Raw genomic sequence first — 57,671 nt, 5'->3', positions numbered from 1 at the left:
CCAATGAATTGAGAGATCACTTCTTGCTCCCTGACCCTAATAACGCCCGGATAAATCCGCCAATAAATTTCGGGAGCTTAATTGTATAGAATTTCATCATACCCCTCCTCACCATGTAAAGAAACATACTTTCAAGACTAGCTGATAAAATGGATATATTATCGCTATAATTGCTGAAACTCAGTCAACATTTACTTCTTGAATGGTTCGATACTCTTTATCATTATTAATATGCCATCGTCAAAAGAAAAAGTACCATAGTTATTAATTATTTGATTAGAGATACAAAGAGTTGCCCCCCATTCAATAGTTTTGTTTTCAAGAGGATAATAAAAACCAGTCAAAGTTAGCCCGCCAACATGGTGAGTAAAAGGTAAAAATGAGATATACTGGTTGTTCGCTTCTTTCCTGACAGTATGAACTCCGGGTAAATGTAAGGATAATTGATTCGTATTGTCAATAATAGCTGCTTTTATGCCTTTACTGACTAATTGATATAATAACTGAACATTAACCAATTCATGATCGAGCCTTCCGCCTGTTACACCAAATAAATAGATCTCATCTGGAGAGTGAGTTAATGCGATACGGACAGCTATCTCCAAATCTGTTTCATCTTTTTCTGCAGGAAATTGATCAAACTGCTGTGCATGCATGCGTATGCTTGCTAATTCTGTTTCAGTAACTGAATCAAAATCCCCTACAGCAATATGTAAGGTAAGCTGATGTTTCATAATATAGGCAGTACCTCTGTCCGCGCCGATCCACAAATCAATCATTTCTTTATATTCTGTCAGTTCAGCCAGAGATCTTTCCGGACCACCTGCAACAATCCCAATTCTCATCTTAACTTGCCCTTTCATACAGACTATGCATTTCTAATAGTGTCCATTGCTTTTTTCCGGTTCTCTTCATTAAAGATTGCACTTCCAGCTACCAGTATATCTACCCCTGCTTCCTTACATAATTTTGCTGTATGCTGGTTTACTCCGCCATCAACTTCTATTTCAAATGATAAGTCCATCTCTTTTCTCCAGATAGCAGCTTGCTTTACTTTCTCTAAAACTTCAGGTATAAACTCCTGCCCGCCAAATCCTGGATTAACCGTCATAAATAAGACTAAATCTATATGATGCAACACTGGTTTGATCATTTCAACAGGAGTTGCAGGGTTAATTACAATACCTGCTTTTTTTCCTGTTTCCTTTATTAAGTGGATCGTTCTGTGCAAGTGAGGACATGATTCAACATGTACAGTGATAATATCTGCCCCTGCATTAGCAAATTCAGGTATATACTTGTCAGCATTTTCGATCATTAGATGTACATCAAAAACAATTGGAGTCACGGGACGAATAGACTTCACTACTAAAGGTCCAATTGTTATGTTAGGTACATAGTGCCCATCCATTACATCGATGTGAAGATAATCGGCTCCAGCCTCAACTACTTCCAGGATCTCTTCCCGCAATATACTAAAGTCGGCAGATAATATTGATGGTGCGATTTTTGTTGTCATGATTAATACCTCGGCTTTCTCTGTTTTATTTCTTCAACAAATTGTACATAATTATTGTACCGTTCTTCTAGTATTTCATCTTTTGCTACTGCTTCTTTTACTGCACATTTAGGTTCTTTCAGATGCATGCAGCCCCTGAATTTACACTCTGATTTACGTTCAGTAAATTCAGGAAAACAATCTGGCAGCATTTCCAATTCAAGTTCTGCAAAGTCTAGTGCACTGAAACCTGGTGTATCGGCAATAAGACCTTGTTTGAACGGGATCAGCTCCACATGTCTGGTCGTATGTTTTCCCCTGCCAAGACTTTCTGATATTTGATTTGTTTCCAGTTCCAGATCCGGAACCAGTGCATTTAACAGAGAGGATTTTCCGACACCAGACTGTCCTGCAAACACAGAAACCTTACCGTCTACAAATGTGGCAATATGGTCAGCTATATCATCTGTCTTTGTTGATAGGAAACGGATGGAATATCCTATGTCGCTGTAATAAGACAACTTTCTCTGTAAAATTTCTGTTTCTTCCTCATTCAGGAGGTCTTTCTTCGTAAAAAATAATAAAGGTCTAATGGAGTTTGCTTCAACCATCACAAGAAACTTATCCAATAAGTTTAAACTCAAATCAGGTTCTTTAAGTGAAGCAACAATTATTGCCTGATCGACGTTCGCAATCGGCGGACGAACGAGTTCATTAACTCGCTCTTCAATAGACAAAATGTAGCCTTCTTTTTGACCACTAAATTCAAATTCGACAAAATCTCCTACAAGCGGGGAAACCTTTCTTTGCCGGAAAACACCTCTACCACGGCATTGAATCATTTCACCATTATAGATAATATAGTAAAAACCGCTTAGTGCTTTAATAATTCTTCCTTTTGGCATTTACTCACCCTTTACATCCTCATATTTTATCGTCTTCTCAATTAATAACTGATTATCCCGCAATACCTTATATGTGGCATTATCATCTCTGGCAATGGTTAAATGAATTTCAAACGGTGTATCCTCTGTGATCAGTTTTACCTCATCATATAATTCCTGGATACGGTGATTTACATCTTCTACATATATACTGACAGATTGTGGTTCAGGCTTCGTTTCTTCTTCACCCTCAGGATCCTCACCATTATTGCTCTGTTGATTCGTATTAGTGTACGGAACAGTAAAAGTTACTGTATGGGTTACCTGTTCCGGTTCATCCGGACCTTTTGATATCGTCAATGTCACAACATCACCAGCCACCACTTCAGAACTGGCTGCAGGGCTTTGTTCGATTACATACCCTTCTTTTACTTCATCATGGTAAGCTGTATTAATAGTAGCAGATAAACCATTATTGTTTACATAGTCCACTGCTTCACTTTCCGACATTCCAACTAAGCGGTTTAACCGGAATGTTTCCTGGCCTTTACTAACTTCAAATATTACCGACGTTCTGCCAGGTACCACTTCAGATCCAGCTTCCGGCTGATGTTGTGATATTATTTCCCCTTCAGGTTTTTCATGGAATACCCCGTAGTCAATGACATTTTTAAACCCTGCTTCTAATAGTAATGATTTGGTTTGTTCAAAATCTTCCCCAATGTAATCCTTCATTTCCACTGTTTGTGGGCCGGAACTTACAATGACAGTAATCTCTCTGCCTTCCTTAACTGTCTGGTCAGCACCTGGGACAGTTTCAATAACATCGCCTTCTTCAATTTCTTCATTGTGCTCATCTTCCCTTGCAGCCAATAATCCATTCTCACTTAAGACTTCTTCTGCTTCTTCAAAACTCATTCCGCTAACATCAGGAATTTTAACATCTTTCGGTTGAAAGAGATTAGGAAACACAAATAATGCAAGTAAAAATGCTCCAAATAAAGCCAAAACAATTGAGGTGGTCCAAATAATAAATCTTTTTTTGCTTCGTTTTTTCTTAACATCATTAGGGTTAGTTTCTTCACTGTTTTCCGCATTTTTCTTATGTATCATTGTTCTGCTTGTATCTGTGTTTACCTGACTCATGTTTTTTATTGGTGCAATCGGTATTGCTTTTGTCTGATCCTCATCATTTGCTATTTGAGGGACAAATTTAGGAACATCCTGCTGATCAGGGTCAAGAGCATTATCAAGAGCAGCAAGCATATCATGTGCATTTGGGTACCTTTGATAAGGAGCTTTTGTTGTTGCAATTAAAATGATATTCTCAACAGATTGAGGAATAGAGTGATTCCATTCATGAACAGACGGCATATCTCTCTGCATGTGCTTCAAAGCAATAGATACAGGTGATTGACCAGAGAATGGCAAATTACCTGTTAACAGTTCAAACATAACTATTCCTAATGAATAAATATCTGATTTATTATTCGCTTTTACTCCTCTTGCCTGCTCTGGTGAGAGATAGTGTATGGAACCAAGAACTGAGTTGGTCTGTGTAAGAGCAGTTGCACTTAGAGCTGTTGCAATTCCGAAATCTGTCACCTTTACTAAACCATATTCATCAATTAACATGTTTTGGGGTTTAATATCCCGATGGATGATCCCATTATCATGTGCATGAGCAATCCCTGAAGTAATTTGCTTCATAATATCTATCACTTCTTCAACTTCCAGTGGGGCATGTAATTGGATATACTGTTTTAATGTCATACCATCAATGTATTCCATGACAATATAATAAATATTCCCTTCTTCTCCCACATCATATATGCTCACAATATTTGGATGGGACAAGCTGGTAGCTGCCTGTGCTTCACGGTGAAACCTTGAAATAAATTCGTCATCATCAGCATATTCCAGGCGTAAAACTTTAATTGCAACTTCCCGTTTTAAAATAAGGTCTGTCCCCAAGTAGACGTTAGCCATTCCGCCTCCGCCGATTAACTTATATAATTTGTATCTTTCACTTAAAATCTTTCCTTCTAACAATTGGAATCACCAACTTTATTCATTTGATGATTAATAACTGCCAGAGTAATATTATCCTCACCACCGCGATCATTTGCGAGTTCAATTAATTGGTCAATTGATTGTTGTGTACATTCTTTTCCTAATATTTGCTGAATTTCCTTGTCAGATACCTTATTAGTAAGACCGTCTGTACAAAGCAGCAAAACAGAAGATGTTTGCCATTGCGAGCTGTATATATCTGGTGTTACATCCATTTCTGTTCCAAGTGCTTTTAGGATTACATTTTTTCTAGGGTGCACCAATGCATCTTCTTCAGACAATTGCCCTGACCGAACTAATTCTCCTACTAATGAATGATCAGCTGTAACTTGCTGTAATTGATCCTGATTTAATAGATAGGCCCGACTGTCACCAATATGAGCAATCACAAAGTAATCATTGGAACAAATGGAGGCTACAATTGTTGTCCCCATCCCTTTTAATGAACGTTTACTTTGTGCATACTCATATACATGATTATTTGCCTGTATGACCGCATTTTTGAGCCAGTCTTCAGCATTGTCTTTGTCACTGACGGACAAGATATCGTTCTGCCAGATTTCCAGCAATTTTTCGATTGCCATTTTACTTGCAACATCGCCAGCCTGGTGTCCACCCATCCCATCAGCCACTATTGCTAATACTAGTCCTGCAGCGGGCTTTTCGTAAATAGCTGCTGCATCTTCATTAATTTCTCTAACTTTACCCTTATCTGACCGGTAAAAATACCTCATTCACCACACCTCAATTGCATGAAAAGTTTATTTTTCCACTTTTATCATCCTTGTAATAAAAAAACCGTCACTATTTAAATCCTGAGGGAAAATTTGCATTCCGCATTCCGATACACCTTGTTTATTTTGCAGCAATGCTGGTATTTGGTTAAAGAAGTCCGGGTCAATCTGAAACTCTGGGTGCTGACCTAGAAAATAAGAAATCACTTTTTCGTTTTCTTCTTTATCTACCGTACATGTACTGTATATTAACTTACCTCCATTTTTTAATAATGGGGATACTTTGTCTAATATTTCTTTTTGAATTTTTGCAAGATGGTGTATGTCGTCTTCTTTCTTATTATATCTTATATCCGGCTTGCTTTTCAGCACACCAAGTCCGGAGCACGGTGCATCAATTAATATTCGATCAAAGGTGTTAGAATCATGCTTTTCATGCAGGTTCCTGGCATCTGACTGATCTGTTATTATTGAAGAGAGCCCTAACTGCTCCGCTTTCTTTTCTACTAGCTTTGCTTTTTTTTCATGTAAATCATATGCATAAACCTGCCCATTATCGTGAATTTTTTCAGCGATATGGGTAGTTTTACCGCCAGGTGCACTGCAAGCATCTAATATGACCATATCCTGAGTAAGATCCATAAGCTCTGCAACTAACATGGAGCTTTCATCCTGAACTGTAAACAAATTCTGGTCAAAAGACTGGTGTTTTAGCACATTTCCTTTTTCAATAATAATTCCCTGATCTGAGATTTGTGATTTCTTTAATTGGAATCCATCCTCTTCAAGGTTTGATATTAGCTCATCCCTACTTATTTTTAATGGCTGAACGCGGATTGTCATCTGCTTATGTGTCATGTTTGCCTGACACATGGCTTCCGTTACAGGATAACCATACTGTTCCACCCACCGTTTAACTAGCCATAATGGATGGCTTGTGGAAATACTTAAACGGTGAACCTCATCTTTTATTTCAGAAAAGTCAGGTACTCCCTCTCTTTGTACTGTTCGTAATACACCATTCACAAAATTAGCGATTCCTTTGTGACCCTTCTTTTTAGCTATTTCAACTGATTCATGTATAATGGCATGGTCTGGTACCTTTTCCAAATAATGCATTTGGTAGATCGATAAATATAACAGCCATTTTACCCAATTATTCATTTTCTTCTTTTTATCAACAAAAGATGCTAAAAAATATTCAATCGTTAATTTTCTTTGTAAAGTTCCATAAACAATTTCTGTGAGCAATGCACCATCCCTTTTTTCAAGTTGGTGCTTTTTCATCATCTGGTCAATAGCTAAATGACTAAACCCTCCCTGTTCGCCAATGCGAACAAGTAATTCCAGTGCAATACTTCTTAATAAATATTTTTCACTCTTCATTCGCCTAATTTCGCTCCTATTAAATCATTACGGTTTATCCCTCTTAAGAAATCACTTACTGACATCTTCTTTTTACCCGCAGGTTGTAACTCAAGAATTTTTACCGAGAGATTATCGCCTGTTGCTACGATGAGTCCGTCGTCTGTTATGTCAATAATTACTCCTGGTTGATGCTCTGTTGTTTTGTTATATTTTTCAGCCCGCCATATTTTCATGTTCTTCCCTTGCCATCTAGTAAATGCTACAGGCCATGGATGTAATCCGCGGATATGATTATACACATCCTGTTGAGTTCTTCTCCAGTCAATCTCTTCTTCTTCTCTACGAATATTTGGTGCATATGTGGCTAAATCCTCGTTTTGCTTTACTGGCTCTATCTTGCCATTAAATAATGCTGGTAACGTTTCTGATAACAACTCTGCTCCTATTACGGACAGCTTATCATGTAAACTCGCCACATCATCTTCATCAAGGATATCGGTCTCAGCCTGACTGATAATATCACCTGCGTCCAGTTTCTCTGCCATATACATAATAGTTACACCTGTTTTCTCATGTCCTTGCAGAATGGAATAATGAATTGGTGCCCCCCCTCTTAAGCTTGGCAGTAGAGAGGCATGAACATTTACACAGCCGAATTTCGGAATATCCAATAAACCTCCAGGTAAAATTTGACCGAAGGCAGCCGTTACAATCAGGTCTGGCTGAAGTTGATTAATTTTCTCATAGTCATCTTTAATTTTTTCAGGCTGAAAAACAGGCAGCCCGTGTTTTTCTGCTGCTCTCTTCACAGGTGGAGGTGTTAAAACTTTTTTCCTCCCTTTCGGACGATCTGGCTGAGTTACGACGAGCTGTATATGATACTCATCCTCGATCAGCTTCTCTAAAACAGGTACGGCAAAATCAGGTGTACCCATAAATATAATATTTTTCATACTTCTACCTCACTTACATTAATTGATATGGTTCAAAGTCTACTTGTATTGTTAAATCATTCTTCTGAATCTCATCATAATAATGTCGTAATATTTTACGGATTACTTTCCTCTGGTCTGGTTCATCTCTATATTTTATCATGCACTGGTACCGATATCTATTGTTTATCCTTTCAATTGGTGATGGAGTCGGTCCAAGAATTGTTACACTGTCTGATAAATGTTTATACAGCAGTCTGCTTATCGTTTTTGTCACTTCCATTGCTTTTAGCTGATTGGGGTGGGAGACATTTATTAATGTCAGGAAAAAGTATGGCGGATAATGAAAGTTTTTTCGCATTTGCATTTCTTGCAAAAAAAACTGCTCATAGTTATATTGGCTTGCAAGCTCGATGGCATAATGTTCTTTTGAATATGTTTGCAAAATAACCTCACCGGGCAGTTTGTGTCGCCCCGCTCGTCCACTGACTTGTGTTAACAGTTGAAATGTCTTTTCAGACGAACGGAAATCCGGCAAATTTAACATCGCATCAACAGCTAAAACCCCTACTAATGTCACATCTTCGAAGTCGAGGCCTTTTGCAATCATTTGCGTTCCTAGTAATATGTCCGCTTTTTTCTCCTGAAACTGATTTAATAGTTTTTCATGCGCACCTTTTCTTCTGGTTGTATCCACATCCATCCGGACAATTCTGGCTTCAGGCACCGCTTCTCGCAATGCTTCCTCTACTTTTTGTGTTCCTGTCCCGAAATATCTTATCTGGTCACTCTCACACGTAGGACAATTTCTAACCATTGGAATATGGAAATCACAATAATGACATTTTAATTGGTGACTGCTTTTATGAAATGTCAGTGCTATATCACATGCAGGGCATTTCATTACATCTCCACATTCCCGGCACATTACGAACGTGGAATATCCTCTGCGATTTAAAAAAAGTACGACTTGCTCTTTCTTTTCTATTCTTAATTTCACTGCTTCAAGCAGTCTTCTGGAAAACATAGAGCGGTTCCCCTGATGCAGTTCCTCACGCATGTCAACAATTTCTACCGGCGGCATTTCCTGTTCATTCATCCGGTCAGGCATCTCCAATAACTGATATACACCTTTTTTTGCTCTTGCAAAAGACTCAAGTAATGGAGTAGCACTACCTAGTACAACCGGGCAATGATGAAACTCACCACGATATTTCGCAACCTCTCTGGCATGGTAGCGCGGCTGCTCTTCCTGCTTATAACTAGTTTCATGCTCTTCATCAATGATAATTATTCCTAAATTCTCAAATGGTGCAAATATAGCGGAACGCGCACCTACTACTACTCTGACTTCTTTTTTATGGATTCTTGTCCACTCATCGAATTTCTCCCCTGGTGATAGCGCACTGTGAAGTACAGCAACATCGCCGCCGAACCTCCCTTTAAACCTTCTCACCATTTGTGGTGTCAGGGCAATTTCCGGTACTAACACGATTGCTTCTTTCCCTTTTTCCAACACCTTCTCAATTGCCTGAAGATATACTTCTGTTTTTCCACTGCCTGTCACTCCATGGAGCAGAAAAACATCGTTCATATTCTCATCAATCGATTGCCAAATGGGTGTAATCGCCTGTTTCTGCTGACTGCTCAATGGCAGAGAAGTTGTTCTTTCAAAACTGTCATCATTATAAGGGTTACGATACAGTTTCTTTTCAACACTTTTTAATAATCCTTTATCTATAAGTGCTTTAATTGTTGAAGCAGTAGTATTACATTGCTGAATTAACTTGCTTTTTTGTACTGGTAAAGGGTCATTCAAAAAATACTCGAGGATAACTCTCTGCTTTTGTGCGTTTTTAGGTAAATCTATCAATGCTTCCTCTAGTAAGTATAACTCTTTGTCCGGTTCAATAAACGCGACTTTCTTAACTGTCTCTTTTGACTGAACCATATAATTAATTTGCACAATGCCTTCATGGATAGATTTTAACAAATCTCTATAGTTACCCTCTCGCTCCACAAATTCGTCGAAATCAATTACAGCTCTTCCTGCAAATAACTTGTCCAAACCATAAGGCAAAGGATCTTCTGTTAATGACTCAATTTCTTTCTTGTATTTTGCTTTTAAAACTTGTGGCAGCATGGCTTGATATGCCTGAATATAGAAACTGACTGTCTGATCTGCCAGCCATTTCCCTAACTCTAGCAGTTCAGGGGTCAGCACTGGTGTCATATCTAACACCTGATCAACTGGTCTCAGTTTATTAAACTCCGATTGATCTGCTATCCCAATAACGAATCCCATTACTTTCCTAGGACCAAATGGTACAGAGACCCGGACCCCTTCCTTTACTAATTCTGTAAGGTGGTCCGGTATTAGATAATCAAAAGAATGATTTGTTTGACTTGTAGGCACATCAACAATCACCTTAGCTATTAGCATATTAATCCTTCCTTATTTCGTTCTCAATAAATGTTATTAATTGTTTAGCGATAACTTCTTTTTTTGATTTCGATATTGTTTGCTCTACTCCATCTTTTGTTAAAAAGATCACTTCATTGAAATCAGACTGAAAGCCAATCTCCTTATTACTTACATCATTAATGATAATTGCATCCAAATTCTTTTTATATAACTTTTCCTTACCGTACGCTTTTACATGATCAGTTTCTGCAGCAAATCCAACTAGATACTGGTGGCCTTTTTGTTCTCCCAAGTACTTTAGTATATCTTTTGTCCGCTCTAACTCTATAAAAAGGTTGCCATCCTGTTTTTTCATTTTCCTGTCCGTTTGCACTACAGGTCTGTAATCAGCTACGGCGGCTGACTTTATGACAATGTCCATAGCAGGATACAATTCGGAAATTTTATTAAACATTTCCTCCGCCGTAGTTACTTGATATGTCTTCACATTATCTGGATCTTCCAAAGTGGTTGGACCTGTGACTAGGTGTACTTCTGCACCTTCCCTTACTGCAGCCTTTGCTAATTCATATCCCATTTTTCCTGATGAATAATTACTAAAATAACGTACCGCATCGATTGGCTCCCTTGTTGGACCTGCAGAAATCAGGACTTTTTTTCCTTTCCATTTCAGAGTACGGGTTACCTCTTGCTGTAATAATGTCACAATTGTTTCTGGCTCTTCCAATCTGCCCTTTCCAACATAACCGCATGCTAAATATCCTTCGCCTGGTTCAATAAACCGATAACCCCATCCGTCAAGTATTTGCATGTTTCTTTGCACGGCGGGATGCTGATACATATGTACATTCATCGCTGGAGCTATGTATACCGGTTTATCTGTTGCGAGTAATGTTGTTGAGAGCATGTCATCTGCCAGACCATTGGCTATTTTTCCAATGATATTGGCGGTGGCTGGTGCAAGTAAGAAAAAATCAGGCCAGTCCGCTAAATCAATATGAGCAATTTTACTAGGATCTTTTTCATCAAAGGTATCCAAATATACCTCATTTCTGGAGATTGCCTGAAATGATAGAGGTGTTACAAACTTTGTTGCACTTTCCGTCATTATTACTTTAACATTGGCACCTGCCTGAGTAAGTTTACTAGTTAATGCAATTGCCTTATATGCCGCTATCCCGCCAGAAACACCTAATAATATATTTTTGCCTTTTAGCATTTTTTTGCTCCTTTCTAGTGGATAGAAGAAACCCTCGCAAGCAGATGCAATGCGAGGGAATATTGGTGATTAATTGATCATTAAAATGACTTTCTTCTTGTTAGTCTTCCTGTCCTTCTGATGCTGGATCTACAGTTAATTTTTCTGCTAATATTTCTTCTAAGGCAATACCAACACATGTAGCTGAGTCATGGGATTCTAATTGATGCACATTTGTATCCTGGATTTGGCGCGCTCTTCTTGCTGCTAGTGTCACTAATGTATATTTCGAGTTAATTTTGGACTGTAATTTATCAATTGATGGTTCTAATATCATTTTTCTACCTCCAATAGTGCTTTAAATTGTTTTGCCACTCGGTCTTTCTTGCAATGTTCACCCTGAACAATTGCCTGGACTTTTTTGACAGCATTATCCACATCGTCATTAACTACAACATAGTCATATGACTCCATCATTTCAATTTCTTTACGTGCTTCCTGTAGCCGACTTGTGATTAATTCCTCAGATTCTGTACCTCTGTCCTGAATCCGGTTCTTTAATTCTTCCAGACTCGGTGGAATCAAAAATACGAAAACGCCCTCCGGAAAATTCTGTTTCACCTGCATCGCACCTTGTACTTCTATCTCAAGAAACACATCATGCCCTGCTTCAATCATTTCTTCTACATATTGTCTCGGTGTTCCATAATAATTGCCTACATACTCAGCATATTCCAACAACCTGTTTTGTTCAATCATTTCTTTAAATTCATCATGTGAACGAAAGAAATAATCCACTCCATCCTGTTCCCCCTCACGTTTATTACGTGTTGTCATAGAGATAGAGTATTTTAAGTTTGTATCTTGTTCAAATAAAGCTTTTCTGACTGTTCCTTTGCCAACACCCGAAGGTCCTGATAAAACAAACAATATTCCTTTTTCTTTGATCAAAGTGCTTCCTCCTACTTATTCTTCACTAATTTCATCATGACTAATCACGCGCTGCCCGACTGTTTCCGGCTGAACGGCTGATAAAACAACATGGTCACTGTCCGTAATTATAACGGCACGAGTTCTTCTTCCATATGTTGCATCAACTAATTTATTATTTTCTCTGGCTACGGTAATGATTCTTTTAATTGGTGCAGATTCCGGTGAGACAATAGAAATAATACGGTTGGCTGAAACTACGTTGCCAAACCCAATATTAATTAACTTTAAATTCATTCGTGTGATCCCCCTTAATATTCTAAAAAGAACATGGATATGCGATGCTTTTATTCTATGTTTTGTACTTGTTCTTTAACTTTTTCTATCAAACCTTTTAATGTGATAATTTGAGCACTAATTGCAGCATCATTTGATTTTGAACCTATTGTGTTACATTCCCGGTGCATTTCCTGGACAATAAAGTCCAGTTTTCTCCCAACTGCTCCCTTATCCTTGATAACTGCCCGAAATTGCTCAATATGACTATGTAACCGGGTTAATTCCTCGGCAATATCACCTTTTTCTGCTAAAACAGCAATATCCTGATGTAATTTTACCTGATCAAAAACCGAAGTATTCCGGAGAAATTCATCGATACGAGCTTTTATTCTATCCTGATACTCTATTATAACAATATTTCTTCTTTCTCCCAACCATTTTAATATATTTTCTGTTTTTTGAAGGTAATTTTCTAATTCTGTGTTTAAATGAATACCTTCTTGTTTCCGCATTTTAACAACCTGGGAAACAGCCTGCCCGATTATCTCTGTCAACATTACTTCGATAGAGGAGGTTTCCGCTGTTTCTTCAACAATTTCCATTATATTGGACTGTTGTGCAATATGTTCAATTGAAATTTCACCTGGAAGATTGTATTTAGTTTGAATTTCCTGCAGATTAGAAATATACTGCTCCACCATGTTCCAATTTGTTTGTAATTTTTTCTTGGCCAGCTCTTCACTGATAATATGAATGGATATTTCTACTCTTCCACGGAATAAATGGTCCTTAATTAATTTCTTTACCATTTCCTCTTTGTGCAGTAAGTAGGAAGGCAACTGTGTGGTAATGTCAAGAAAACGATGATTAACTGTACGTATTTCAACAGACATAAATATGTCATCAGATTGGTATTCCGCCTTTCCATAGCCAGTCATACTTCTCATAAAATCACATCCATTTACATTTCTAGTATGAACCTGTATATCTCCATTAAACCTGTGAATATACCAATTATTTTCAATAATTAAATATAGCCACACTTTTTCATTCTCTTAGTATATCAAATTGCGGCAATTAATCACAAGCCGTTAAAATTGCCTAAAATAATTGTAATTCATGTTATAATGTGGAGACGAGGTGATAATGATGGTTTTTGATGGTATCGTTACAAGAGCTGTTGCTCATGAACTAGACTCAAATCTTTCTTCAGGAAGGGTACTAAAAATATATCAGCCAACAGATACAGAGCTATTGTTTACAATAAGACAATATGGTGAAAACAAGCAATTACTGATTTCTTCCCATTCCACTTATGCACGCTTACACTTTACAAATGACAAATATGAAAATCCAGCAGAACCGACAATGTTTTGTATGATGCTTAGAAAATATTTGAGTGGAAGTTTTATTGAATCAGTTAAGCAACTGGAAAATGAACGAATTATTCATATTCATTTTCAAACAAAAAATGAGATTGGTGATGTAAGCTTAAAAACATTGATCATTGAGTTAATGGGAAAACATAGTAATATCCTCCTTGTGGATGAGGAAAGACAGGTTATCCTTGATAGTATAAAACATGTGTCGCATGCACAAAACAGACACCGGTCCATCCTGCCAGGGAGTAGCTATATCAGCCCTCCAAGTCAGGGAAAAACAAATCCAATGACAATTGACGGGGAAACATTTATAAAAAAACTGGATTTTAATGGCGGCAAGCTTGATCAGCAAATTGTAAGAACATTTATGGGAATATCCCCTTTGTTGTCAAGAGAAATTATTCATCTTGCTGGGTTATCAAATTCTGCGGCGTACAGGAAAGCGTTCGAGAAGATTCAAAGTATGGCCTTACATAACAAGTATGAACCACATATTATTCACGCCGAAAAAAGCTTATTTTATGTATTGCCACTTGAATCTTTGTCAGGTAAAAAACAATCCTTTCATACGATAAGTGATATGCTTGATACATTTTATTCCGGAAAAGCGGAGAGGGACAGGGTAAAACAAAAAGCAGGTGACTTGCTGCGCTTTCTGACAAATGAAGTAAAGAAAAATCAGAGAAAATTAACAAAACTTGATCAAACATTAGAGGAAGCTAAACATGCAGATAAGTACCAGCGGGACGGGGAACTGCTAACAGCACATATGCATCTGGTAAAACAAGGTGACAAACAAGTTGAAGTCGTGGATTACTATGGTCCTGACCAGAGTACACGCACAATAAAACTAAATGAAAATAAATCACCAAGTGAAAATGCACAGGCTTTATTTAAAAAGTATCATAAATTAAAGAAATCAAAACAAATGGTTGAAGAAGAAAAGAAGAAAGCCATCGATGAAATTAATTATTTGGAAGAAATTATTGATCAGATTGAATCTGCAAGAGAACAGGATATTGAGGAGATTCGTGAAGAATTACAGGAACAAGGATATCTGAAAAAGAAGGTAAATAAAGGTAAACAGAAGAAAAAAATAACAAAACCAGAACCTGAAACCTTCTATGCGTCAGACGGGACATTGATTTTGGTAGGTAAAAATAATAAACAAAATGAATATTTAACAAACCGTATAGCTCGAAAGGACGAAATATGGCTTCATACAAAGGATATCCCTGGCTCCCATGTTGTTATTCGATCAACTGATCCATCTGAGGAAACATTAATTGAAGCTGCTCAGCTAGCTGCTTACTTTAGCAAATCTAAAAATTCCTCTTCTGTACCAGTTGATTATACACAAATTCGCCATGTGAAAAAGCCGAGTGGAGCTAAACCCGGTTTTGTAACATATGACAGCCAAAAAACAGTATATGTTACACCTGATGAAGGTAACTTATCAAAATTAAAAAGAGAACCAGACTAACTAATGGTTCTCTTTTTCTGATTCAATTCTAATGTCGTATTAGTGCTAAGATAAGTGCCATGCCGGAATTAATGAATGAAATTGGAAAAAATAGCTGACAATTATATGTATAATCGTATATAAGAAAAGGATAAACATATAAGTTCGTAACCACTTTAAAAAAGAAGTTTTCAGAAATAAAAATGATAATATCATACCTGCAGGAAATGGTACTAATACGATTAACCATATTGGTGCACCAGAATATTCGGTCAACACTCCTAAACTCACAACAGTTGTACCAATGATTAGTGATTGAACAATTCCCAGATTCATTTTTAAAATTTTGCTTCCGATATAGTAAGACATTGATGTTAGTAAGATTGCGATGACATAACTGACCCAGTAACTCATGTAACCATCCTTCCTGTTTATCTTGGAAATTATACCACAATTATGTATTTAGAAAAGTAAATATTTTGTAAAAAGGTTGTTCTCTTTATCCCTAATGCTTTATTTCTGACTAATCGGGTATAAATAAACTATTACTTTAAAAGACGGGTGATAGTTATGAAGGATAGGATTTGGTTAAAAACCAGGGACGCTTTTTGGTTTTTGCCATCTGTATACAGTCTGTTTTCTATTATTTCGGTTTTACTAATTGTTTTCACAGATCAATACATTATTGACCAATTCAAAGAAGATATCCCTTCGATACTTTTAACAAAAAAAGATGTAGCGATTGAGATTTATGCTTCCCTTGTTACAGCAATACTTACAATGACCACTATTAGTTTCTCTGTCATTATGGTTGTGCTTACCACATACAGTAATCAGTTTTCACCGCGAACTCTGCAGGATTTTATGAGAGATCGTACAACACAGCATGTGTTGGGAGTATACTGCTTTGGCTTTATTTTCGCTTTATTGAATTTGTTAATTGTTGGCAAAGAGAACATTTTCTTAGGTCCCGTATTTATGACGATCATAGCAATCATTGAGCTGGCATTTTTCGTTTACTTTATTCATCATTCCGCAAACTGGATGCAGGTAAACAACTTAATCAGGTGGATTGAAATAGACGGGGCAAAAATTATCAAAAAAAATATAAAAAAGCAGCAAAACTTTCATATTGCGGATAAGGTAAACCAAGATGAACTAAACTTTAGAAAAAAACAGCAAAAAAACCTGAAAGTAAAGAAATCCGGATATGTTCAGGATCTCAAATGGAATAAACTAGTGGAATGGTTAGAAAAGAATAACGCTGTGGCAGAGATGAGAGTAGAAGTTGGAGATTTTATCCAGAAAGATCTGAAGCTAATCAGTATTTATTCCGATAATAAACTCGATTCATACGAGGCTTTATATGAATACATTGTAATTGGTAATGAACGAACAGATCTTCAGGATGTCGAATTTACCATCCAGAAATTAGTAGAAATAGCTTTACGGGCTATATCACCTGCAGTAAATGACCCTCATACTGCCATTAATGCAATGTACCGAATTGGAAGTCTGCTGATCGAACTTGGCACAATTAATGATAAAGGGAAATACATTACAGACAAAAACGAGCACCTGAGAGTGATTAAAAGAATCAAAACTTTTCCAGACTATTTGTTTAAAAGTTTTTATCAAATTAGAAACTATGGAAAAAATGATATTTCGATTATGTACAGTATATTGGAAGTACTTAACAATGTAGCAATGGCAAGCAATACGAAAATCAGGAAAGAGATTTGGGAATTCCATTTCTACATTATTGAAGCAATAGATTGGGATGGGTTACCTGATCAGGAAAGGAATTATCTTCAATCGATCTATGAAAAGCTGAAAACGTGTTGTTCGGGAAATGATGCTGAAAAGTCAGGATGAAAACGAATTCGTTCATTATCCTGACTTTTCGTCATCTTTTTTTAACTTTTGATCGATAATTAGCGAAAGACTACTAATTATGCGGTTACCCGGGAAATAATGATTAATTATTGCCTAAATCATTACGCCATTCCAATAAGCTTTCCTTTTCTTCCTCAGATATTTCATTGTTTTCAACCAGTGCCTCTGCCAATATATCAAAGTTAGTGATTGTATCAAAAGACATGTCAGCTTCACTAAACTTCACATCAGCTTTTTTCAGTCCATAGCTGAATATTGCTAACACCCCAAGCACTTCCGCTCCTGCTTCCCGTAATACCAGTGCGGTTTCCAGAGAAGACCCACCAGTTGATATTAAATCTTCAATTACAATTACTTTGTCACCTTGATTTACTTTTCCTTCAATCTGGTTTTGTTTCCCATGTCCTTTTGGTTTGGAACGCACATAGACCATTGGTAAATTTAAATATTCAGCCAGCCATGCTGCATGCGGGATGCCTGCAGTAGCGCAACCAGCAATAATATCGGGTTTCTCATCCATTACATCAACCATCTCGGCGAATTGCTGAACAATTTTTTTTCTAATGTCGGGATAAGACATTGTTAACCGATTGTCACAATATATAGGTGAATGGATTCCTGATGTCCAGACAAATGAACGGTCTGGGCGAATCTGTATTGCATTAATTTCGTATAACGCATTAGCAATTTCTTTTGAATTAAGCATTATTCCACTCCTCTAGTACACGCAGATAATTTCGTTTCGGGTTTTCGGCTTGTGTAATACTGCGGCCAATAACTAAATAATCGGCACCATTTTGTTTGGCAAACGATGGTGTAGCAATTCTTTTTTGATCATTCGCATTACTTTCTGCCAATCTTATTCCAGGTGTCACAGTTAAAAAGTCTTCCCCACAAACTTCTTTTATCATTCCTGCTTCATGTGCAGAACAAACTACCCCATCTGCCCCACTTTTTTTGGTAAGCTCAGCTAAACGTGCTACTGCCTCATCCAGCTTCTGATTTATATATAACTCGTTTTCCAATGTTTGCTGATCCATTGATGTTAAAACAGTAACAGCAATCAATTTTGTTGATTGTTGTATGGCTCCTGATTCAAGGCCTCTCTTTGCAGCACGAATCATTTCACTGCCACCACTTGCATGGACATTGACAATATCAACTCCAAGTCCTGCTAAATTATACATTGCCTTTTCCACAGTAGTAGGAATATCATGTAATTTAAGATCTAGAAATATTGGGTGCTGGTGCTCTTTTAACCATGAAATGATGGAGACACCTTCCCGATAAAATAGCTCCATTCCAACCTTTACCGGTACACCGTAAAAATCATTTTTTTCAATAAACTGTTTAACATCTTCACCAGTACGAAAATCCAGTGCTAAAAAGAATGGTTTATCCATGTATTATATGCCCCTTTCCTACCGCTTCCTCTACAGACTCAAAACCATATCTCGATAATATTCCAGGTAATTCAGCGATAATCTCGGGACATATGTTAGGATTCTGAAAATTTGCTGTACCTACCGCAACGGCATTTGCTCCTGCCAGTAAAAATTCCAGCACATCTTCTGCATTCATGATTCCACCCATACCAATAATCGGCACATTACTTAATGCCTGTCTCACTTCATAAATCATTCGTATTGCAATTGGTTTAATAGCAGGTCCTGATAACCCGCCAGTTTTATTTGCAATCACAGGAGCACGCTTTTTCAAATTTATCTGCATACCAGTCAATGTATTAATCATCGATAAACCATCAGCACCCGCCCCCACAACTGCTTTTGCCATTGTGGTAATATTTGTTACATTCGGGGATAATTTTACATAAACTGGATAATCACTTGCCTCTTTTACCTGATCTGTTACTTGTTTAGCTAATTCAGGGTCTGTTCCAAACTGTACACCGCCCTCTTTTACATTGGGACAGGAAATATTAAGTTCAATTGCAGCAATATCCTGTGATTGATTCAACGTCTTAGCAACCTTTACATATTCTTCCACAGTACTACCTGCAATATTTGCAATAATTGGTGTATGATATTGCCGTAAAAAAGGAAGTTCATCTGTAATTATTTTTTCAACACCTGGATTTTGAAGACCAATCGCATTTAGCATACCACTTGACGTCTCAGCAACTCGAGGAGTTGGATTGCCATATCTCGCCTCTCCTGTAGCTGCCTTTACAATTATCGCCCCTAACTGATTAAGGTCATAAAACTGACTGTATTCCTTACCGAACCCAAAACAGCCTGAAGCCGGCATGATTGGATTCTTTAAGGATAAGCCAGGCAGGTTTACTGTTAAGCTCATGCTAAACTCACCTCATTTGCTAAAAAGACCGGTCCATCTTTACAAATTTTCTTATTCTTTGTCGGGTCTGCCTTTAATGGAACAACACATGCATAACAAGTGCCCACACCGCAGCCCATTCGTTCTTCCAATGAAATATATCCTTTTTTATCAGCTAATTGATCTGTTACTGCTTTAAGCATAGGCGTTGGCCCACATGAAAAATAGTAATCAAATGGTGACCCTAGTTCCGAGATGATATCTGTTACGAAGCCTTTCTGGCCATAACTTCCATCATTTGTCGCAATAAATGTATCTCCAAGTTGTTGGAATTTTTCTTCATAAAATACTTGAGAGGCTGATTGGAAGCCTAATACACTTGTTACCTTTACCCCTTTATCCTTTAATTGTTTGCCTAGATAATAGAGAGGAGGGACCCCAATCCCCCCACCTACAAGCAAAGCATGCTCCAGTTTCAGATTTTCGATTGGATAGTGTGTGCCACATGGTAAGATCACATCAAGTTTGTCACCTGCCTGATATTTACTAAGATGACGTGTTCCCTCACCAAAAATCTTGAAAATCATTGTAAATGTCTCTGCTTCAGGGTCAACATTGGCAATAGATACCGGACGTCTTAGCATATGACCTGGCAAAGCAATGTGGACAAATTGACCTGGTTTCAGTTCTTTACTTAAAGCAGAACGAAGCACAACCTCAAAAGTTTCCTCAGCAATCTGGATATGACTTAATATTTCCAATGACTGTTTTGTAATCACAGAACCACTGCCTTCCCTGAAACAGCTGGTCTTGCAGTAAATGTTGTTGAATCAATTACATTGACAATCGCTTCTGCTGTATCCAGACTTGTCAAACATGCAATGCCATGCTCAACAGCCTGACGGCGAATTCTAAATCCGTCTGAACGTGGCTTCTTACCTGAAGTAAGTGAATTTACAACAACTTGAACTTCTCCTTTTTCAATGATGGAAAGGACATTCTTACCTTCAGCATCAACTTTTCCAACTTCGCTGACTGGTAAATCCAAACTCTGTAAATGTTTTGCGGTCCCTGATGTAGCATATAAGTTAAAGCCTAAGTCAAAGAATCGTTTGGCAATTTCACCAGCCTCCTGCTTATCTTTATCAGCTACTGTTATTAACACCGCACCCTCCATCGGTATCTTTAAACCGGAAGCTGTTAGTCCTTTATATAAAGCTTTCTCTAACGTACGGTCTCTTCCAATAGCTTCCCCTGTTGATTTCATCTCAGGCCCAAGCATCGTATCAACACTGCGTAATTTTTCAAAAGAGAAAACAGGGACTTTTACAGAAACTGTTTTCGGTTCAGGCAACAAACCTCTCTCATAACCCATTTCTTTTAGAGATTTACCTATAATACAGCGTGTTGCTATATTAGCCATTGTTACCCCGGTAATTTTACTAAGGAATGGGATGGTACGACTTGCGCGCGGGTTTACTTCCAGTACGTATACTTCATTTTTATGAACAACAAACTGGATATTAATTAATCCTTTCACACCAAGTTTTTCTGCAATCTTAATCGTTATATCCACACATTTCTGTTTAATATTTGTTGATAGCCGTTGTGTTGGGTAAACTGCAATAGAGTCACCAGAGTGTACACCTGCACGCTCAATGTGCTCCATTACACCAGGAATAATGGTCGTTTCTCCATCACTGATTGCATCAACTTCCACTTCAATCCCTGTTAAATATTTATCAATCAATACAGGGTGTTTATGTTTAATATGGTTAGTTTTAGCTAAATAACTTTCCAGTTCGTCTTCACTATAAACAATTTCCATCTGGCTTCCACCAATAACATAAGAAGGACGGACAAGCACCGGGTAACCAATTGACCCGGCCGCTTCTTTTGCCTGATCTAACTGACGAACGCTTTTTCCTTGCGGCTGTGGAATATTCAATTCCTGCAATAATTGTTCAAACTTATCCCTGTCTTCTGCAGTATCAATTGCCTCCAGCGGGGTACCAAGAATCTGTACTCCTCTTCTTTCAAGGCCTTCTGCTAAGTTAATCGCCGTCTGACCACCAAATTGAACTATTACACCTTCCGGCTTTTCTAATTCTACAACATGCATTACATCTTCCAGTGTTAACGGCTCAAAATATAATTTATCTGACACACTGAAATCAGTAGATACTGTTTCAGGATTACTATTCATAATGATTGCTTCGAACCCAGCCTCTTTTAATGCAAGAACTGAATGGACAGTCGCATAGTCAAATTCGATCCCCTGACCGATTCTAATAGGTCCTGAACCGATAACAAGAACCTTTTTCCTGTCTGTAACTACCGACTCATTTTCCTCTTCATAAGCACTGTAGAAATATGGTGTTTCTGATTCAAATTCAGCTGCACATGTATCTACCATTTTATAAACAGGGAATAAACCTGCGTCTTTTCTCATTTGATAAACAGTATCTACTTCTACATTCCATACTCTCGCAATCTGTGTATCTGATAGTCCTAATAATTTTGCTTCTTCCAGAAGTTCAAAGTTTTTATGATTTTCTGCCAATTTTAATTCAAAATCAATAATTTTTCTTAATTTATTTAAGAAGAATCGGTCAATTTTGGTTAGTTGATGAATTTCTTCTACAGTCATTCCTTTACGCATTACTTCAGCTAATACGTAAATTCTTTCATCATCTGGCTTAACTAATCTTTCCGTTAGTTCTTCTACCGTTTTTTCTGATAAATTTGGTAGATAGAAGTCTTCTCCGCTAATATCCAATGAACGAATTCCTTTTAACATCGATTCTTCAAAATTACGACCAATTGCCATCACTTCCCCGGTTGCTTTCATTTGAGTTCCAAGCTGGCGATTACCAAGTACAAATTTATCAAACGGGAAGCGCGGGAATTTTGTTACAACATAATCGAGTGACGGCTCGTAAAGTGCATAAGTTGTTCCAGTTATTGGGTTCATAATTTCATCTAAAGTCATTCCAATTGCGATTTTTGCGGCAATTTTTGCAATCGGATAACCTGTTGCTTTGGATGCAAGTGCAGAAGAGCGACTTACACGAGGATTAACCTCAATGATATAGTACTGGAAACTGTCTGTATCTAATGCAAGCTGAACATTACAGCCACCTTCGATTTTTAATGCGCGAATAATTTTCAGGGAAGCGGAACGCAGCATTTGATATTCACGGTCACTTAATGTCTGTGATGGTGCTACGACGATGGAATCACCTGTATGAATCCCTACCGGATCAATATTCTCCATATTACATACAACAATAGCCTGATCATTTTTATCACGCATCACTTCATATTCGATCTCTTTGAAACCTGCTATATTTCGTTCAATTAAACATTGATTAACGGGTGACAGGGATAAGCCATTTCTGGTTATTTCACGCAAGTCCTGTTCCGTGTAGCACATTCCGCCGCCTGTACCACCTAACGTGTATGCAGGACGTACAATTAACGGATAGCCAATTTCATCAGCAAAAGACAAGGCCTGATCCACAGTGTTTACGATTTGACTCTCAGGAACAGGTTCATTTATTTCGTTCATTAGACTGCGAAATTTCTCACGGTCTTCTGCTTGCTGAATTGCTTCCAATTTTGTTCCGAGCAGTTCCGTTCCAGTTTCTTCCAATATACCTGATTCGTCCAGCGCAACTGCAAGGTTAAGACCTGTTTGACCACCTAAAGTAGGAAGGATTGCATCAGGTCGTTCTTTCCGAATAATTTTTGATAAAAACTCTACAGTTAACGGCTCCATATAGACCGTATCGGCAATGGTATGATCTGTCATAATTGTAGCAGGATTAGAGTTCGCCAAAATAACGGTATAACCTTCCTCTTTTAGTGACTGGCATGCCTGTGTACCAGAATAGTCAAATTCTGCTGCTTGTCCGATAACAATTGGTCCAGATCCGATTACTAATATTTTCTGAATATCCGTTCTTTTTGGCATTATGCTTCCTCCTTCAATGTTGCTTTGAATGTTGTAATAGTATCGATAAATTTATCAAATAAATAGTTGGTATCATCAGGTCCAGGAGATGCTTCAGGGTGATATTGTACTGAAAAAGCCGGATATTTCGAATGTTTAACGCCTTCTACTGTTTTGTCATTTAGTGCTACCTGTGTTAATTCCAGTTCCGTAGATTTTATCGAGTCTTCTGTGACGGCATATCCGTGATTTTGTGAAGTTAGATAAGCGCGTTTTGTTTCAAAATCATAAACAGGATGATTGGAGCCCCTGTGACCAAACTTCAACTTATCAGTATTTGCACCACATGCAAGTGCTAATAACTGATGACCTAAGCATATACCAAATGTAGGTATGGATGGGATTACTTTTTTTATCATTTCAATGGATTCGGGCACATTTTTTGGATTCCCTGGTCCGTTTGTCAGCATAATTCCGTCTGGCTTTAATCTTAAAATGTTGTCCGCACTGTAGTTATATGGAACAACTGTCACATGACAGTCCCGCTTTGTTAATTCGCGTAAGATCCCGTGCTTCATTCCAAAATCCACAAGTACAATTCGATAACCTCTCCCCGGAGCAACATATGGTTTCATTGTAGAAACTCTAGCAACCTGATCTGTTAGTGGTTCTTTATTCTTCAATTTGCTTAAACCCTCTTCTACAGATATGTTCTCATTTGCTTTTGTTAAAATTCCACGCATCGTTCCGTGTTTACGGAGGATTTTTGTTAACTTTCTTGTGTCAATACCTGCAATACCAGGAATGTCATTCGCTTTTAAAAATGTATCTAAACTCTCATCACTTCTAAAATTTGATGGTGTTTCACAATATTCTTTTACAACAAAACCGAAGATTGCGGGATTAATAGTTTCAAAGTCATCCTTATTAATCCCGTAATTACCTATTAGCGGATATGTCATCGTAACTATTTGGCCACAGTATGAAGGATCAGATAATGTCTCCTGATATCCTGTCATCCCTGTGTTAAATACAACTTCCCCAATACTTTCTTCTGATGAGCCAAATGCTTGTCCTTCAAATATTGTTCCATCTTCTAAAATTAGTAGTCTTTTCATTGTGCTGCCTCCTCATATACCACTTCACCCTGGTAGATTGTTACTACTGGTTTTCCTGTTACTTTCCAACCATCAAATGGGGTGTTTTCACCTTTTGACAGGAAGGTTGTTTTATCTATACTTTCATTTACCTGTAAATCTATTAATGTTAAATCAGCACTTTGCCCAGGTTCTAATCTGCCAAACGGCAAGTCAAACACATCAGCTGGTTTTACTGTCATCCAGTCGATTAACTGTTTTAATGTAAAAATTCCTTTTTGAACAAATTGTGTATGCAACAGGGAAAAAGCTGTTTCAAAACCTACTATTCCAAACGGTGCATCCGCCATACCATTTGATTTTTCTTCTTTCGTATGTGGTGCATGGTCTGTTGCAATGAAATCAATTGTTCCGTCAAGTAAACCTTCAATCAATGCTTGCTGGTCTTCTTCAGCACGTAATGGCGGGTTCATCTTAAAATTGGCATCATTTTCTTTAATAGCTGTATCGTTAAGTAATAAGTGGTGTGGAGTTACTTCAGCAGTTACATGGATACCCGCTTTTTTCGCATCACGAATCACCCTGACAGATTCCTTAGTGCTTACATGGCATACGTGATAATGACAGCCAGCAGCTTCTGCTAATAAAACATCACGGGCAATTTGTACTGACTCACAAACTGAAGGGATTCCCGGGAGACCTAATTGCTTACTAATATTTCCTTCATGCATTACTCCCTCATGAATTAATGTATTATCCTCACAATGAGCTACAATCGCCTTGTTAACAGATGCAGCACGGATCATAGCTTGTAACATCATGTCAGCAGACTGAACACCTACCCCGTCATCTGTGAAAGCAAATGCACCTTCTTCTTTTAATGCCTCCATATCTGTTAGCTGCTCACCAATAAGCCGCTGAGTAATAGATGCATATGGTAATACTCGTATTTTAGCTGTTTCATTAATTCGTTGATTTATATTTTTCAATATCTCAACAGAGTCTGGTGTCGGTTGTGTATTTGGCATCGAACAAACAGTTGTGTAACCGCCTTTTGCTGCTGCATTTGTTCCTGTTTCAATCGTTTCTTTTGCTTCTCCTCCGGGCTCACGCAAGTGAACATGTACATCAACAAATCCAGGTGAAACCAGTCGATTTTTTCCATCAATGATATCCGCATTCCTTTGATCAATCTTTGTTCCGATTGCTTCTATTTTCCCATCGTTTATTAGAATTTCACATGCTATCAGCTCTCCTCTATCCGATAAACGCTTGACGTTGGTTAAAATCTTCTTCATAAAAGTTTCCCCCTTGATTTAGTAATGACTGCATAACTGCCATTCTCGCTGCAACACCATTCTTCATTTGTTTAAAGATTCTTGAACGGTCACATTCTACAAGACGACTGTCTATTTCAACCCCCCTGTTTACTGGGGCAGGATGTAGGATTACCGCATGTTTTTTCATTCTTTTTTCACGATCAATTGTTAGACCATATGTTTGAAGATAACTGTTTTGATCGAGTGATAAATGGTCCTGGTGTCTTTCATGCTGAATTCGAAGCAGCATCAGTACATCTGCCATCTCTACCGCTTCATCCATCGTAATGTATGGAAAATCCAGTGACTCATCTTTCCAGCTGTCCATTCCAGTCAGATAAATCTTACAGCCTAAAGTGGATAAAGCAATCGCATTGGATCTTGCGACACGGCTATGCTTGATATCGCCAGCGATTACTACCTTTAAGCCTTTAAACTGTTGGAATTCCTGATATATTGTAACAAGGTCCAGCAATGACTGTGTAGGGTGTTCTCCTGTACCATCACCCGCATTGATAACAGGTGTTTGAATGGCTTCAGCTAATTTCCGGGCAATATTTTCTTCTGAGTGCCTTAAGACGAGTACATTTGCTCCGATTGATTCAAAAGTTCTGGCAGTATCATATATACTCTCCCCTTTTGTAACACTCGACACTTCTGTCATAAAATCCAACACTTCTATTCCTAAACGTCTCTGTGCCACAACAAAGCTCATTTTTGTTCTCGTACTTGGTTCAAAAAAAAGGTTAGCTGCAAAATATTGACCATTTAACGGTTTTGCGCCATTTTGACTAATGTGATCAGCTTTTCTTATCAACTGGTAAATTTCCTGTTCTGATAAATCTTGCATTGTCACAAAATGTTTCATTTGTATGGCCTCCTTAAAAGTGTTGTTTTCAATTATTTATTTTCCTCTGGTGCCTCAAACATCTGGCCGTTGCCAAAACCTGATTCTTTGCCAGGCAGAACGAGATTTAACACTAAACCAATTAAGGCAGCTAATGCCATTCCTTCAATTTGTAAGTTTTCTGCATTCTTTATTGGAATGTCTACATATGCTCCTCCGATACCAATTACCAGGATCACTGATGAGATAATTAGGTTTCTTTTATCCCCAAGGTCAATTTGGTTATCAATTAACATTCTCAGTCCACTGGAAGCTATAATACCGAAAAGCAATATGGAAATCCCCCCCATAACCGGTGTCGGGATAGACGCGATAACTTCTGTTATGATACCAATGAATCCGAACAGTATAGCTAAAACTGCTGCACCCCCGATAACAAATACACTGAACACTCTTGTAATTGCAAGTACACCTATATTTTCGCCATACGTTGTATTTGGCGGCCCGCCTAACAGGGAAGCAATCATTGTTGCAACACCATCACCAAGAATAGAACGGTGCAAACCTGGTTTCTCCAAAAAATTTCTGCCTGCAATTTTTGATAAAACCATTTGGTCTCCAATATGCTCAGCAACTGTAACGATTGCGACTGGCACCATAATCATTACAATACTCCAGTTAAAAATCTCAGCAGGGTTGTATGTTACAAAAGGAATAACGAATTCCGGCATAACAAAGATTGCGCCGATTGCTTCAGAGAATGAACTGCTTTCCGTAATCTTCTGCCATGCTGCTGAAACACCGTCTGTATTGAGAACTCCCACACCGGATACTGCGGTAATAAACATGGAGTATAAATACCCACCAATTATACCGATTAAGATTGGAATTAAACCGAAGAATCCCCGGAACATTAACGACCCTATAACGGTAATTAATAATGTAACAATTGCTGCACTAAAATGCACACCGCTGTATTGCTCATTAACATTCATTGCCATATCGATTGCTGTAGGAGCTAATCCAAGTCCAATTACAATAATTACAGGTCCGACGACTACTGGCGGCAAAATTTTCATCAGCCACTTGGTACCAAAAGTCTTGATTAAGAGCGATAAAATACCGTAGACAATCCCGGCAAGGAAACTACCAATCATAACTCCACCTGTACCACTGATGGCCATTGCACTCGTAATCGGTGTAATAAAGGCAAAACTTGATCCTAAATATGCAGGTATTCTGCCTTTCGTTATTAATAAGTAAGCAAGTGTCCCCGCCCCGCTTGATATTAAGGCAACTGCCTGTGACAAATCTGTTAGGAATGGTACTAATATGGTCGATCCAAACATTGCGAATAAATGCTGTACACTAAATAAAAACCATTTCGACATTTTTGGTACTTCTCGTACATCTAATACTATATTTTTATCTGTCATCATTTCTCGTCCCCTTTTTCTGTTTCTCTTCAAAAAAAACCTCTTTGCAAAATCGCAAAGAGGCAAACGTGTCTCCAAAAACAACACGCATTCATCATGCGACCTTGCAAGCATCTCTGTACTTACTTAAAGGTCTTTTATTCTTTTTCATAGATACTTACACTATCTGTTTGATCAATTTCAGCCAGTTCTACTGTAATAATTTCGTTTTGGGATGTCGGAATATTCTTCCCGATAAAGTCTGCGCGAATTGGCAGCTCTCTGTGGCCTCGATCAACTAATACAGCCAGTTGAATCTGGGAAGGTCTGCCTTGATCCATAATGGCGTCCATTGCTGCCCGAACAGTTCTGCCGGTGTATAAAACATCATCAACTAAAACGACATTTTTTCCTGATACTTGTTCTCTTAGATTAGCATCATTTAATTGAGGTTCATGCGCTTCATCTACATGAGTTAAGTCATCGCGGTAGAGTGTAATATCAAGCTCACCAATAGGTACTTCTACTCCCTCAATTTCTTTAATACGTTCCCTAAGACGATTCGCAATGGGAACTCCCCTTGTCTTAATTCCGACTAACATTAACCCGTCAACACCCTTATTTCGTTCAAGAATTTCATGTGCAATTCTGGTTAAAGCCCTTTTCATTGCATTGTTATCGAGCACATTCGCTTTTTTATTCATCATAATTGCTCCTTTTAAGCCCATTATATGGAAAAAACCCTTTATTCTCCGGGAGGAATAAAGGGTCTGGATACACGTATACCGTCCACATGCATCTAGTTCCTTTTTCAGCCTCACGGGACTGTTTTAAAAGGCTTTATGATATTGAATTTATTATCCCAAAAATTGAAGCATCAGTCAATAACTTTTTCGAATATTTTCTAATACTTTCTCGAATTTTGTCGGCAATTCTGCATCGAAACTCAGTTCATTACCTGTAATTGGATGTCTGAAGGTTAAATGATATGCATGCAGTGCTTGCCCTTCTACATCAATTGACTTTCTCTGTCCATATTTAGGATCCCCAACAATAGGGAATCCGATATATTTCATATGTACCCGAATTTGGTGGGTACGGCCAGTGTCTAATACACATTTAATAAAAGTGTACTTCCCATGAAGCCTTTCAATTACTTCAAAATGTGTAATTGCTGGTTTGCCGTTTTCCACAACATCCATCAGTTGGCGGTTTTTTTCGCTTCTGCCAACCGGCGCATCAATAGTACCGTATTCATGGGGAATATCACCATGAACTAACGCTTTGTATTCTCGTTTAATTTGTTTATCTTTCATTTGCTCTGCCAGTTGCTCATGTGCTTTATCATTTTTTGCTACAACTAGTAATCCACTTGTATCTTTGTCAATCCGATGAACAATTCCTGGTCTTGCAACTCCATTAATCCCTGACAAATCGTCACAATGGTATAGAAGTGCATTAACCAGTGTGTCATCCTGGTGACCTGCTGACGGGTGTACAACCATTCCGCTCGCTTTGTTTACCACTAAAATATCCTGGTCTTCATAGACGATATTTATCGGGATGTCCCTTGCCTCTACTTCTAGCGGCTCCACTTCAGGTACCTCCCACTCGATCAGATCATCCGGTTGACATTTATAATTTTGTTTCACACTTTTTCCATTGACTTTGATTATTTTTTGATCAAACCATGTTTTTATTTGTGATCTTGAATAATCCTCTGTTATATCTACTAACAACTTATCAATTCTTATTCCTTTATCTTCTTGTTGTACTTTATACTGTTTCAGACTCATGCATTTTTGCTCCTTTTTTTGTTACGCTCATCCAATATTGTACCGATAAAAATCAGAATTACACCAACAACCAGTGCGGAATCTGCGATATTAAAAATCGGATAATCATATGAACCAATGTAAATATCGAAGAAATCCACCACTTCTTTACGAAACAGCCTGTCAATAAAATTACCTATTGCACCGCCTAATACCAATGCCAGCGAAAGTCCAAGCAACTTGCTATCTTTTCCGTACTTTTGAATATAATAAATAACAAAACCGATAACAATTGTTGTAATAATATAAAAGAAGATCATTTGTCCAGCAAGTATTCCCCAGGCAGCACCTGTATTACGGTGTGATGTTAAATAAAAAACATTCTCAATGACAGTAATTTGATCCCCTAATTCCATATTCTGAACAATCCATAACTTTGTCAATTGATCTAAGCCAATGATTACGACTGCAACAATATATACCCACAACATATATACACCAACCTCTGTTCCATTAATATCCTTTCACACACTAATACACATTATAGCATGTTTTTTTATGAAAAGTCTTCAGGTATCAAAAATAATAAAGGCCAGCTATACTTATTTTCAAAGTATAGCTGGCCTTTTTAAAATCTAACGTCAAGGTTTATCCTTCTGCAACGTCTGAATAATGCTCTTTTACCACTGCAGCACATCGTTTACACAATGTCGGGTGATCTTTATCCTCTCCAACAGTGTCAGAGATTACCCAGCATCTTTCACATGTTTCCCCGTGATGTTTCTCAATTTTTAATGTCACATATTCATAATCTTTTCCTTCGTCTACACTGTTCACTATTTCTGCATTTGAAACAATTAACAGCTGATGTAAATGATCAATTTGTTCTAAAATCTCGGCAACCTGGTCATTCTTCGGTTTAATTTGCACAGAAGCTTCTAAAGATTTACCGATGATTTTCTCAGAACGTGCTTCTTCTAGCCCTTTCAGGATGTCATCGCGTATTTCCATAAATGCGTCCCACTTTTCCAAAATCTGGTCCGCATTCCGGATTTCACGGACCGAAGGAATATCACATAACTGTACTCTTTCTTCCTCAACATCCGGGATGTACGCCCACACTTCTTCCATTGTGTGAGTTAAAATAGGTGTTAACAGTTTTACCAGTGATGTGACAATCTCATAATATACTGTCTGAATACTACGTCTTCTAGGATTGTCTTCAGCTTCAATATAAATTACATCTTTCGCAAAATCCAGATAGAAGGAGCTCAGGTCAATGCTGCAGAAATTATGAATTGATTGGTAAACAGTTGAAAAGTCATAATTCTCATATGCTTGCCGTGCTTTTGCAATAACTTTTTGCAGTTTCACTAACATATACTGATCGATTTCTTCCAGATCATGATCTGCCACTTTATGCTCCAGACGGAAATCATCTAAATTCCCTAATAAGAAACGGAATGTGTTTCGGATTTTACGATAACCTTCCGATGTCTGTTTAATAATCTCATCGGAAATTCTAACATCTGCCTGGTAATCAACAGATGCTACCCATAAACGAAGAATATCAGCACCGTATTGCTTCATTATTTTTGAAGGAACAACAACATTTCCGACAGATTTACTCATTTTGCGTCCTTTGCCGTCTAAAGCAAAACCATGTGAAATAACTGTCTCATATGGTGCCTTGCCAGTCACAGCAACTGCAGTGGAAATAGAAGAATTAAACCAGCCTCGATATTGATCCGAACCTTCTAAGTAAACGTCAGCAGGTCTTTGTAATTCTTCCCTTCCTTCCAATACACCCTGGTGTGAGGAACCGGAATCAAACCATACATCCATAATGTCTGTTTCTTTTGTAAATGTTCCGTTTGGACTGTGTTCTGAAGTAAAACCTTCCGGGAGTAATTCTCTTGTTTCCCACTCAAACCAGATATTAGATCCATGTTCTCTAAATAACTTTGCAACATGTGAAATGGTTTCATCAGTAATGATAGGTGTTTTATCTTCTCCATAAAACACCGGAATTGGAACCCCCCATGTACGCTGACGGGAAATACACCAATCTTCTCGGTCACGGACCATGTTAAATAATCTCGTTTCACCCCAGTTCGGCACCCAGTTAATTCGTTGGATCTCTGCTAAAATTTCTTCACGGAAATCTTTAATGGAAGCAAACCATTGATTCGTTGCCCGGAAAATAGTTGGTTTCTTAGTACGCCAATCATGCGGATAAGAGTGTGTAATAAATTCCATTTTTAACAACGCATTATTTTCTTCTAGTTTTTCTGTAATTTTTTTGTTAGCTTCATCATAGAATAATCCCTCAAAACCAGGTGCTTCATTTGTAAAATATCCTTTCTCATCAACTGGACAAAGCACTTCCAAACCATATTTTTTACTGACAATAAAGTCATCTTCCCCATGCCCAGGTGCAGTATGGACAAGTCCTGTACCACTTTCTGTTGTAACATGGTCACCTAAAATGATTAGTGATTCACGGTCGTAAAGAGGATGTTGGGCAACAAGATTCTCTGCTTCCACACCTTTGAATGTTTGAATTATCTCTGCATTCTCCCACTCTAAGACAGTTTTTACCTGGTCCAGCATATCATTAGCAATGATGTATTTGTCATCCTCAACTTTCACGACAGCATACTCTAAATCCGGGTGAAGAGAGATTGCCAGATTTGCTGGTATTGTCCACGGTGTCGTTGTCCAAATGATAAATTTTTCATCACCTTTTAATAACTCTTTTCCATCTTTCACTTCAAATGCTACATAGATAGAAGCAGAGCGTTTATCCTGATACTCTATTTCCGCTTCTGCCAAAGCAGATTCAGAAGATGGAGACCAGTAAACCGGTTTTAATCCTTTATAAATATAACCTTTTTTTGCCATCTCACCAAATACTTTAATTTGCTCTGCTTCATAAGCTTTATCTAGTGTAATATAAGGATTTTCCCAATCTCCCCGAACACCAAGCTGTTTGAATTGTGCTCTCTGATTATCAATCTGCTTTAAAGCATACTCCGCACATTTCTGACGAAACTCTGCTACAGACATTTTTTTACGGTTTACTTTCTTCTTAGCAAGTGCCTGTTCGATCGGTAAACCATGTGTATCCCATCCAGGTACATAAGGAGCATGGAACCCTGTCATCGACTTGTATTTCACGATAAAGTCTTTTAGTACTTTATTCAGGGCATGACCCATATGAATATCGCCATTCGCGTAAGGGGGTCCATCATGAAGAACGAAAAGCGGTCGTCCTTTTGTTCTCTCCTGTACTTTTTCGTAAAGCTTTTCTTCATCCCACTGTTCTTGTAATTTCGGTTCTTTATTTGGCAGATTTCCGCGCATTGGAAAATCTGTCTTTGGCATATTTAATGTTTGTTTGTAATCCATCCAATTGTCCTCCTGTTTTAATATATTTACCGGAAAATAAAAAAGCTCTTCACATCCCCAAAAGGGACGAGAAGAACTCGCGGTACCACCCTTATAGATAATAGTATCTGTTCAACTACTATCCACTCGAACATCCGTAACGGGGATGATCCGACTATTCTTACTTCATCATTTCAGAATAGTTTCTCATGGGTGATTTTCAATTAATGGGCTAAATTAGGCTTCCACCATCCCTAACTCGCTCTGCTTAGTTGACCATTAATCTACTGTCCCAATCAATGAATTAATCATATATTGAAATAAATTATAGGAAATAAATCCGGTTTCGTCAAGGTTAATAATTACTTGTTTCTGTTTCCTGGTCTTCGACATTATCTATTTCTGTTTGGAAAAGACCGTCCCAGTCATCATTTTCAATTAAGTCTAATTGTGCTTCTACCAGCATCTTTAGTCTTGTACGGAAAACTTTCGCCTGCTTTTTCAGTTCTTCCACTTCTAAAGCAATTTTTCGTGATTTATGTAATGCTTCGTTGATAATTCTATCCGCATTTTTTTCTGCTTCTTTAATGATTAATTTGGATTCTTTCTTTGCATTTTCCTTCACTTCTTCTGCTGTTTCCTGAGCCACCAGTATCGATTTATTTAATGTTGTCTCAATATTAGAAAAATGGCTTAATTTTTCATTGAGCTGATCCACCTGATCTTTTAGCTCTTTTTTTTCACGGATTACCAATTCGTAATCTTTAATAATCTGATCGAGAAATTCATTCACATCATCTTCATCATATCCCCTGAACCCTTTAGCAAATTCCTTATTGTGAATATCAAGCGGTGTTAAAGGCACGACGGCCACCTCCTAGTTCTTGTCGATCTCTCTCTATAGTATCATAATAATTTGACAAAACAATGAAAATTCCTGCAATAACCCTAGTTTAATTTTTCAAAAATAATTCTTACTTTGTCTTTTTTTGTTTTACCTTGTAACTCTTTGAGCCTTGTCCTTCCTTTTCCTCTCACTGATAGCAAATCTCCTTCTTCCAATAGAAAGGCAGCTTGCTCAATTGTTTGAAAGTTTACTTTAACAAAGCCTTTTTTAATTAGATCAAGCGCCTGTTGGCGGGATGTTTGGTACATTTCTTTAATAAGTACATCTAACCGTAAGGATGAACATGTTGCGGTACTTTCAATCCAGCGGTTCGTGCTGTCTAATAACTGTGAAAACGAAACATTGTCAAACTGAACATTCGCTTTCTTTATAGATGTTACGTTAGTCGTTAAGTATGTAGTAATATCTTTCGCAACTAAAATCTGAATATACCCGTCATTAATAATGATATCTCCAATTTTTTTACGGTGAATTCCAGCGGAAAGAAAAGCTCCCAGAACATCCCGATGTTCTATCGATACGAACTTTTCAGGAAACTTTGCCTGTAATAACTCTACTTCAAATGACTCTGTTGTGATTTCTTCATAAAAAGGTGTTAGTATTGCGCGCTTTCTTTCTGCATCTTCCCATGCACCAAAAAAATCCAGCTTCAATGTTTCATCATTGCCTATCAATGACTTAAATATTCTCTGTTCTCTTGGGTGAAGAAAGTCCGTTAATCTCGATTCATAACGATTCGTAACTTCTTCCCTCCATGATAACACTTGATCAATAAAAGGATATTCTTCTTGTCTGAAATGCTGATATAAATCCATCTCTTCACCTGACTCACTTTACAATAAAAAGTTGAAAAACATATAATCTAAACCTCGCATTGCGAATCGTAATACAAATATCGCAACTATTGGCGAAATGTCTATCATACCGCCAATCGGGGGGATAATTTTACGGAATGGTTCTAAATAGGGCTCTACAATGGATGCAAGCATTCTGCCTATGGAAGACTCCCTCGCCCCTGGAAACCATGACATTAAAATATAGATAATAATTGCATAAGAGTATATCTCAAATGCAAATTGTAAAATTTGCCATAACGTAATCATTTATTTTTTTACCACCTTTGATCTGAATCATATTCTTCCATTACTTCTGTTATATTTCCACTTATTTCAACATGGTCTGGTGTACATAGAAAAGTCTGTGATCCCAACTTTCTGATATGACCTGACATTGCATAGACTGTTCCGCTCATAAAATCAATAATTTGTCTCGCCTGCTGTGCATCCAGACGTTGTAAATTCATTACTACAGAGCGACGGTTAACGACATGGTCTGCAATCTCCTGAACTTCGTTGTATGAACGTGGTTCACAAAGGACTACTTTAGAGCTGGACTGTACTGATTTCAAGCTAACAACATTGCTCTTTTCTTCCTGCTCGTTCGTTTCATACTGACCTTGTTCCTCGATCTCTTCATGAATAATTTCATATTCATCTTCAAGGCCAAACAAATTTTTAAACTTTCCTTTCATACTCATTGATCATTCACCTCTATTCATCATATGGCCCTACAAGCTCGGAACCAATACGGATATGAGTGGCACCTTCTTCAATGGCTATCCTGTAATCATTGCTCATCCCCATGGAAAGATAATGACAGGGAGCATGTTTCCAGCCTTTTCCTTCGATCTCGTCCCGCAATTCCCGCAATTGGCCAAATGTGTTTCTAAGAATCTCTTCATTTTCCACAAAAGGAGCCATTGTCATTAATCCAACTATACGAATCATTTCAAATTTACTGAGATCCTCAATAAAAGGTATCACTTCATTTGGTTTTAATCCATGCTTTGATTCTTCCCCACTGACATTCACTTGTACAAAACAGTTAATTACGCTGCCCGCACGTTTATTTATCTCTTTTGCTAGAGATTTGCGATCAAGTGAGTGAATAAAATCAACTTCTTCTATAATCTCTTTTACTTTACGTGACTGTAATGAACCGATAAAATGCCAGGTTGCTTCAGACCCTATTTCTGCTTTCTTATTCAACAGGCCTTCTATCCTGTTTTCCCCTAAATGGACTATCCCGGCTTCTACGGCTTCTTTCGCTCTTTCTATTGTAACATATTTCGTCACACCAATTAGTGTAATTTCTTGTTCACCCCTATTGGAATTTTGACATGCTTGCTGAATGTTTTTTTGAATGGCTGCTAAATTATCTGCTACCTTCACTGCAATATAAACTCCTTTCACTTACATTAACCCTATAAATCCAAGCATTCTGCCGGTTTTCTGCTTGTCTCTCCGGTGAGAGAAGAAAAGCTCATCATGTGCGGTACAATAGCTTGTAACAAGGATATTTTCCTTCTTTACACCTGCATCCACTAACTGTAGGTAATTAAGATCTTTCAAATTTAAATAATAATGGGAATTTCTTAATTGGTAAACTTCTTTATACCTTTGAGGAATATGTCCGATAACTTCCTGACTTACCTCGTAGCAGTCCCCGCAAATAGACGGGCCAATGACAACTTCTAACTGATCAGCTTTGTACCCTAAATGTTTAAATGCTTGGACTGTTTCATTTGCAATATTCCCTACAGTCCCTCTCCATCCAGCATGGGAGATAGCTGCTGCTTCACTTTTTACCAGAAAAAATAATGGGACACAATCAGCAAATAATAAAACTGATAAAATTTCTTTGTCGGTTGTAATCAGTCCATCCGTATCAGTAATGGAATCCGACATGCTGTGAGAGCCTTTTCCACCATCTTTTTTCCAAATTTGTTTTACATTAAAACCATGTGTCTGTTCTGTAAAAACCCACTTGTTCAATGGAATGTTGATCTGTTCCGCTAATCTCTTTCTGTTTCCGATGACATCAGTTGATTGATCACCTACATGCAGTCCAAGGTTATTACTAGCATAATCCCCTTCACTTTGCCCGCCAAATTTTGTTGTAAAACCGGCAATTACATTGTTTTTCTCCATCCACCGGTCAATAAATAAAATATTTTTAGCGGTATCATAAGAAAATGGATCCATATGATATGATGCCACCTCTCCTGTTTTTCCTTATTTTATCACAATTCGAACATCCTTCACAATTTTAATCGAAAGAGGAAGAATAATGATTAAGTTTGTTTTTTTTCAGAAGGTTCACTTATATAAAAATTCGATTTTTTAACCAAAATAACATCCTGGCCAATACGCATCACATTTTCCCATGGAATAATAACTTCCCTTTCTTCTCCAAAAACCCCTAATACTTTCGATTTTGTGGCAACAATCAAATTAACAATTCGACCATAATCCACGTTAATTTCGATATCAGTTAAATGTCCCAGTTTCGTACCATCTTCAATATAAATTATGTCTTTCATTTGCATGGAGGATAAAGTTATCATTTTAAACACCACCTTTTTATATCAATATATGATACTTCACGTAAATTATGGTGTATCCTCCCAATAAAAAATTTGTATGGCCGAATTATATTTTGCGCAAAATATCAAACGAGAGAATGCTTAACTTTCTCTTAACTTTTTTAAAAAGAGGTGCTGACCATGGGAAGAGATGAACATAGAAATAAGAAAAATAAGAATAGACTACCGCAAACACCGAAGAACCAAAAATCTGACGGGATAGATGTGGAGTTTTCAGAAGAACTAGCTGATGCAGAAGACAGGGAAGCACAAATTAGAGGGAAACTTGCTGATGAGCGACAAAAGAATAATGGCTAATGGAAGGAAAGAGCAGTGATATAAAATCACTGCTCTAATTATTCAAACATTTCTTTATTCATTTCTTTAATAGCAGCTTTTTCAAGACGGGAAACCTGAGCTTGGGAAATACCAATTTCTTCGGCAACTTCCATTTGCGTTTTCCCTTGGAAGAACCGCTTATTTAAAATCATTTTTTCACGGTTATTAAGCCTTCTCATTCCTTCTTTTATAGATAAATAATTAATCCAGTCATTATCCTTTACGCTATCATCACTTACCTGATCCATTACATAAATAGGATCTCCCCCGTCATTAAATATTGGCTCAAATAATGAGACAGGGTCTTGAATGGCATCAAGTGCAAAGATAATATCTGTAACTGGGACATCGAGCTCTTTTGCAATTTCCATTGGAGAAGGATCCTTTGAAGTTTCGCTCATCAGCTTCTCTCTTGCATGTAAAGCTTTATAAGCAATATCCCGTAATGATCTTGAAACCCGAATAGGATTATTATCACGTAAGTATCGTCTAATCTCACCAATAATCATTGGTACCGCGTATGTGGAAAATTTGACATTCTGTCCTAAATCGAAATTATCAATCGATTTTAACAATCCAATACATCCTACTTGAAATAAATCGTCACCGTATTCACCACGGTTGTGAAACCTTTGTATAACACTTAACACTAACCGAAGATTCCCATTCACAAGTTTTTCACGCGCTTCCTGATCTCCTGCTTGCATTTCCTTGAATAATTTTCTCATTTCTTCATTTTTTAAAACTGGTAATGTTGAAGTATCTACCCCGCAAATCTCTACTTTATGTCTTGTCATATTGTACCCTCCCGATTGGAGATCCTTCTCAAAAATAAGTATCACCAATCGGAATGTTTTTATGCATATACCATTAATTAACAACTAGACCATCTTGTTGAATTCTTTCTGTAATCTTTTAATTATTTTTTTCTCCAGACGGGATATATATGATTGCGATATTCCTAACATATCAGCAACATCTTTCTGTGTCTTCTCTTCATTATTCACAAGGCCAAACCTTAGTTCCATTATTTGTTTTTCTCTGCCATTCAATTGCTCTAATGCATTTCTTAATAACACTTTGTCAACGTCTTGTTCTAAATCTTTAAAGGTTACATCCTCATCTGTCCCTAACACATCTGATAATAATAATTCATTCCCGTCCCAGTCTACATTTAGAGGTTCATCAAACGAAACTTCTGTTTTCAGTTTATTATTTTTTCTTAAGTACATAAGAATTTCATTTTCAATACATCTCGAAGCATATGTAGCTAATTTTATTTTCTTTTCAGGATTAAATGTATTAATTGCTTTAATTAGTCCAATCGTTCCAATACTTATTAAATCTTCAATATTAATTCCGGTATTTTCAAACTTTCTTGCAATATAGACAACAAGTCTTAAATTGCGCTCTATCAGCATTGCTCTAGCAGCCTTATCACCTACAGGCAATTTATTAATGAGCTCAAACTCTTCCTCCTTCGAGAGAGGAGGCGGCAATGCTTCACTTCCTCCAATGTAGAATACTTCGTCTTCATGAAACCCCATTTTTTTAAGAACTTTATAAACGATCATTTTATATTTCATTTTAATATCCAACATGTAACCACTCCCTTGTTTTTTCAGCCTACTTCCTGAAATAGTTTTGGATGAAGCAGGCAATGATAACTCTGATCACCTACAAGCTGCCCAAACCGAATACCTATAAGCACCTGTTGTGTTTCAATTTGCTGTTTACTATCAATATGTATTTTTAAATTATCCGGAGAAAAAGCGATCAGCCATTCCACATTCCCGCCAACCCCCTGAAATGGAACAAGCCGATAGACCGGATTCGCAACCGAAGGTATTTCACTATGTGACACACTTTCATATAATCCCTTCAGTTCATGAAATTCCTGTTCGGTAAAACATTCTTTTAAAAATGTTTCATCACAGATAATTACAGGTTTTTTGGAGATAGGATCAACAAGCTGATTACCACTATCTACATAACCTGACACTTCTACTTCTTTATTGCGCCAACTAATGGTTACCAAATACATAAAGTCTTTTTTTAACTGGTTATATTTATGCTTGTCCATCCTCTGCTTAGTGAAGAAATATACAAACGGAAAACCAATTAACACGAAAAAGCCATGTATCTGTGTTGGCTGAAGCTGACTGTAATAGCTTGTCAGCTGATTCGAATCAGCCATGTAATGAATTGCCAGCAACCCGCCGCCAATGGCGAATGTCATGAAATAAAAAGTAAATAAATGCTTGATAAACAGAGCTGTATTGGTGAAGCCGAAAGCAATGAAAATAATAAAAAAAGAGTGAATCACTTTTATATACCATGTTTCCAGAAAGGAAGCCGGAATTAATAGAGAGACCGGAACAATCACTGATCCTATAAACCCTGCCAAACAAATACGATACCATTTTGTTCTGCTGTACAATATGGATTGGGTTAATAACAGGATCATCCAGTCAATGCCCCAATTTATTAACCATATTAACTCGATATAAACAGTCACCAATAATCGCTCCATTAATAATACTTTTATGCTGTTGTGATATTAGTATAGTGGAATAGAGAATAGAAGTCTGTCAAAGGAAGGAACGAAATGCCATCTAATTTTCAGAACTTTTCACAAAAATTGTTGAATTGTAGGGTTAATTTACATTGCAACAAAGTAAGGCTTTTAATCACTGGGTATAAAGGAGAGAATTCTTTAAAATAATTAAATGAAGGGCGTCTGGTAACAGAATTCACACATATTTCTAATGAAAAAAGCTGTCCAGTAATAAGGACAGCTTTCTAATCAATTTATCTTCTTCTATTTCGATTTCTTAAAAATGCCGGGATGTCCAGTGTATCTTCCTGTTGCTTAGGTCTGGATCCTGTACCTGCTGTTGCTTCCTGTGGTCTTTCCTCTTTTTCACGCTCACGCACAGCTGGTTTCTGCTGAAGAGCAGGTTTGGCTTTGCCTTGCACACTCTTTAATTGTGTTTCATCAAAGCCTGTGGCAATAACGGTAACCACAATTTCATCCTTGAGGTCTTCATTAATTACCGAACCAAAAATAACGTTTACTTCCTGGTCTGCAGCTGATGTCACAATATCGGCTGCTTCCTGAACTTCATACAAACTTAAATTCATGCCACCGGTAATATTCATTAACACACCATGTGCTCCATCAATTGAAGTTTCCAGCAGTGGGGATGAAATAGCTTTTTTAGCAGCTTCAGCGGCCCTGTTTTCTCCTGTTGCTACACCGATACCCATTAATGCTGAACCTTTATCAGCCATAATTGTCTTCACATCGGCAAAGTCAACATTAATTAAACCAGGTGTAGCAATTAAATCAGATATACCTTGTACACCTTGTCTTAACACGTTATCCGCTTCGCGGAATGCTTCTAGCATTGGTGTATTTTTATCAATAATTTCAAGCAATCTGTCGTTAGGGATAACGATTAATGTATCCACATTGCTTTTTAAGCCGTCAATACCTGCAACCGCATGTGTTGCTCTTTTTCTTCCTTCAAAAGTAAACGGTCTTGTTACTACACCTACAGTTAATGCACCTAATTCTTTTGCCACCGCTGCAATAACCGGAGCAGCTCCGGTACCTGTACCCCCGCCCATTCCAGCAGTTACAAATACCATATCCGCACCTTTTAATATCTCTTCAATTTGCTCTTTACTCTCTTCTGCAGCTTTTCGGCCAACTTCAGGATTCGCTCCTGCGCCAAGACCTCTGGTAAGTTTTGTACCAATTTGCATTTTTACTTCTGCTTTAGAAAGGTTAAGTGCTTGAGCATCTGTATTAACTGCAATAAAGTCTACTCCTTGAACTCCATGTTCAATCATTCGATTTACCGCATTGCTTCCACCGCCGCCAACACCAATTACTTTAATCGATGCTAACTGATCTTCCATATTCGTATCAAAATCTAACATACTATTTCCTCCTAATTTGCTAGTTTTAGAGTCTGTCTGTTTCCTCATTTAGTTTCATTGCTGTAAATATTTTAATCGAAGAAATATTTAAACAAGTTAGCTAATTTAGGTTCTTTCTTTTCTTTCACTTTCTGTTCTTTCATCGGTTTCGCTTTTTCTGGTTTTCTTTGTTCAGGTTCTTCCATTTCATTAATTGCTAATATGGAACCTGAAAACTCTTTCCCTTGTATTTTCGCATTCTTGTAAGCAAATTTCAAGATACCAATGCCAGCAGTGTATTGCGGTTCTCTCACCCCAATATAATCCGGAATAGCGATCCTTACATTTGTTTGATATATCATTTGTGCTAAATCCGCTGAACCTGGCATACTCATGGTACCGCCAGTTAAAACTATGCCACCCGGAAGATCATCATATCCCATTCTTTGTATTTCTCTGGCACTCATTAACAATATCTCTTCAAATCTTGCTTCAATAATATCTGCTAATTCTACCTGATTAAATACTTCCTTCTGGTTGCTTCCAATAATATTAACCGCAACGGTATCCTCTTCATTCGCATCATCATAAAAAGCATACCCATGGTCTAATTTAATATTTTCTGCTTCTTCTGTAGTTGTCCTTAAACCAATGGACAAGTCTTTCGTAATATTATATCCACCTATTGGAAGCACACTTGTCCCAGCTAAAGATCCATTTTCAAACACAGAAACCGTTGTACTTCCTCCACCTATGTCCAGTATTGCGACACCTAAATTTTTCTCATCACTTGATAACGCCACTTCACCTGTTGCCAATGGATGTAAACAAAGATCTAAGACGGTTAAGCCTGCTTTCTCTACACATTTTAAAATGTTATGTAACATTGTTTTGGAACAAGTAATAATTGTCCCCTGCATCTCTAAGCGTACCCCGATCATTCCTCTGGGATCCCTTATTTCATCGAGCCCATCTACGATAAACTGTTTAGGTATAACATCAACAATCTCTCGTTCGGGAGGTATTGACACTACTTGTGCTGCATCCATTACACGATGAATATCTTCTTCCTTAATTTCCTTATCCTCACTTGAAACTGCAACAACGCCGTGACATGGTTGTAATTGCACATGATTCCCATTAATTCCAACAACTACTCGATCAATATGTACATCTACCATTCTTTCAGCTTGTTCTACTGCTGTTCTTATCGAATGAACGGTCTCATCAATATCAACGATAGCACCTTTTTTCATTCCTAATGATTTTGCGGATCCCACTCCAATAATATTAAGAGAGTCCCCGATCACTTCCCCAATTATTACTTTAATTTTTGATGTACCTATATCCAAGCTGACTAAAATTTCACTGTTGTCCATGAGGCACCTCCTATTTCTATACATTTATTTATGAATGATTGCATATAGTAAACTATGATAAAAACTATTATAATAAATGTTTCACTATTTTTCATAATTATATTGAAAAAGATTCAAAAAAAATTAAATTTGTTAGGCTAATACAGAAAAACAATTATTCCTTTTTCCTAAACTGGAATTTTTCTAACATAATTCTTCTAATTATCGCCAAATTATGAAATAATCGTACACCAAATGCAAAGATAGCAGCCAAATATAAATCAATGCCTAATTGAACTCCAATAAAAGCTAAAAAAGCTGCAAGTGATACATTAAAAAAGAATCCAGAGATAAAAACGGACTGATTAAACTTTCCTTCCAATTGAGACCTCATTCCACCAAATAATGTATCCAATGCAGCTAATACAGCAATAGATAAGTAATTGGAATATACCTCGGGAATCGTTATGTTAGTTAAGAGGCCTAAAACTAAGCCTAAAATTAAAAACAAAGCTGGCAACAACACTATGACTCACCTTCTTCTTGCGACTCTAACACGTCAAGCCCGCCTAAATCAATAGTTTCATCAAATTTAGGCAAAACTAACTCTGTTACCTGTTCTGTAATTATTTCCATATTCTCCAAGGCGAAATAGTCATTTGACTCACTTACTTCGATATGGTTAATCATACGCTCGGGATCATCAGTCAATACATATATCTCAACAGGCAGACTTCCTATTGGACTATTATTAACATAAACTCTTCCGTTTACATTTCTAATCGGCGTAATGTTTATTAGTCTTTCTTGTTCAATCGCCATATGAGCAGCACCATAATCATTTAACTGATTAATTAAGAATTGTAATAACTCAGCTGTCAACTCAGGATATTCCTGATAACTGTCATCCATTTGAAAGATCGGCTGCAGTGTAACTATTACACCGCTTCCCTGTATTTCCGTTAAGCCAGCCTGTTCCTTTAGCAGCTCGATCGATTCAGTTAATGATTCCATTTGCTGCCTCTCTGGCTGTTTTTCATATTCCTGTAACAAAGCTTCACTTGCTGCAATTTCATTGTAAAGATTTTGCTGAATTTCCTGTTCCTGCTGCAATGCAGTCCTTATTTCCCATGAATCCCTTGTATCTCTTAATTCGACCGATTGGTTTGTTTCAAATAAAATAGCAATCATAAAGCCAATGATGAAACAAATTGAACTGATCCAAATTTTCCCTTTATTTGATAATTTCATTTCATCACAATTCCCTTGCTTCCATCTCAATTTGTGACTTTCTTTCAAATCCGACCTTCACATTTTCCTGTACTAACATATCAATAACACCATTCTTCATATTCAAACTTACATCAAGCAAGTCAGGATCCCCAATTGCAGAAATAACAAAAGGTGCGGCATATGTACTCCCGTCAACTGTAATAACTGGGCCTACGCAAGTAATATAGCTATCTCTATAGATACGCTGGTCATTTATAGCAATTGCCTTTGCTCCCGCACTATAAAGTTCGTTAATAACTTGATGAATATGTCTGTCATGAACGATATATTGATTTGCATGCTGATCACTCGGTATATAGCTCGAATCACTTAAAGTGATTTCCACTCCACTCCCATGTACTGCTAGTTCGCCAACTAATTTCTGTAATTTCGTCTTTGTTTCTACTAAATCGTGCAGTTCATCTGCTTCTGAAGCCAGATTTTGTTCAATATCCTGAATTTTCTCTCTGATTTCTATCAATTCAGTCCGTAATTGTTTATTCGTATCTTCCAGTTCAATAAGCTGCTTACGATAAAAATAATCCCGTTCCCATTCATTCTCATTTAACTGAACAATATCTGTATTCGATCGTGTCTGCTGAAAGCTAAATGTGATGAGAAATCCTAGTACGAAAAAAACAAATGCAAAAATGAGTTTTTTACTTTTCATTCTGTGCCCCCGTCAATAATCTCCGGTTGATCTGAATTGTAAGGTGTAAATACGGCCCCACCTTCATCAATTTTTATCACACCGTCCACTTCTTCATCTAATTGACTAACGATGGATGGATATGTTTTAAGGAGCTCTGAAAAGTTGCCCGCAGTCAATTCAACCTCATATCCATCTATCATATATAATACGATCTTTTGAGAATTAGTAGTAGTAGGTGACCATTTAATTTCTGAAATTAATGACTGAACATAGTTTGGCAATTCATTTAGTTCTTTAGCTAATTCCTTCATATTTGGGTAATCAGTAAAATTTTTCAGTAAAGGGGCTGAAGCAGTTATCTCATTTACTGATGTTCCTTCCAATGTCTCTCCATTTTCCAGAAGAGGGACAGCTGATTCTCCATTTTCAAGATACCCTACATGTTGTAATTCATCAATTTCAATGAGGATGTGATTAGCAGGGAATTTCTTCTCAATAGATGCATTGTTAATGAGTACATGTTCCTTTAATGCCTCTTCGATCTTACCTTTCTGCACACTCCAGTAATTTGTGAATAAATCCAATTCAGTAATTTCCAAAATCTCTTCTTCTGAAACCATATTTTCTCCAGTAATACTAATCTTATTCACATGACTTAGTGGTGACTGAATATATACAACGATAAATACAAGCAAAAAAAACACTGTTAAATATATGGCTAATTTTCGGTTTGTGCGTTTTCGGCGTTCCTTTTTAAGTTGTGGAATTCTATCCTCGATTGATACAACTCTTTTTTGCTCCATATGTCAACTTCCCTTTAAAAATATGAACCTCTGTAATGAGAACTTAGTCCCAAGAAAAGATCTACCCTAATTATAGCATAATGTTCCCAACTCGCCACCATCTAGTAAGTTATATTTTATTTCCTATATTTACTAATGTTTAATAAGATTCCTACCGAGCATAATGTTAAAGTAAGTGAAGAGCCACCATAACTCAGAAAAGGTAAAGTGATTCCAGTTACCGGGATCAAACCAATGACGACACTTATATTAATCATTACCTGAATTGCAATCATTCCAACAATCCCTATTGCTAATAATTTTGCAAACAGATCAGGGGCATTAAGTGATACTAAAATCCCCCGCCATACAAACAGAAAGAATAACCCAATAACAAAAATTCCGCCAATAAATCCAAGTTCTTCTGCAATTATGGCAAAAATAAAATCATTATGCGGTTCCGGTAAATAAAAATATTTTTGCAAGCTGTTCCCAAATCCTACACCAAATAACCCTCCTGGTCCAATTGCGTATAAAGACTGAATAATCTGAAAACCATTCCCTAAAGGATCTTGCCAAGGATCTAAAAATGCTGTAATACGATTTATACGGTACGGAGCAGAAATGATTAAAAGCAGAAAGCCGATAGCGCCAAAACCTGCCAGAATCAAAAAATGCTTCAAGCGGGCACCAGCAACAAAAAGCAGTAAAAAACTGGTTAGGACAAATACCATGCCTGTTCCCAAATCCGGTTGCAGCATTATTAACATAAATAGACTGATAATAAGTATAAGCGGTGGCATGAACCCTCTTTTAAATTCCGTTATTCTGTCCTGAAGATTAACAAGATAACCGCTTAAGAACAATATCATACCCAATTTCATAAATTCAGCAGGCTGAATACTGAATGCCCCTACACCAATCCAGCTTCTTGCTCCACCCCTCACCATACCTATTCCTGGAATTAATACAGCAATTAATAAAGCGATGCAACCAATAAATATCCATTTTCGATATTTAATCCACTGGAAGTATGGCACATTTGCAACAATAAACATTGCAATCACACCTACACCGGCAAATAATAACTGGCGTTTCACAAAATAAAAAGAATCATTAAATTTATATTCCGCCCAAATATAGGAAGCACTGTAAACCATTAATGTTCCTACAATTAAAATTGTTATGATGAGAATTACAAGCAGCCTGTCAACAGCATCATTTCGTAATCGTTTCTCCATATAAAAAGCCCCCTTTTTAAATAATAAAAGGGGCTGCCTAATTATTTATTAGATTTACTTTCATCTGTTCAGAGAACATAGCAGACAAGCCCCTACTATAATCTATGCACAGACTCCATAAACATGTTTCCTCTCTCTTCAAAAGTTTTATATTGATCCCAACTTGCACATGCTGGTGACAGGAGAATAACATCTCCTTCCTCTGACAACTGATAAGATTTACGGACAGCTTCAGACATATTTTCTACTACTGTAATGGAAGAAATACCAGCATCCATACCAAGTCGAGATAATTTTTCAGCAGTTTCACCAAATAAGACTAATGCTTTCACATTATTTAAATGTGGCAGTAATTCATCAAATTCATTTCCCCGGTCCAATCCACCTGCAAGTAGGATGACAGGCTGATCAAAAGACTGCAAAGCCTTGGATGTTGCGAGAATATTAGTAGCTTTTGAATCATTAAAGAATACACGCTCATTCACATTTGCTACAAACTGTAACCTGTGGGAAACACCAGTAAATCTAGTTAACACCGATTTAACCGCTGATGACGGGATCCCCGCTATTTTTGCAACTGCAACAGCTGCAAGTATATTTTCAAGGTTGTGGGAGCCTACAAGTGCGATTTCTCTCACATTCATTACTTTTTCATCTTCAAAAAAGATCGCTTCCTGGTCAATAAAAGCCCCATTTTTCAGTTTCTTTACTCTGCTGAAAGGAACTAAACTGCTTTTTGCACTTTTAACTAGTTCGCTAACTCTCTCATCATCAGCGTTGTATACAAGGAAGTCTTCAGAGGTTTGATTTTGAAAGATGTGCGCTTTTGCATTTTGGTAATTTTCCAGATTCTCATGAAAATCCAAGTGTGCCTCAAAAATATTCAACAAAACTGATACAGAGGGTTTGAATTTTCTAGTTCCCTGTAATTGAAAGGATGACAATTCAACTACCATTGTACTTTCATCATCTGTTCCTTCTGCTACTTCTGATGCAACATGCCCAATATTTCCAGCAATCTTTACTGGGACATGTGCTTGCCTGTACATTTCATAAATTAAAGTGGTTGTTGTTGTTTTTCCATTTGATCCTGTAATACCTACAAGTCTATTAATATCAAAATAATGAAGTAATTCTATCTCTGTAATAATTGGAATCCCCTGCTGGATCGCTTCTTTGAGCATAATATTATCATAAGGAATCCCTGGATTTTTTATGATTACATCAATTCCATCAAGCAGTGATAAAGGATGCTCACCTATGATGACAGGGATACCCATATTTTTTAGTTCTGTTACATGCGGATCCTGTGTACCGGATTTAAGATCATTCACAATAACGTTTCTTTCGTTGCGGTACAAAATTTTACTCACGGCGGTCCCGCTTTTGGCTAATCCTAATACTAGTATATTTTTATATGGAAAGTTCTTTAGTTTTCTCATGCTGACAACACCTCAATATATATTCCTAAAATTGCGAATAAGACTCCAATCAGCCAAAAAGTAGTTACGACCCGCCATTCGCTCCATCCTTTTAACTCATAATGATGATGTAAAGGGCTCATTCGGAAAACTCTCTTACCAGTAGTTTTAAATGAAATGACCTGAATGATTACTGACAATGTTTCAATTACAAAAACTCCGCCTATAATTACTAATAATATTTCTAATTTTAATAAAATAGCTATCGCTCCAATGGTTCCACCCAGGGCTAGGGAACCTGTATCGCCCATAAAAACTTTTGCCGGGTGTGCATTAAAGACTAAGAAACCTAATAGTGCACCGACAACGCTTAATGAAAATAAAGTAATATTCAAATTTGGTAACCCGTACCATGCCAAGATAGCAAAAGCTCCAAACGCAATTGCTGCAGTTCCTGCCAGTAGTCCGTCTAGTCCATCCGTCAAATTAACTGCATTTGATGCACCTACTAACATTACTATAATAAAAACTGCATAAAACCATCCCAACTCAAATTTCCATTCAGTACCGGGTATGGCAATACTCGTATCAAATTGCTGTTGTTTTAACACAATATAGAAAATAATTGAAATAATAATTTGTCCGAGCAGTTTCTGTTTTGAATTTAAACCTAGATTCCGTTTCATTACAACTTTAATAAAATCGTCTAAAAAGCCTAATAAACCGAAACCTAACAAAACTAAGAGAAGCAACCAGACTTCATAATTTAAAATCCCGCCATTTACTTTTGCAATAACGATAATGCTTGTAATCGCAATACTAAGTATTATCATTAGGCCGCCCATTGTCGGGGTGCCGGATTTTTTCTGATGGGACTTCGGGCCTTCTTCACGTATACTCTGTCCAAATTTCAATCTTTTAAGAAAAGGAATAAAAATTGGGGATAGTAAGACGGTTATTAAGAATGCAATGGCTATTGTTATTAAAAAAGTGTATTGACTCATAAATGTCCTCTCCAATCTTCTTACATATCCATAAATGGTCTTAATCTTCCAATAGCTGTTTCGCTACTTTGACATCATCAAATTCTAAAACTTGATCACCGATAATTTGATAGGTTTCGTGACCTTTTCCAGCTATCAGGATAACATCACTTTTCTTCGATTCATTAATTGCCAACCTTATAGCTTCCTTTCGATCAATGACAACTTCAAAATTATCTGCTTCCAGTTCGTTTATCATATCATCAATAATTGCACCAGGTGATTCAGAGCGTGGATTATCTGAAGTAAATATTGCTTTGTCAGCATTTTGGCATGCGATTTTAGCCATCTGTGGACGTTTTGATTTATCACGATCTCCCCCACAGCCGACTACAACGTATACTTTACCTTTACAAAATTTTTGTACTGTCTGAAGTACATTTTCCAGGGAGTCCGGTGTATGCGCATAGTCTACAATTACTCCAATTCCGCGGTCATTTGCAACGGGCTGAAACCTTCCTCTAACACCTGTCGTATTGTTTAACACTTTTTCTATAACAGTTAGTTCAATATTACAATAATATGCAGCTGCAGTGGCTGCTAGCATATTATAAACACTAAATAATCCCATTAAATTACTGTTAATTTTCACGTCGTGTAAAGGTGTATGGAGTTCAAAACAAACTCCATCAGCATTTAAAGCAATATTAGATGCATAGAAATCAGCTTTGTCTGTTAACCCGTAAGTGATTACAGGCTGGGAAGTTGCCCGTATAATAAATTCACTGCTGGGATCATCTATATTTACAATGGCATATTTCTTTCTGTTATAGTCATTTCCAAGCTGAGCAAATAACAAACTCTTAGCAAATAAGTAATGGTCCATTGATGGGTGGTAATCTAAGTGATCCTGAGACAGATTGGTAAAGACTGCTATATCAAAATTACACCCATGAACTCTGCCCTGGTCGAGAGCGTGGGAAGAAACTTCCATTATGGCTGCATTCACTCGCTCATCTGCCATCTGTTTAAAGCTTTTTTGAAGGAATAATGCGTCAGGAGTCGTATTTTTCACTGGTGTTACCTGATCATTGATTCTCATTTCAATCGTTCCTATAAGACCGGTTTTTTGTCTAGCCGCTTTAAACATTTCATCAATTAAATGGGTAACAGATGTTTTTCCATTTGTTCCTGTTACACCGATAAGCGGAAACTGTTCAGTTGGGGAATCAAAAAAAGCATTTGCAATGATCGGTAACACATGTGAGGTATTTTTCACAGTAATAACCGGAGCTTCCAAGTCCAGCTCTCTTTCTGCAAGAATCGCTGCTGCTCCATTTTTATATGCAGCTTCTGCATATTCATGGCCATCTACCGTAAAACCCTTTATACAAACAAATAAGGAGCCTTGTTTCACTTCTCGGTGATCCTTTTCAATACTAGTTATTATAATATCATCACATGCTGAATCCAGTCGGGAATTCGGAATGTGTTCAATTAAGTTTTTTAATTTTTTCATACCTCATCACCTGTACTTTCTGCTTTCACTTTTATTATCTGCTTTCACAACTATCCTATTATATCAAATGTGTACCAACATATCGATAAATCTTTCTAACTATTTATTGCCTAACACTAATCTGATTTCACTTCCTTCTTCCACTTTCTCACCCGCTGAAGGTGCCTGGTCAATAATATAATCTCCCTCACCTAATGTTTCAATCTTTAAGGAGATCATATACTCTGGCAGATCACTTTTAGTGAGTCCAATCAGATTAGGCACTTCTACAGTTGGTGTATCCGGCCATTGATAAGTTTTTTCAATTCCACCTTCTTGTTTCTCCACACCTAGTGCACGCAAACTATCTTCCATAATTGTTCCAACAATTGGAGCCGCAACTGTACCGCCAAATTGGACCGTTCCCTTTGGATTGTCTACAGCAACGTATACAACAATTTCAGGATCATTTGCTGGTGCAAAGCCGATAAATGAGACAATATAATTATTTTCCATATATCGCCCGTCTTCACCAACCTTCTGGGCAGTCCCGGTTTTACCACCAACACGGTAACCTTCTACATATGCATTTCGCCCTGTCCCAAGTGCCACAACATGTTCAAGAGCATCTCTAACTTGTTCAGAAGTATCTTTGGATATAACCCTTCGTTTCATGACAGGTTGTTTCTCGTCGATCACTTTACCCGTAAGTGGATCCTGTAATGCCTGCACAATGTATGGTTCGTATAGATAACCCCCATTTACTGCCGCGGATACTGCCATAACCTGCTGGATTGGGGTGACGGAAACACCCTGACCAAACGATGTCGTAGCTAATTCTACTGGTCCTACATTGTCAAGGTTGAATAAGATACCATTCGCTTCACCTTGCAAATCAATGCCCGTTTTCGAGCCAAAACCAAAATTTTCAATATATGAAAATAATTTTTCTTTCCCTAATTTCTGCCCTAATACGATGAATCCTGGGTTGCATGAGTTCTGCACAACTTCCAGAAAAGTTTGATGTCCGTGGCCGCCACTCTTCCAGCAATGTAAGTGTGTACCACCTACCTCAATTGATCCATCATCGACATACTCATCCTCCAGCAAATCAACCTTGTTTTCTTCCAACGCTGCGGCAAGAGTAATGATCTTAAACGTGGAGCCAGGTTCATATGTACTCCAGATAGGCAGATTCCGGTTATAAACTTCTGCATCTATTTCCTGATAGTTCGCCGGATCAAATGTTGGTCTTGATGACATACCCAATACACTGCCATCGTTCGGGTTCACTGCAATAGCAACTGCGCCGTCCGGATTATATTTTTCTACAGCAATATCTAACTCCCGCTCTATAATCGTCTGTACTTGATGGTCAATAGTTAATTGGAGATTCATTCCATCTTTAGGAGGTGTATACTTATCTGCTTTTTGTGCTAATTTTTTCCCTTTCGCATCACTGTAAAATGATAAACTTCCTTCTGTCCCGCTCAGTTGCTCATCATAAGATAACTCTAATCCTGTTAATCCCTGATTATCAATCCCGCTAAATCCGAGCACATGGGAAAGGTAAGCTCCATTCGGATAGTATCTTACAGAATCTTCTGCAATATATACACCATCCAGATTCAAATTTTGGACAGCAATTGCTTTCTCCTCTGAGATCTTTCTACCTTCAGGCTGCAAAATTACTATTCTTTCATTTTTTTGGATTGCTTCCAAAGCATCATTATAAGACATTTCAAGCGCTTCTGAAAGCGCGTTTGCAGTAGATTCTGGTGATGTCACTTGTCTTGGGACCACCATTACAGTAGGAGCAGATATATTTTCTGCAAGCACTTCTCCATTTCGATCAACAATTTTTCCTCTTTCCGGTTCAAAAACTATGTCTCTGCTCCATAAAGCTTCCGCTTGTCCAATTAAGAAGTCTGACCATATTAATTGAACATAACCTAATCTGAAGATAATAATCCCGATCACAATAAAGGCAAAAAGAAACACAGTGACAATTCTCTTCTGGATAATCATATTGGTGACCCGTTTCATAACATAACTCCTTTTAGATGCAGTTTCTAAAACTCTGAGAGAAGATACACTGAATTACTCAGCTCATTTTTGCTGAATAACATTCAATTCTCTTTATTTAGAAACCCGCACTTTTAGTAAAGAAACATTTGTCCCAATATATGATTTATCCGAACAGAATAGAACACTGTGAACAGTTAATCTACTCACTCGATAGTTCTACTGTAACTACATCCGCACTCGAAATAGCAGCTCCTTGTTTTAAGTCCTGCGTAACAACATATCCTTCCCCGGACCAATTCACTTCAAAGCCAATCAAGTCTTGTAATGACAATACGTCTCTTAATGCCCATCCCGTCAGATCAGGCATTTTTGGTGCATCTGTCAAAATAAGTACTTTCTGATGTGAAGTGATTTCGGTACCTTGTTCAACATTAATACTTGCAACATTTTCTCCGTCTCCAATTACTTCTGTTGGTATTCCCAACTTTTGAAAACTTGCAACAACATCCTGTGTAGTTCTTCCTTGCCATTCCGGAACTTGAACAATTGGAATGGAAGGTGTCTTTTCCTCATCTGTTTCAATATTTAAATACCTTAAACTGTTCTCCATCACATTGTTAAAGATAAATGAAACTGGAGCTGAATCTGGTTCCGTATCTTCTAATTCCGGCTGTTTCACTGAGACATACATAATTAATTCAGGATCATCGGCTGGTGCCATACCAAGGAAGGAAAATACATAATTCTCACGTCCTGTCATATACCCGCCAGTTTCAGAATTCGGAATCTGAGCAGTCCCTGTTTTCCCTGCCAGTGAATATCCGTCCAGTTTATATTTATTGTACCCGGTACCTTTTTCAGATGTAATGACAGTTTCTAAAACTCTCAATGTTTCCTTTGCTGTTTCACTTGAGATAGGTTCACCAACAACTTCTGTTTGTCCTTCCTGAAGTACTTTACCAGTATCTGAATCGGTAATTTCCTTAATTATATATGGTTTTAACATCTTGCCGTTATTAGCAACAGCAGTAGCTGCTTTCATTAATTGCATAGGTGTGGTGGTCGTTCCTTGTCCAAATGAGGTAGTAATTTGTTCAATTGCATAATTATATTGAATTACTCCCGCCACTTCCCCTGATAGATCAATTCCTGTTTCTGTATCAAAATCAAATGCTTGCAAATATTCCAGAAACTTTGCTGGCCCTATCTTTTCATAAGCAAGTTTAGCCGCCGCCACGTTTGAAGATCTCTGGATACCTTCCAGATAGGAAATCGTTCCCCAGCCTCTCCCCCAGTTATGATCGTTAATTTTCTGGATGTTTTCTCCTGCTTTGTAACTCCCTGACTGGAATGTATCATTCGGGTTCCAGACACCTTCTTCAATAGCTGCTGCCAGTGTAAATATTTTCATTGTTGAACCTGGTTCAAAAGGTGTGGAAATAACATCATTATACCAGTTTTCAACAGAACTTAAGTTATTCGGATTATAACTCGGCCTGTTACCCATCGCAAGGATCTCACCGGTTTTTGCGTTCATAACTACTGCAGAAATACGGCTTGGATTATATTGTTCTACAACCTCAGTCAAAGAATCTTCAAGTAATGTCTGAATTTTCTGATCCAGTGTCAACACTACATTATCCCCATTTTCAGGTTCCTGGACAACCTCCTTAGGATCTAATAACTTTACATTAAACTTATCCCGTTGATAAGAAATGTGACCATCAACACCTGTTAGAATATCATTATAATAGCTCTCCACTCCACTTATACCGGCAATCACACCTTCTTTTTTATCAGTCAGCCCTAAAGTATGTGACGCAAACATTCCATTTGGATAAAAACGGATCGCTTCTTCTTCAAAATAAATACCAGGCAGTTTTAATGACTCAATTTCTTCCTTCTCCTGCTGTGTAAGTTCTTTGCCGTTCTTTCCAAACTCTACCTGGAATTTATTGTTTTCCATTCCTTTACTTAATATGGCGGATATCTCGCTTTCTTCCATCCCCAATACCGGGGCTAACTTTGCTGCTGTTTTCCCTGCATCTGTTACATGTTTTGGTGTTAATGGATCACTCGTATAACTTTCATCCAGAACAGCATATACTCTGTATACAGTATGTTCCTGTGCAAGCGGCATACCGTTTCTGTCCAATATCGACCCTCGCTGTGCCGGTATAGAATATTCATTTGTCCTCTTTTCATCAGCCAATGCTTTAATATCCACCCCGGAAACTTCCCCTGTTACTTGTATAACTAAGAAACGTCCGATAATAATTAAAAAAGCAACAGCAAAAATACCAATCCAGAAAACAGGTAAGAACTTATCAAACTTCAATCTCATTACTTTCACCTTATTCTGTAATTTCGTTTGCTTGCTTTACTTGAGAATTTTTCAATTCCAGACCATGTTCTTTTGCATTAGCAATGATTCGCTCAGGCTGACTTAATTCTTTCACCTGATAAGAGAGGTTTTGATTTAATGTCTGCTGATTAGATATATCTGCATCAAGTGATTGTATGTTCCGATTTAATTGATCTAAAGTAGAGCTGAAATAAACGAGATATGTAAATGTAGCGATTAAAATACATGAAAACATGGAGTAGATAAATTTCTCTCCCCGTGTTACCCAACGCTTATGTACAACTACTTGTTTTTTTACGACTTTCTGTTTCTCTTCAGTCTTACCGTGCCAATCTTCTTGTACTTGCCATTTTCTAGCGTGTTGAGTACTCATTAATCATTTCCACCTTTCTTCTCATCAAAAGTATCGTTCCACTCTTTCACTTTTTCCGCTATTCTAAGCTTGGCTGATCGAGATCTGCGGTTTTCGTCCAGTTCATTCTCAGAAGGAACTATCGGCTTTCTATTAACTAATCGAAATGGCGGTTGGAACTCTTCCGGAATGACCGGCAAGTTTTTTGGTAACGGAGGTGTTGTACTCCATTTTTTAAATGCCTGTTTACATATTCGATCTTCTAATGAGTGAAATGTGATAACAGATAATCTGCCTCCAACACTCACCATCATTGCCGCTTGATGAATAGCATCATAAAATGCTGCTAGTTCATCATTTACTGCAATCCGAATTGCCTGAAAAATTCTTTTGGCAGGATGCCCGCCTTTTCTTCTTGCTGGTGCTGGTATAGCATCCTTAATGATATCAACTAGTTGAAAGGTTGTCTCGATTGGTTTTCGAATTCGTTCTGCTTCTATTTTTCTTGCTATCTGTTTCGAAAACTTTTCTTCTCCATACTTAAAGAATATAGAGACAAGCTGCTCATAGCTCCACTCATTCACTACATGATAAGCACTCAGCTGTCCATCCGTATCCATTCTCATATCCAATGGAGCATCATGCTGATAACTAAACCCTCTTTCCCCACGATCTAGCTGTGGTGAAGATACGCCCAGATCAAACAAGAATCCATCTACACTGCTAATGTTTTTCTTCATTAGCTCTTCCCTGATGTTTCTAAAGTTACTTTTAACAAATGTGACTTGGCCAGTATACTTATCCAGACGTTCTTTTGCTGCAGCTAATGCTGTCTCATCCTGATCAAATGCAATTAAATGCCCTCTTTCATCTAACTGTTCTAGGATGTATAAAGAGTGTCCTCCCCCTCCCAGTGTACAGTCAACATATGTACCGTTCGGCTTAATATTTAACCCGTCAACAGTTTCTTTCTTAAGTACTGTGTAATGCTCAAACAAGAGGCCACCTCTTTTCCTGATGATAGTTGTCATTTCTTATAAATCAAAATCCAATAAGTTTTCTGCTAGTTCTGCAAAGGAATCCTCTGATTCATCAACAAATTCACTCCACTTATCCGCAGACCAAATTTCGACTCTATTCGACACCCCTATTACAGAACATTCTTTTTCAATAAGTGCATATTTCCTAAGTGTCTGTGGGATGTTTATTCTTCCCTGTTTATCTAATTCGCATTCAACTGCCCCAGAAAAGAAAAAACGAGTAAATGCTCTAGCATCTTTTTTTGTTAATGGTAATTTTTTAAGTTTTTCTTCAAGTTGGCGCCATTCGCTCATTGGGTATGCAAACAAACATTGATCTAAACCGCGAGTTAACACAAATTGAGTTCCTAAGTTATCACGGAACTTTGAGGGAACAATTATGCGGCCTTTATCATCAATATTATGTTGAAATTCACCCATGAACATACAGTGCACCCCACTTTCTTCCCTTATCGTACCACAACACCCCACTTCTCTCCACAAAAATATTATCAATTATTAATAGTTGGTAAAATAGTCACATTAAATAGGTCATAATAACTAATAAATGAGGTTGAAAACTATCAATAGTTTTTTATAGCAACAGAATAATTATTTATAAAATAAAAAAAGGTTCTAAGTCAAATGTTGGGGTGAGCTAGACGCTCACTCCTAATTTATGCGACCCGAAATTTGATATATTTATATTGATGATGCAATAACACTCTTAACCTAAATCGGTCAAATCGTTTAAAACCAAATGCGTTGCGCTTAATGACCTTGGTTTGGTTATTAAGACCTTCTATAAAGCCATTATGTAAATCATAACCAAAACTGTTCATAATCTGTTTCTGCCAATTTCGAAAGGTTTCTATTGCTTTTTCAAATTCCTTTAGTCCAGAGCTTTTAACAAGGTCATAAAATTGATAAAGTCTTTCTTTTGTTTCTT

At 37.5% G+C, this 57,671-nt stretch carries 57 protein-coding genes and 1 other annotated feature; of the genes, 3 read left to right on the top strand and 54 right to left on the bottom strand.

The genetic code is table 11. From position 1 onward, the window contains the following. Window positions 1-16: 16 nt before the first annotated feature. The 14 genes from spoVM to BMW36_RS00220 form a co-directional block, all read right to left on the bottom strand. Complete coding sequence (gene spoVM, locus BMW36_RS00285) at window positions 17-97, bottom strand: stage V sporulation protein SpoVM (RefSeq protein ID WP_139180281.1); 81 nt, start codon at window positions 95-97, stop codon at window positions 17-19. Window positions 98-191: 94 nt separating this feature from the next. Continuing rightward, window positions 192-845, bottom strand: coding sequence for a thiamine diphosphokinase (locus BMW36_RS00280; RefSeq protein ID WP_089737807.1), 654 nt, complete (start codon window positions 843-845; stop codon window positions 192-194). Between the two features lie 23 nt (window positions 846-868). Beyond that, a complete protein-coding gene (gene rpe, locus BMW36_RS00275) occupies window positions 869-1,519 on the bottom strand; it encodes a ribulose-phosphate 3-epimerase (protein ID WP_089737805.1) in 651 nt (216 codons plus the stop codon). Between the two features lie 2 nt (window positions 1,520-1,521). Next, complete coding sequence (rsgA, locus tag BMW36_RS00270) at window positions 1,522-2,403, bottom strand: ribosome small subunit-dependent GTPase A (protein WP_089737802.1); 882 nt, start codon at window positions 2,401-2,403, stop codon at window positions 1,522-1,524. Next, complete coding sequence (pknB, locus tag BMW36_RS00265; RefSeq protein ID WP_089737800.1) at window positions 2,404-4,434, bottom strand: Stk1 family PASTA domain-containing Ser/Thr kinase; 2,031 nt, start codon at window positions 4,432-4,434, stop codon at window positions 2,404-2,406. Then, window positions 4,428-5,189: a Stp1/IreP family PP2C-type Ser/Thr phosphatase gene (locus tag BMW36_RS00260; RefSeq protein WP_089737798.1), complete on the bottom strand. Its 762-nt coding sequence runs from the start codon at window positions 5,187-5,189 to the stop codon at window positions 4,428-4,430. The genes pknB and BMW36_RS00260 overlap by 7 nt, the downstream gene beginning before the upstream one ends. Before the next feature lie 27 nt (window positions 5,190-5,216). Continuing rightward, window positions 5,217-6,575: a 16S rRNA (cytosine(967)-C(5))-methyltransferase RsmB gene (gene rsmB, locus BMW36_RS00255; protein WP_089737796.1), complete on the bottom strand. Its 1,359-nt coding sequence runs from the start codon at window positions 6,573-6,575 to the stop codon at window positions 5,217-5,219. Beyond that, window positions 6,572-7,510 carry a methionyl-tRNA formyltransferase gene (gene fmt, locus BMW36_RS00250; RefSeq protein ID WP_089737794.1) on the bottom strand — a complete coding sequence of 313 codons (939 nt, stop codon included), beginning with the start codon at window positions 7,508-7,510 and terminating at the stop codon, window positions 6,572-6,574. Before fmt ends, rsmB begins: the two co-directional genes overlap by 4 nt. 13 nt (window positions 7,511-7,523) lie before the next feature. Next, the gene (gene priA, locus BMW36_RS00245) at window positions 7,524-9,932 is read right to left on the bottom strand and encodes a primosomal protein N' (protein WP_089737792.1); all 2,409 of its coding nucleotides are present in this window, start codon (window positions 9,930-9,932) and stop codon (window positions 7,524-7,526) included. A 1-nt stretch (window position 9,933) separates the two neighbouring features. Further along, the gene (gene coaBC / locus BMW36_RS00240) at window positions 9,934-11,133 is read right to left on the bottom strand and encodes a bifunctional phosphopantothenoylcysteine decarboxylase/phosphopantothenate--cysteine ligase CoaBC (RefSeq protein WP_089737790.1); all 1,200 of its coding nucleotides are present in this window, start codon (window positions 11,131-11,133) and stop codon (window positions 9,934-9,936) included. Between the two features lie 100 nt (window positions 11,134-11,233). Beyond that, entirely contained in the window at window positions 11,234-11,449 is a 216-nt protein-coding gene (rpoZ, locus tag BMW36_RS00235; RefSeq protein ID WP_089737789.1) for a DNA-directed RNA polymerase subunit omega, read from the bottom strand. After that, entirely contained in the window at window positions 11,446-12,063 is a 618-nt protein-coding gene (gmk, locus tag BMW36_RS00230) for a guanylate kinase (RefSeq protein WP_089737787.1), read from the bottom strand. The genes rpoZ and gmk overlap by 4 nt, the downstream gene beginning before the upstream one ends. Before the next feature lie 15 nt (window positions 12,064-12,078). Continuing rightward, window positions 12,079-12,339 (bottom strand): extracellular matrix/biofilm regulator RemA, encoded by a 261-nt coding sequence (gene remA / locus BMW36_RS00225; protein ID WP_089737785.1) that lies wholly within the window; start codon window positions 12,337-12,339, stop codon window positions 12,079-12,081. A gap of 50 nt (window positions 12,340-12,389) precedes the next feature. Further along, complete coding sequence (locus BMW36_RS00220) at window positions 12,390-13,268, bottom strand: YicC/YloC family endoribonuclease (protein ID WP_089738814.1); 879 nt, start codon at window positions 13,266-13,268, stop codon at window positions 12,390-12,392. A 202-nt stretch (window positions 13,269-13,470) separates the two neighbouring features. On the opposite strand from BMW36_RS00220, the gene BMW36_RS00215 reads away from it, so the two are divergent. Beyond that, window positions 13,471-15,186 (top strand): Rqc2 family fibronectin-binding protein, encoded by a 1,716-nt coding sequence (locus BMW36_RS00215; protein ID WP_089738812.1) that lies wholly within the window; start codon window positions 13,471-13,473, stop codon window positions 15,184-15,186. Between the two features lie 45 nt (window positions 15,187-15,231). Here BMW36_RS00215 and BMW36_RS00210 read toward each other — a convergent pair whose 3' ends face one another. Continuing rightward, window positions 15,232-15,579, bottom strand: coding sequence for a hypothetical protein (locus tag BMW36_RS00210; RefSeq protein WP_089737783.1), 348 nt, complete (start codon window positions 15,577-15,579; stop codon window positions 15,232-15,234). A 156-nt stretch (window positions 15,580-15,735) separates the two neighbouring features. Here BMW36_RS00210 and BMW36_RS00205 point away from each other — a divergent pair, with 156 nt between their 5' ends. Next, on the top strand, window positions 15,736-17,040 hold the full coding sequence (locus tag BMW36_RS00205) for a DUF2254 domain-containing protein (protein WP_089737781.1): 1,305 nt from the start codon (window positions 15,736-15,738) through the stop codon (window positions 17,038-17,040). 103 nt (window positions 17,041-17,143) lie between these two features. On the opposite strand, the gene pyrE is transcribed toward BMW36_RS00205, so the two are convergent. The 20 genes from pyrE to BMW36_RS00105 form a co-directional block, all read right to left on the bottom strand. Then, complete coding sequence (gene pyrE, locus BMW36_RS00200) at window positions 17,144-17,767, bottom strand: orotate phosphoribosyltransferase (protein ID WP_089737778.1); 624 nt, start codon at window positions 17,765-17,767, stop codon at window positions 17,144-17,146. Further along, entirely contained in the window at window positions 17,760-18,464 is a 705-nt protein-coding gene (gene pyrF / locus BMW36_RS00195) for an orotidine-5'-phosphate decarboxylase (protein ID WP_089737776.1), read from the bottom strand. The genes pyrE and pyrF overlap by 8 nt, the downstream gene beginning before the upstream one ends. Further along, window positions 18,457-19,377, bottom strand: a complete 921-nt coding sequence (locus BMW36_RS00190; protein ID WP_089737775.1) for a dihydroorotate dehydrogenase — start codon at window positions 19,375-19,377, stop codon at window positions 18,457-18,459. Before BMW36_RS00190 ends, pyrF begins: the two co-directional genes overlap by 8 nt. Next, complete coding sequence (locus BMW36_RS00185) at window positions 19,374-20,135, bottom strand: dihydroorotate dehydrogenase electron transfer subunit (protein WP_089737773.1); 762 nt, start codon at window positions 20,133-20,135, stop codon at window positions 19,374-19,376. Before BMW36_RS00185 ends, BMW36_RS00190 begins: the two co-directional genes overlap by 4 nt. Continuing rightward, window positions 20,132-23,332: a carbamoyl-phosphate synthase large subunit gene (carB, locus tag BMW36_RS00180; RefSeq protein ID WP_089737771.1), complete on the bottom strand. Its 3,201-nt coding sequence runs from the start codon at window positions 23,330-23,332 to the stop codon at window positions 20,132-20,134. The genes BMW36_RS00185 and carB overlap by 4 nt, the downstream gene beginning before the upstream one ends. Beyond that, entirely contained in the window at window positions 23,332-24,429 is a 1,098-nt protein-coding gene (locus tag BMW36_RS00175) for a carbamoyl phosphate synthase small subunit (protein WP_089737768.1), read from the bottom strand. The genes carB and BMW36_RS00175 overlap by 1 nt, the downstream gene beginning before the upstream one ends. Next, window positions 24,426-25,706: a dihydroorotase gene (locus BMW36_RS00170; protein ID WP_089737766.1), complete on the bottom strand. Its 1,281-nt coding sequence runs from the start codon at window positions 25,704-25,706 to the stop codon at window positions 24,426-24,428. The genes BMW36_RS00175 and BMW36_RS00170 overlap by 4 nt, the downstream gene beginning before the upstream one ends. Then, window positions 25,666-26,595, bottom strand: a complete 930-nt coding sequence (locus tag BMW36_RS00165; protein ID WP_089737765.1) for an aspartate carbamoyltransferase catalytic subunit — start codon at window positions 26,593-26,595, stop codon at window positions 25,666-25,668. Before BMW36_RS00165 ends, BMW36_RS00170 begins: the two co-directional genes overlap by 41 nt. Before the next feature lie 32 nt (window positions 26,596-26,627). Continuing rightward, window positions 26,628-28,010: a solute carrier family 23 protein gene (locus tag BMW36_RS00160; RefSeq protein WP_089737762.1), complete on the bottom strand. Its 1,383-nt coding sequence runs from the start codon at window positions 28,008-28,010 to the stop codon at window positions 26,628-26,630. Window positions 28,011-28,147: 137 nt separating this feature from the next. Then, a complete protein-coding gene (gene pyrR / locus BMW36_RS00155) occupies window positions 28,148-28,693 on the bottom strand; it encodes a bifunctional pyr operon transcriptional regulator/uracil phosphoribosyltransferase PyrR (RefSeq protein ID WP_089738810.1) in 546 nt (181 codons plus the stop codon). Between the two features lie 177 nt (window positions 28,694-28,870). Beyond that, window positions 28,871-29,785 carry an RluA family pseudouridine synthase gene (locus BMW36_RS00150; protein WP_089737760.1) on the bottom strand — a complete coding sequence of 305 codons (915 nt, stop codon included), beginning with the start codon at window positions 29,783-29,785 and terminating at the stop codon, window positions 28,871-28,873. Further along, on the bottom strand, window positions 29,782-30,255 hold the full coding sequence (gene lspA / locus BMW36_RS00145; RefSeq protein ID WP_089737759.1) for a signal peptidase II: 474 nt from the start codon (window positions 30,253-30,255) through the stop codon (window positions 29,782-29,784). Before lspA ends, BMW36_RS00150 begins: the two co-directional genes overlap by 4 nt. A gap of 157 nt (window positions 30,256-30,412) precedes the next feature. Then, on the bottom strand, window positions 30,413-33,175 hold the full coding sequence (ileS, locus tag BMW36_RS00140) for an isoleucine--tRNA ligase (RefSeq protein WP_089737757.1): 2,763 nt from the start codon (window positions 33,173-33,175) through the stop codon (window positions 30,413-30,415). Window positions 33,176-33,234: 59 nt separating this feature from the next. Next, window positions 33,235-33,463 (bottom strand) — a binding site (T-box leader). A 46-nt stretch (window positions 33,464-33,509) separates the two neighbouring features. Further along, on the bottom strand, window positions 33,510-34,019 hold the full coding sequence (locus tag BMW36_RS00135) for a DivIVA domain-containing protein (protein WP_089737754.1): 510 nt from the start codon (window positions 34,017-34,019) through the stop codon (window positions 33,510-33,512). An 83-nt stretch (window positions 34,020-34,102) separates the two neighbouring features. After that, complete coding sequence (locus tag BMW36_RS00130; RefSeq protein ID WP_089737753.1) at window positions 34,103-34,876, bottom strand: YlmH family RNA-binding protein; 774 nt, start codon at window positions 34,874-34,876, stop codon at window positions 34,103-34,105. Window positions 34,877-34,894: 18 nt separating this feature from the next. Then, window positions 34,895-35,164 (bottom strand): YggT family protein, encoded by a 270-nt coding sequence (locus tag BMW36_RS00125; protein WP_089737751.1) that lies wholly within the window; start codon window positions 35,162-35,164, stop codon window positions 34,895-34,897. An 8-nt stretch (window positions 35,165-35,172) separates the two neighbouring features. Continuing rightward, window positions 35,173-35,598, bottom strand: coding sequence for a cell division protein SepF (locus BMW36_RS00120; RefSeq protein WP_089737748.1), 426 nt, complete (start codon window positions 35,596-35,598; stop codon window positions 35,173-35,175). Between the two features lie 13 nt (window positions 35,599-35,611). Next, window positions 35,612-36,292, bottom strand: coding sequence for a YggS family pyridoxal phosphate-dependent enzyme (locus BMW36_RS00115; protein WP_089738808.1), 681 nt, complete (start codon window positions 36,290-36,292; stop codon window positions 35,612-35,614). 21 nt (window positions 36,293-36,313) lie between these two features. Beyond that, window positions 36,314-37,105 (bottom strand): peptidoglycan editing factor PgeF, encoded by a 792-nt coding sequence (gene pgeF / locus BMW36_RS00110; RefSeq protein WP_089737745.1) that lies wholly within the window; start codon window positions 37,103-37,105, stop codon window positions 36,314-36,316. 89 nt (window positions 37,106-37,194) lie between these two features. After that, window positions 37,195-37,467, bottom strand: coding sequence for a YlmC/YmxH family sporulation protein (locus tag BMW36_RS00105; RefSeq protein WP_089737743.1), 273 nt, complete (start codon window positions 37,465-37,467; stop codon window positions 37,195-37,197). Between the two features lie 159 nt (window positions 37,468-37,626). Between BMW36_RS00105 and BMW36_RS00100 the strand changes: the two genes are divergently transcribed. Then, window positions 37,627-37,803: a YfhD family protein gene (locus BMW36_RS00100; RefSeq protein ID WP_089737742.1), complete on the top strand. Its 177-nt coding sequence runs from the start codon at window positions 37,627-37,629 to the stop codon at window positions 37,801-37,803. A 38-nt stretch (window positions 37,804-37,841) separates the two neighbouring features. Here BMW36_RS00100 and sigG read toward each other — a convergent pair whose 3' ends face one another. The 19 genes from sigG to BMW36_RS00005 all read right to left on the bottom strand — a co-directional run. After that, a complete protein-coding gene (gene sigG, locus BMW36_RS00095; RefSeq protein WP_089737739.1) occupies window positions 37,842-38,621 on the bottom strand; it encodes an RNA polymerase sporulation sigma factor SigG in 780 nt (259 codons plus the stop codon). Window positions 38,622-38,705: 84 nt separating this feature from the next. Further along, window positions 38,706-39,425: an RNA polymerase sporulation sigma factor SigE gene (gene sigE, locus BMW36_RS00090; protein ID WP_089737737.1), complete on the bottom strand. Its 720-nt coding sequence runs from the start codon at window positions 39,423-39,425 to the stop codon at window positions 38,706-38,708. Window positions 39,426-39,445: 20 nt separating this feature from the next. Then, entirely contained in the window at window positions 39,446-40,342 is an 897-nt protein-coding gene (spoIIGA, locus tag BMW36_RS00085) for a sigma-E processing peptidase SpoIIGA (RefSeq protein ID WP_089737735.1), read from the bottom strand. 293 nt (window positions 40,343-40,635) lie between these two features. Further along, window positions 40,636-41,772 (bottom strand): cell division protein FtsZ, encoded by a 1,137-nt coding sequence (gene ftsZ, locus BMW36_RS00080; protein ID WP_089737733.1) that lies wholly within the window; start codon window positions 41,770-41,772, stop codon window positions 40,636-40,638. 71 nt (window positions 41,773-41,843) lie between these two features. After that, window positions 41,844-43,130, bottom strand: coding sequence for a cell division protein FtsA (ftsA, locus tag BMW36_RS00075; protein WP_089737732.1), 1,287 nt, complete (start codon window positions 43,128-43,130; stop codon window positions 41,844-41,846). Between the two features lie 154 nt (window positions 43,131-43,284). Further along, the gene (locus BMW36_RS00070; protein WP_089737729.1) at window positions 43,285-43,635 is read right to left on the bottom strand and encodes a small basic family protein; all 351 of its coding nucleotides are present in this window, start codon (window positions 43,633-43,635) and stop codon (window positions 43,285-43,287) included. After that, the gene (locus tag BMW36_RS00065; protein WP_089737727.1) at window positions 43,635-44,360 is read right to left on the bottom strand and encodes a DUF881 domain-containing protein; all 726 of its coding nucleotides are present in this window, start codon (window positions 44,358-44,360) and stop codon (window positions 43,635-43,637) included. The genes BMW36_RS00070 and BMW36_RS00065 overlap by 1 nt, the downstream gene beginning before the upstream one ends. Before the next feature lie 4 nt (window positions 44,361-44,364). Then, window positions 44,365-45,051: a DUF881 domain-containing protein gene (locus BMW36_RS00060; RefSeq protein ID WP_089737726.1), complete on the bottom strand. Its 687-nt coding sequence runs from the start codon at window positions 45,049-45,051 to the stop codon at window positions 44,365-44,367. Further along, window positions 45,048-45,836, bottom strand: coding sequence for a cell division protein FtsQ/DivIB (locus BMW36_RS00055; protein ID WP_089737725.1), 789 nt, complete (start codon window positions 45,834-45,836; stop codon window positions 45,048-45,050). Before BMW36_RS00055 ends, BMW36_RS00060 begins: the two co-directional genes overlap by 4 nt. Before the next feature lie 116 nt (window positions 45,837-45,952). Next, window positions 45,953-47,056 (bottom strand): stage V sporulation protein E, encoded by a 1,104-nt coding sequence (gene spoVE, locus BMW36_RS00050; RefSeq protein WP_089737722.1) that lies wholly within the window; start codon window positions 47,054-47,056, stop codon window positions 45,953-45,955. Between the two features lie 95 nt (window positions 47,057-47,151). After that, entirely contained in the window at window positions 47,152-48,498 is a 1,347-nt protein-coding gene (gene murD, locus BMW36_RS00045; RefSeq protein WP_089737720.1) for a UDP-N-acetylmuramoyl-L-alanine--D-glutamate ligase, read from the bottom strand. Next, window positions 48,495-49,481, bottom strand: coding sequence for a phospho-N-acetylmuramoyl-pentapeptide-transferase (gene mraY / locus BMW36_RS00040; protein ID WP_089737718.1), 987 nt, complete (start codon window positions 49,479-49,481; stop codon window positions 48,495-48,497). Before mraY ends, murD begins: the two co-directional genes overlap by 4 nt. 40 nt (window positions 49,482-49,521) lie before the next feature. Beyond that, window positions 49,522-50,979 (bottom strand): UDP-N-acetylmuramoyl-L-alanyl-D-glutamate--2,6-diaminopimelate ligase, encoded by a 1,458-nt coding sequence (locus BMW36_RS00035; protein WP_089737716.1) that lies wholly within the window; start codon window positions 50,977-50,979, stop codon window positions 49,522-49,524. Window positions 50,980-51,078: 99 nt separating this feature from the next. Continuing rightward, window positions 51,079-53,004 (bottom strand): stage V sporulation protein D, encoded by a 1,926-nt coding sequence (locus tag BMW36_RS00030; RefSeq protein ID WP_089737714.1) that lies wholly within the window; start codon window positions 53,002-53,004, stop codon window positions 51,079-51,081. A 181-nt stretch (window positions 53,005-53,185) separates the two neighbouring features. Then, window positions 53,186-55,330 carry a penicillin-binding transpeptidase domain-containing protein gene (locus tag BMW36_RS00025; protein WP_089737712.1) on the bottom strand — a complete coding sequence of 715 codons (2,145 nt, stop codon included), beginning with the start codon at window positions 55,328-55,330 and terminating at the stop codon, window positions 53,186-53,188. A gap of 10 nt (window positions 55,331-55,340) precedes the next feature. Further along, entirely contained in the window at window positions 55,341-55,724 is a 384-nt protein-coding gene (gene ftsL, locus BMW36_RS00020) for a cell division protein FtsL (RefSeq protein WP_089737710.1), read from the bottom strand. Beyond that, the gene (rsmH, locus tag BMW36_RS00015) at window positions 55,724-56,701 is read right to left on the bottom strand and encodes a 16S rRNA (cytosine(1402)-N(4))-methyltransferase RsmH (protein ID WP_175480310.1); all 978 of its coding nucleotides are present in this window, start codon (window positions 56,699-56,701) and stop codon (window positions 55,724-55,726) included. The genes ftsL and rsmH overlap by 1 nt, the downstream gene beginning before the upstream one ends. Before the next feature lie 36 nt (window positions 56,702-56,737). Further along, window positions 56,738-57,169 carry a division/cell wall cluster transcriptional repressor MraZ gene (mraZ, locus tag BMW36_RS00010; protein ID WP_089737705.1) on the bottom strand — a complete coding sequence of 144 codons (432 nt, stop codon included), beginning with the start codon at window positions 57,167-57,169 and terminating at the stop codon, window positions 56,738-56,740. Between the two features lie 230 nt (window positions 57,170-57,399). Next, window positions 57,400-57,671 (bottom strand): transposase (locus BMW36_RS00005; protein ID WP_139180273.1); only part of this gene is annotated, 272 nt, incomplete at its 5' end.

Origin of the sequence: Gracilibacillus ureilyticus (assembly GCF_900111195.1) — a bacterium.
GTDB classification, from domain to species: Bacteria; Bacillota; Bacilli; order Bacillales; family Amphibacillaceae; genus Gracilibacillus; species Gracilibacillus ureilyticus.
Note: the sequence above shows the minus strand (reverse complement) of the source record. Positions and strands in the feature narration are given on the sequence as shown.

Bases quoted from the DNA above. Each gene is read 5' to 3' on its own strand.
- spoVM (WP_139180281.1), bottom strand. From the start codon at position 97: ATGAAATTCTATACAATTAAGCTCCCGAAATTTATTGGCGGATTTATC.
- BMW36_RS00280 (WP_089737807.1), bottom strand. From the start codon at position 845: ATGAGAATTGGGATTGTTGCAGGTGGTCCGGAAAGATCTCTGGCTGAA.
- rpe (WP_089737805.1), bottom strand. From the start codon at position 1,519: ATGACAACAAAAATCGCACCATCAATATTATCTGCCGACTTTAGTATA.
- rsgA (WP_089737802.1), bottom strand. From the start codon at position 2,403: ATGCCAAAAGGAAGAATTATTAAAGCACTAAGCGGTTTTTACTATATT.
- BMW36_RS00260 (WP_089737798.1), bottom strand. From the start codon at position 5,189: ATGAGGTATTTTTACCGGTCAGATAAGGGTAAAGTTAGAGAAATTAAT.
- rsmB (WP_089737796.1), bottom strand. From the start codon at position 6,575: ATGAAGAGTGAAAAATATTTATTAAGAAGTATTGCACTGGAATTACTT.
- fmt (WP_089737794.1), bottom strand. From the start codon at position 7,510: ATGAAAAATATTATATTTATGGGTACACCTGATTTTGCCGTACCTGTT.
- priA (WP_089737792.1), bottom strand. From the start codon at position 9,932: ATGCTAATAGCTAAGGTGATTGTTGATGTGCCTACAAGTCAAACAAAT.
- coaBC (WP_089737790.1), bottom strand. From the start codon at position 11,133: ATGCTAAAAGGCAAAAATATATTATTAGGTGTTTCTGGCGGGATAGCG.
- rpoZ (WP_089737789.1), bottom strand. From the start codon at position 11,449: ATGATATTAGAACCATCAATTGATAAATTACAGTCCAAAATTAACTCG.
- remA (WP_089737785.1), bottom strand. From the start codon at position 12,339: ATGAATTTAAAGTTAATTAATATTGGGTTTGGCAACGTAGTTTCAGCC.
- BMW36_RS00220 (WP_089738814.1), bottom strand. From the start codon at position 13,268: ATGAGAAGTATGACTGGCTATGGAAAGGCGGAATACCAATCTGATGAC.
- BMW36_RS00215 (WP_089738812.1), top strand. From the start codon at position 13,471: ATGGTTTTTGATGGTATCGTTACAAGAGCTGTTGCTCATGAACTAGAC.
- BMW36_RS00210 (WP_089737783.1), bottom strand. From the start codon at position 15,579: ATGAGTTACTGGGTCAGTTATGTCATCGCAATCTTACTAACATCAATG.
- BMW36_RS00205 (WP_089737781.1), top strand. From the start codon at position 15,736: ATGAAGGATAGGATTTGGTTAAAAACCAGGGACGCTTTTTGGTTTTTG.
- pyrE (WP_089737778.1), bottom strand. From the start codon at position 17,767: ATGCTTAATTCAAAAGAAATTGCTAATGCGTTATACGAAATTAATGCA.
- pyrF (WP_089737776.1), bottom strand. From the start codon at position 18,464: ATGGATAAACCATTCTTTTTAGCACTGGATTTTCGTACTGGTGAAGAT.
- BMW36_RS00190 (WP_089737775.1), bottom strand. From the start codon at position 19,377: ATGAGCTTAACAGTAAACCTGCCTGGCTTATCCTTAAAGAATCCAATC.
- carB (WP_089737771.1), bottom strand. From the start codon at position 23,332: ATGCCAAAAAGAACGGATATTCAGAAAATATTAGTAATCGGATCTGGA.
- BMW36_RS00175 (WP_089737768.1), bottom strand. From the start codon at position 24,429: ATGAAAAGACTACTAATTTTAGAAGATGGAACAATATTTGAAGGACAA.
- BMW36_RS00170 (WP_089737766.1), bottom strand. From the start codon at position 25,706: ATGAAGAAGATTTTAACCAACGTCAAGCGTTTATCGGATAGAGGAGAG.
- BMW36_RS00165 (WP_089737765.1), bottom strand. From the start codon at position 26,595: ATGAAACATTTTGTGACAATGCAAGATTTATCAGAACAGGAAATTTAC.
- BMW36_RS00160 (WP_089737762.1), bottom strand. From the start codon at position 28,010: ATGACAGATAAAAATATAGTATTAGATGTACGAGAAGTACCAAAAATG.
- pyrR (WP_089738810.1), bottom strand. From the start codon at position 28,693: ATGAATAAAAAAGCGAATGTGCTCGATAACAATGCAATGAAAAGGGCT.
- BMW36_RS00150 (WP_089737760.1), bottom strand. From the start codon at position 29,785: ATGAGTCTGAAACAGTATAAAGTACAACAAGAAGATAAAGGAATAAGA.
- lspA (WP_089737759.1), bottom strand. From the start codon at position 30,255: ATGTTGTGGGTATATATTGTTGCAGTCGTAATCATTGGCTTAGATCAA.
- ileS (WP_089737757.1), bottom strand. From the start codon at position 33,175: ATGGATTACAAACAAACATTAAATATGCCAAAGACAGATTTTCCAATG.
- BMW36_RS00130 (WP_089737753.1), bottom strand. From the start codon at position 34,876: ATGGATTTATATCAGCATTTCAGACAAGAAGAATATCCTTTTATTGAT.
- BMW36_RS00125 (WP_089737751.1), bottom strand. From the start codon at position 35,164: ATGATTACGTTATGGCAAATTTTACAATTTGCATTTGAGATATACTCT.
- BMW36_RS00120 (WP_089737748.1), bottom strand. From the start codon at position 35,598: ATGAGTATGAAAGGAAAGTTTAAAAATTTGTTTGGCCTTGAAGATGAA.
- pgeF (WP_089737745.1), bottom strand. From the start codon at position 37,105: ATGGATCCATTTTCTTATGATACCGCTAAAAATATTTTATTTATTGAC.
- BMW36_RS00105 (WP_089737743.1), bottom strand. From the start codon at position 37,467: ATGATAACTTTATCCTCCATGCAAATGAAAGACATAATTTATATTGAA.
- BMW36_RS00100 (WP_089737742.1), top strand. From the start codon at position 37,627: ATGGGAAGAGATGAACATAGAAATAAGAAAAATAAGAATAGACTACCG.
- sigG (WP_089737739.1), bottom strand. From the start codon at position 38,621: ATGACAAGACATAAAGTAGAGATTTGCGGGGTAGATACTTCAACATTA.
- sigE (WP_089737737.1), bottom strand. From the start codon at position 39,425: ATGTTGGATATTAAAATGAAATATAAAATGATCGTTTATAAAGTTCTT.
- ftsZ (WP_089737733.1), bottom strand. From the start codon at position 41,772: ATGTTAGATTTTGATACGAATATGGAAGATCAGTTAGCATCGATTAAA.
- ftsA (WP_089737732.1), bottom strand. From the start codon at position 43,130: ATGGACAACAGTGAAATTTTAGTCAGCTTGGATATAGGTACATCAAAA.
- BMW36_RS00065 (WP_089737727.1), bottom strand. From the start codon at position 44,360: ATGAAATTATCAAATAAAGGGAAAATTTGGATCAGTTCAATTTGTTTC.
- BMW36_RS00060 (WP_089737726.1), bottom strand. From the start codon at position 45,051: ATGAAAAGTAAAAAACTCATTTTTGCATTTGTTTTTTTCGTACTAGGA.
- BMW36_RS00055 (WP_089737725.1), bottom strand. From the start codon at position 45,836: ATGGAGCAAAAAAGAGTTGTATCAATCGAGGATAGAATTCCACAACTT.
- spoVE (WP_089737722.1), bottom strand. From the start codon at position 47,056: ATGGAGAAACGATTACGAAATGATGCTGTTGACAGGCTGCTTGTAATT.
- murD (WP_089737720.1), bottom strand. From the start codon at position 48,498: ATGAGAAAACTAAAGAACTTTCCATATAAAAATATACTAGTATTAGGA.
- mraY (WP_089737718.1), bottom strand. From the start codon at position 49,481: ATGAGTCAATACACTTTTTTAATAACAATAGCCATTGCATTCTTAATA.
- BMW36_RS00035 (WP_089737716.1), bottom strand. From the start codon at position 50,979: ATGAAAAAATTAAAAAACTTAATTGAACACATTCCGAATTCCCGACTG.
- BMW36_RS00030 (WP_089737714.1), bottom strand. From the start codon at position 53,004: ATGAAACGGGTCACCAATATGATTATCCAGAAGAGAATTGTCACTGTG.
- BMW36_RS00025 (WP_089737712.1), bottom strand. From the start codon at position 55,330: ATGAGATTGAAGTTTGATAAGTTCTTACCTGTTTTCTGGATTGGTATT.
- ftsL (WP_089737710.1), bottom strand. From the start codon at position 55,724: ATGAGTACTCAACACGCTAGAAAATGGCAAGTACAAGAAGATTGGCAC.
- mraZ (WP_089737705.1), bottom strand. From the start codon at position 57,169: ATGTTCATGGGTGAATTTCAACATAATATTGATGATAAAGGCCGCATA.